Genomic DNA, 57,297 nt, shown 5'->3' with positions numbered 1-57,297 from the left:
AGACCACCCTGCGCACGCTCTCGACGGGGCTGCCGGGATCCGGGCCGGGCATCGCCCGCCGGGAGGCCTTCCGCTGCCCGGACGGCGCCTGCGACCGGACGGCGGTTCCGCTCCCGGCGGGTGCGATCCCGCGCTGCGCCGTCTTGGGCCGGCCCCTGGAACGGGGGTAGCGCAAGTGGGCGGTTTCTTCGAGCAGTTGGCCAAGACGCTCGCCGACCGCTGGATCAGCCTGCTGGTGCTGCCCGGTGCGTTCTTCCTCGGCGCGGTGTGGCTGGCCGTCAACCTCGGCCATGCCGACGCGTGGAACGTCGCGTTGTCGGCCCGCAAGGTCCAGAACACCGCCGACACGGTCAGGGACCTGCCGAGCGGTGCGCAGGCACTGCTCGTCGTGGCCGTACTGGCGGCCGCCTCCGGTGTGGGCTTCGTCGTGCAGGCGCTGGCCGGAGTCACCCGGCGAGTCTGGCTGGGGCCGTGGCCCCGCCCGTTCGCCGCGGCCGCGACGGCGCGGACAGCGCGCAGGCGTGCCCGGTGGCACCAACTCCTGGAGGAACGCCGGGCGTTCGAAGCCGCGAGCCCGGGCACACGCACCCGCGAACAGCAGGACCGGATCGACACCGCGGCCGACCGCGTCACCCGGCTGGCCATGGCCGAACCGGGCAGGCCGACCTGGATGGGCGACCGGATCCACGCCGCCGAGTCGATCGCGTACCACCGCTACGGCCTCGACCTGACCTACGGCTGGTCCCGGCTCTGGCTGGTCCTCCCCGACCCCGCACGCACCGAACTCACCGCAGCGCACGCGGCGTTCGCCGCCGCGGTCGCCACCGGAACCTGGGCTCTGCCCTACCTCCTGCTCACCGTGGTGTGGTGGCCGGCGCTCCTGATCGCCGCGGGCATCGGTCTGACCGGATGGGCCCGCGCCCGTTCCGCCGTAGCCGATTTCACCACCCTGACCGAGGCCACCCTCGACCTGCACGGCCGCACACTGGCGGTCGCGCTGGGAGTCGGCGACCCCACGGAGGGAACCGGCCCGCTCACGATCGGCGAGGGCGAGCGCATCACCGACCTCGTGCGGAAGGGCCGCTAGCGGAACTCCGTTGCCGTGGGCCCGGGTTGACGCCGGACGGGCGGCGTGAGGGTCGACCCGGGCGATGGCCCCGTGCCTGCCGGACGGCAACGAACACCTGGGGCCGGCCGTCGCCAGCCCCACCTTCGCCAGCCCCGCTTTCGCCAGCCCCGCTTTCGCCAACTCTGCCTTCGCCAACTCTGCCTTGACCAGCCCCACCAGGGCCGGGACGAGCCCGCTGAGAAGGATCACGCCGGAAACCTGCGGCACCGCCGGGGCCGCTCGACGCCGACCGCCGTAATTCAGTTGCCGGCCCCCGTGCCCGCCCCTCACCATGGGCGGGCCACCGGGAGCTGCCCGGTGCTCCACGAGAGGAGGCGCGACGTGACGACGACTGTCCTCGGCCTGCCCGCCGACCGCCTCCCTCTCACCTCATGGAGCACCCCCAGCGATGTCTCGCGACCATCTCCCGCAGCACCCTCAGCACTCTCAACACCCGGCATTTCCTGACGACTTCACCACCGACCCCTACGGCCACGTCCCGCCACCGGGCGACGCCGTACCGGGCGACGTCGACGACCGGTTCGTCTTCGACTTCCGTCCCTACGACGACGACCTCGCCGACGGCCAGCGCTGGTCGACCTGGCTCAGCGTCGAACCTCTCAGCCGGGGCCCCGAACCGCTCCCGGACTGGGTGGTGACCTCGCAGGGCGCGATCGACACCGAGCTCGGCGTCCTCAAGACCGGCAAGGAGGCCGACGTCCACCTCGTCGAGCGCGCCGACCCGCGCGACCCCGCCGCCGGCGTCGTCATGGCGGCCAAGCGCTACCGCTCCCCCGAGCACCGCACCTTCCACCGCGCCGCGTCCTACACCGAGGGCCGCGCGATGAAGCGCTCACGTGACGAGCGGGCCATCAAACGGAAGAGCACCTTCGGTCGCCAGGTCGCGGCCGGCGAGTGGGCGGTGTCCGAATGGGCCGCGCTGGTACGGCTCTGGAACCTCGGGCTGCCGGTCCCCTACCCGGTCCAGATCGACGGCACCGAGATCCTGATGGAGTGGATCACCGTCGTCGACGAGGAGGGCACCGTCCAGACCGCGCCCCGGCTCGCCCAGACCCGCCCCTCACCCGAACTGCTGGCTTCGTACTTCGAGCAACTCACCGACGCGCTCGCGACGATGGTGCAGAACGGCCTCGTGCACGGCGACCTCTCGGCGTACAACATCCTGGCGGCGGACGAACGGCTGGTCGTCATCGACCTGCCCCAGATCGTCGACCTGGTCGGCAATCTCAACGGCATGACCTTCCTCCAGCGCGACTGCGCCAACATCTGCGGCTGGTTCCGCTCCCGCGGCCTCGACGCCGACGAGCACGCCCTGTTCGCGGAACTGATGGCACACGCCTTCTGAACCGGGCGGCCCGTGCCGCATCGGGCAACGACGGCCATGTCGACGACGGCGCGTGAGCGCAGGTCGTCGACATGGCGGTTCCGCCGGACGATGTAGCGACGGACGCGGCTTCTGGATGGGCACCGTAGGCTCACCGCACCACCGCCACCCGAGGGAGCCCGCCCGTGACCGTCCGCGTGCGTCGTGTCTACGATCCGCCCGAGCCGGAGGACGGCGTGCGCGTCATGGTCGACCGGCTGTGGCCGCGTGGCCTGTCGAAGGACGCGGCCCGGGTCGACGAGTGGCCCAAGGAGATCACCCCGTCGACCGAACTGCGCCGTTGGTACCACGCGGGCGAGGGGTCCTTCGAGGAGTTCAGCAGCCGTTACGAGGCCGAGCTCGCCGAGCCCGAGGCGGCTCAACTCCTGCACACCTTGCAGAACTTGGTCCGTATGGGGCCGGTGACGCTGGTGACGGCGGTCAGGTCGCCGGAGCGGAGTCACGCCTCGGTGCTGGCCCGCCTCCTGGAGGGGTGAGGAGACGGGCCGTAGGGCCGGAGAAGTACTGCTAGGCCGTCTGCTTCGCCGCGGCGCGGCCCGCCGCCCGGCCCGAGAAGAGGCAGCCGCCGAGGAACGTGCCTTCGAGCGCGTTGTAGCCGTGGACCCCACCGCCGCCGAAGCCCGCGACCTCGCCCGCCGCGTACAACCCGCCGATCGGCTTTCCGTCGGCGGCCAGCGCCCGTGAGTCGAGGTCCGTCTGGATGCCGCCGAGGGTCTTGCGGGTCAGGACGTGCAGCTTGACGCCGATCAGGGGGCCGGCTGCCGGGTCCAGGATGCGGTGCGGGGTGGCCACGCGGCCCAGGCGGTCGCCGATGTAGCGACGGGCGTTGCGGATGCCCTGGACCTGGGAGTCCTTGCTGTAGGGGTTGGCCATCTGGAGGTCACGGGCCTCGATCTGGCGCCGCACCACGGCCGCGTCCAGGAGCGGCTTGTCGGTCAACTGGTTCATCTTCTCGACCAGTTGCTCCAGGTTGCCGGCGGTCACGAAGTCCGCGCCCTTGCGCAGGAAGGCGTCCACCGGACCCGGGGCGCCCTTGCCGAGGAGCCGGTCGCGCAGCACCGCCTTCTTGTCCTTGGCGGTGATGTCCGGGTTCTGCTCGGAGCCCGACAGCGCGAACTCCTTCTCGATGATCTTCTGGGTGAGGATGAACCAGGAGTGGTCGTGCTCCGCCAAGTCCTCGGTCGTGCGCAGGTACTTGAGGGTGCTGAGAGTGTCGTAGCCCGGCAGGCACGGGTCGGGCAGGCGCCGGCCGAGGGCGTCGAACCACAGGGACGACGGGCCGGGCAGGATGCGGATGCCGTGACCGGGCCAGACCGGGTCCCAGTTCTGCAGGCCCTCGGTGTAGTGCCACATGCGGTCGCGGTTGACGAGTCGTACGCCCGCCTCGGCGCTGATGTCGAGCATGCGCCCGTCGACGTAGGCCGGGACGCCGGTGACCATCTCGGCGGGCGGGGTGCCGAGGCGCTCGGGCCAGTACTGGCGGACGATGTCGTGGTTGGCGCCGATGCCGCCGGTGGTGACGATCACTGCCTGGGCGGTGAGTTCGAAGTCGCCGATCGCCTCGCGGCTGGAGGAGACGCCCCGGGCCGCGTTGTCCTCGGCGAGGACCGTGCCGCGGACGCCGCGCGCCTCGCCCTCCTCGACGACCAACGCGTCGACCTGGTGGCGGTAGTAGAAGGTGAGAAGCCCGTCACGGGCGGCCTGCCTGGCGTGGTTCACGAAGGGTTCGACGACTCCGGTGCCGGTGCCCCAGGTGACGTGGAAGCGCGGGACGGAGTTGCCGTGGCCGTGGGCGCGCAGGTCGCCGCGTTCCGCCCAGCCGACGGTGGGGAGCAGCTTGATGCCGTGGCTCTCCAGCCAGGGGCGCTTCTCTCCGGCGGCGAACTCGACGTAGGCGCGCGCCCAGCGCACCGCCCAGGAGTCCTCGTCGTCGACGCGGTCGAAGCCGGCGCTGCCCTGCCAGTCGTTCCAGGCCAGGTCGAAGGAGTCCTTGATGCCGAGACGGCGCTGTTCCGGCGAGTCGACGAGGAACAGCCCGCCGAAGGACCAGAACGCCTGCCCGCCGAGGTTGTTGGCGTTCTCCTGGTCGACGAGCGCGACCCGGCGTCCCCGGCTGGTCAGTTCATGGGCCGCGACCAGACCGGCCAGACCGGCTCCGACGACGATGACGTCCGCATCCATGGCGACCGTTGCCCTTCTCAAGTTGGTTGTGCCCAAGTGGGTTGTCATTCAGGGGAGTTGCTGCCGTCGGTCAGCAGCGCGGTGAGCAGCTGCTTGAGCCAGGAGCGCGCCCGCTCGGCGTCCTTGTCGAGCAGCAGCTGAGTGGTGACTCCGTCGTACGCGGCGATCACCGCGTGGGCGGCGCCGTCGATGTCGCCCAGTACGGCGGGGAGTTGAGTATGCCCCCGCGCCCGGGTGAGCCGGTCGGCGATCGCGCCGCGCAGCCGTGCCCGGTGGTCGAGGAGGGTCTGGGCGACGGCCGGGTCCCGGGCCGCGTGCACCAGGAAGTCGGTCTTGACCAGCAGCCAGTCCAGGTCGAGGAGCAGCACGTCGGTGACGCGGTCCACGGCGGCCGGCACGTCGAGGTCGGGCCCGTCGAGCGCGAACGCGCCGGCCACCTGGTCGGCGATCAGCTCGGCCCGGTCCCGGTAGAGGGCGAAGAACAGCTCGTCCAGGCTGCCGAAGTTCGAGTAGAACGCGCCCCGGCTGTAACCGGCGGCCTCGCAGACCTCCTCGATGGAGACCCGCCCGAACCCCTTCGCCGCGAACACGGCGAACGCGGCGTCCAGCAGATTGGCGCGCGTGCGGACCCGACGCCTGGTCACACGCTTGGCCGTCGCCTCCGCCACCATGTCCGGACCTCCGCGTCCTTCGTTCGATACGTGAATGTATCCGATACATCGATGCATCCAAAGGGGCAGAACTCAAGAGGCCGACTCCACATGGGAACAGATATTCGAATAAGGAGTACGCTGGTTCCATGACCGCGCACCACCTCCAGGGCTCCCTCTTCGACCAGACCGACCAGCTCCGCCTCGGCCCCCTCCACGGGATACGCCGTACGACACTGGGGCTCGGCGCCTGGATCGACGTGCTGCCCGGGTGGCTCACCGGCGCCGACGCCCTGTTCGAGGAGCTGGCCACCGAGGTGCCGTGGCGCGCCGAGCGCCGTCAGATGTACGACCAGGTCGTCGCCGTACCGCGACTGCTCGCCTACTACGGCGCCGACGACACGCTCCCCCACCCGGTGCTGGCCGAGGCCCGGGACGCGCTCTCGGCGTACTACGCACGGGAGTTGGGCGAGCCCTTCGCCACCTCCGGGCTCTGCTACTACCGCGACGGCCGGGACAGTGTCGCCTGGCACGGCGACCGGATCGGGCGGGGTGCCCGCGAGGACACGATGGTGGCGATCCTCTCCCTGGGCACGCCCCGCGACCTGCTGCTACGGCCCGTGCGCGGCGGCGAGTCGGTGCGGCGCCCGCTCGGGCACGGCGATCTGATCGTGATGGGCGGCTCCTGTCAGCGAACCTGGGAGCACTGCGTCCCCAAGACCACTCGCGCCGCGGGACCGCGCATCAGCGTGCAGTTCCGCCCGCACGGCGTGCACTGAGGCGGAGAGGCGGCCGCTTCGGATGCGCGCGGGGGCCGCCCCCGGCGGACGGCGCCGGAGGCGGCTTCCCCCGCCCGCACCCGCCCGGCGAGCGTCTGGTTGGCTGTCCTCCGTCGAGCACCACCACATACGAGGGGACGGTCATGCGGGCAGAGGTACGCCAAGTCGCCGACGGCACCTATCTGGTGCACGGCAGCAACACCAACTGGGTGATCCTCACGGACGGCGACGCGGCCACGCTGGTGGACACCGGATACCCCGGGGACCGTCAGCTCGTGCTCGACTCCCTTGCCCAGGTGGGCAGTTCACCGGAGGCGGTCCGGGCAGTGCTGATCACGCACGCCCACAACGACCACCTCGGCTCGGCCGCGTACCTGCGCGACACCCACGGCACCCCGGTCCTGCTCCACGAGGCCGAAGTGCCGCACGCCCGCCGGGAGTTCCTCCAGCAGGTGAGCGTGGGGACGGTCCTGAAGAACGCCTGGCGTCCGGGAGTGCTGCCGTGGATGGTGCACACGATCCGCGTCGGCGGCACCGAGCAGCATCCGGTCGCCGCGGCCGAGGCGTTCCCGAGTTCGGGCGACCCCCTCGACCTGCCCGGCCGGCCCGTCCCCGTGCACACCCCCGGCCACACGAGCGGGCACTGCGTGTTCCACCTCCCGGAGCGCGGGATCGTGATCTCCGGGGACGCCCTGGTGAGCGGCCACCCGACGTCCCGGATCAAGGGCCCGCAGCTGCTGCCCGACATGTTCCACCACGAGCGCGACCGTGCCGTGGCCTCGCTGGACATCATCGAAGGGCTCGACGCCGAGACCCTGCTGCCCGGCCACGGCCCCCTGCACACCGGTCCGGTCCGTGAGGCGGCCGGGCGCGCCCGCGAGCACGCGATCTAAGGTCACCCCATGGCACTGCAGATCAACGCGACGAACCCGGAGCATCCGGTCCTCCTGCTGGAACTGCCCTGGGACGTTCCGCTGGAGGAGTGGCCCGACGATTACCTGGTCCCGCTGCCGCGCGGCATCTCCCGCCACGTCGTGCGCTACGCCCGCGCCGGCAGCGAGGTCATAGCCGTCAAGGAGCTCGCCGAGCGGCCCGCGCTGCGCGAGTACGAGCTGCTGCGCGACCTGGACCGGCTCGGCATCCCCGCGGTCGACCCGCTCGCCGTGGTCACCGGGCGCGCCGACGCCGCCGGCGAGCCGCTGGAGCCGGTGCTGATCACCCGGCACCTGGGCGGCTCGATGCCGTACCGCTCGATGTTCGAGACGACGCTGCGGCCGGCGACCATGCACCGCCTGATGGACGCGCTCGCGGTACTGCTGGTGCGGCTGCACCTGGCCGGGTTCGCGTGGGGCGACTGCTCGCTGTCGAACACGCTGTTCCGGCGGGACGCGGGCGCGTACGCCGCGTATCTGGTGGACGCGGAGACCGGCGATCTGCACCCGCAGCTGAGCAACGGCCAGCGGGAGTACGACCTCGACCTCGCCCGCGTGAACATCAGCGGGGAGCTGCTCGACCTGGAGGCGTCCGGGGCGCTGCACCCGTCCGTCGACCCGATCGAGTTCGGCATGGAGATCTGCGCCCGGTACCAGAGTCTGTGGGAGGAACTGACCCGCGTCTCGGTGTACCCGGCGGGCAAGTACCACTTCATCGAACGCCGGATCCGGCGCCTGAACGAACTCGGCTTCGACGTCGCCGAGATGCAGATCGAGCACTCCTCCAACGGCGACACGGTCACCTTCGTGCCGAAGGTCGTCGACGCGGGCCACCACCAGCGGCAGCTGCTGCGCCTGACCGGCCTGGACGCCGAGGAGAACCAGGCGCGGCGGCTCCTGAACGACCTGGAGTCCTGGATGGCCACGCAGGACGACTACGCCCCGGGCGATCCCCTCGCCGCCCGGCCCGAGGTGCTCGCGCACCGGTGGGTGCGGGACGTGTTCCGGCCGACCGTGCGCGCCGTACCGCTCGAACTGCGTGGCGCCATGGACCCGGCCGAGATCTACCACGAGCTGCTCGAACACCGCTGGTACATGTCCGAGCACGCCCAGCACGACATCGGCCTGGACACGGCGGTCGACGACTACCTCAAGAACATCCTGCCGAAGGTACGCGAGACGCTGGCGCCGACCACACCGGAGTGACCCGGGTCAGCCCGCGGCAGGCGGAGCCGTCGTGCCGCGGACGACGAGGCGCGGCGGAACCACGCTCTCTCCCTCCGCCACGGCCTCCCCGTCCAGGCGGGCGATGGCGCGGCCGACGGCGAGTTCCGCGAGGCGCGGGACGTCCTGGGCGACGGTGGTGAGGTCGATGTGGGCGAGCCGGGACAGACTGGTGTCGTCGAAGCCGACCACGGAGATCTCGCCGGGGACGGACACACCGGCGCGCAGGAGGGTGTCGAGGACGCCTGTCGCGCAGCGGTCGTTGAAGGCAAGTACCGCACTGGGCCGGGAAGTTGATGCTTCGGCGAGCAGAGTGCGGGCGCCGCGCGCGCCGTCGTCCTCGGTCGGTCCACCGGGCAGGACACGGACGTGATCGTCGAGGCCGTGACGGTGCATCGCGGTGCGGTAGCCGCGGCGGCGGTCGGCGGCGCCGGGTGCCTTGCCGCCGTCGATGTGTGCGATGGCCCGGTGACCGAGCGCGACCAGGTGGTCCACGGCCTGGCGGGCGCCCTCGTCGTCGGCGGTGCGGACGACGTCCACGGCGGGCGGGGCGGGCCGTAGCCGCCGGGCCACCGAGACGACCGGGACCTGGGTCGCGAGGTGCGCGAGGCGGGCGGTCGGGACCTCGGGGCCGAGCAGGACGAGGGCCTCGCACCGGTCGGCGAGCAGCGCCTCCACGGCCTGTCGCTCACCGCGCGAGGGGGCGACCGCGCTCAGGGCGACCTGGTAGCCGGCGGGCTCGGCGGCGGCGTAGATGCCCTCCACCAGGTCGGTGTGGAAGGGATGCCGCAGCCCGAACTGCACGCCGAGGAGGCGTGAGCGGTTGCTGCGCAGCACCCTGGCCCGGGTGTCGGGCCGGTAGCCGATCTCCTCGGCGGCCTTGAGCACCCGCTCGCGGGTGGTCGCGCTCGCGCCGTAGGCCCCGCGCATCACGATGGAGACCAGCGCGACGGACACGCCCGCCCGGGCCGCGACATGGGCCAGGGTGGGCCGCTTTCCGTCGGGGACCGCGGGGGTGGTCGGCACGGTGGTCCTTCCGGTAGAGGTGTCGTTCCGTTCCGGGATGGTAGCCGCCCCGAAGGGCCTGCTCCGACGGTACTGCAACGTTCTAGAAACATGCCCGGCGAAGCCTTGACACGGGAATCCAGCAGTGGCGTACTACTGCCATCTAGAACGTTCTAGAAGAGGGCGAGCAGTCATGTACACGTTGGCGGTCTGTGCCGAGATGGTCTTCCGGGACCTGCCGATCCACGAGCGGGCGCGGCGCATCCACGAGGCCGGTTTCCAGGTCGAGATCTGGGACTGGACCCGGCACGACCTGGACGCGCTCACGCGGACCCCGGCCGAGTTCTCGTCGATGACGGGCTACATCCGGGGCAGCCTCACGGACGAGTCGGGCGCCGCCGAACTCCTGCGCACCGCCGAGGAGTCGGTGAAGGCAGCCGATCAACTGGGCTGCCCCCGGCTCAACTTGCACGGCACGGGGCTCGACTCCGAGGGCCTGCCGGTGGTTCCGGTGACGGGCGAGCCCACGGGCGCGATGTGGATCGCCGCACACCGCACCCTGACCCGCCTCGCCGCGCTGGGCGAGAGCAACGGGGTCACCTTCACGCTGGAGAACCTCAACGCCGCGGTCGACCACCCGGGCGTACCGTTCGCGACGGCCGCCGACACCCTGGCCCTGGTCAAGGCGGTGGACCGGCCCGGCCTGCGCATGAACCTGGACCTCTACCACGCGCAGATCGGCGAGGGGAACCTCATCGAACTCGTCCGCAAGGCCCACGAGTTGGACCTGATCGGCGAGATCCAGGTGGCGGACGTCCCCGGCCGCCAGGAGCCCGGCACCGGCGAGATCAACTACCCGGCGATCGCCCGCACCCTCGCGGACATCGGCTACGACGGCACGGTCGCGATGGAGGCCTGGGCCTCGGACGGCGACAGCGAGCGCGCCCTGGACCGCTTCCGCACCGCGTTCACGGTCTGACCCGCCCCGGCATCACACGACACTAAGGAGAACGCCCATGACCACCCAACTGCCCCTTGCCATCGGCCTGGTGGGCGCGGGCCGCATGGGCTCCTTCCACGCCGAGACCCTCGCCCGCCGCCTCCCCGGCGTCCGCCTGGCAGCCGTCGCCGACCCGGCCCCGGGTGCCGCGCGGCGTCTGGCCGACCGGCTCGACTGCCCCACGGCGTACACCGAGATCGGCGACCTGCTCGCGGATCCGGACGTGGACGCGGTGGTGATCTCGACGCCGGCCCGCACCCACGCGGACCTGGTCGTGGCGGCGGCGCGGGCGGGCAAGGCCGTCTACTGCGAGAAGCCGATGGCGACCACCCTCACGGACGCCGACCGAGCCATCGCGGCCGCCGCCAACGCGGGCGTGCCGCTCCAGATCGGCTTCAACCGCCGTTACGACGCCGGGTTCCGGGCCGCGCACGACAAGGTGGCGGCGGGCGCGATCGGCACCCCGCAGCTGCTCCGCTCGCTCACCCGCGACCCGAAGCTGGCCGACCCGGCCCCCATCCCGCCGTGGACGATCTTCCTCGAAACCCTCATCCACGACTTCGACACCCTGCGCTACCTCAACCCCGGTTCCGAACCGGTCGAGGTCTTCGCCATGGCCGACGCCCTGGTCCGCCCCGACTTCAAGGACCGTGGCCTGCTCGACACGGCCGTCGTCACGATCCGCTTCGACAACGGCGCCCTCGCCACCGCCGAGGCCAACTTCCAGGCGGTGTACGGCTATGACGTGCGCGGCGAGGTCTTCGGCTCGGCGGGCATGCTGACGATGGGCGACATCCGGCGCACCCATCTGACGTCCTACGGCGCGGACGGCCTCGCGGCCGAGACCGTCACCTACGACCAGGACCTCTTCCACGACGCGTACGTCGCCGAGCTCGCCGACTTCACCGAGACGGTCCGCACCGCCCGCACCCCGTCGGCCACCGGCGAGGACGCCCGCGCCGCGCTGACGATCGCGCTGGCGGCGATCCGGTCGGTGGAGAAGGGGGTCCCGGTGCGTATCGAGGACATCCGCGCCGAGGCCAACTGACCGTCCTTCACCGCAGGTTCAGGAAGCCGGCACCACGGCCACCGGGCACTCCGCATGGTGCAGCACCCCGTGCGTGACCGAGCCGATCCGCGCGCCCACCGCCGTACGGTGGGCGCGCCGCCCGACGACCATCAACTGGGCGCGCCCCGCGAGCGACAGCAGGACCTGCCCCGCGCTGCCGATCTCCACGTGCTCGACCACGGACACGTCCGGGAAGCGCTTCCGCCACGGCTCCAGCGCCTCGGCCAGGCCCTTCTTCTCGTACGGTTCCAGGCCCCCGGCCTCGTCGAGGAGCCGCATGGAGCCGGGGCTGTAGGCGAACACCGGCGGCAGGGTCCACGCCCGTACCGCACGGACCGTCGCACCGCGCGCCGCGGCCGTCTCGAAGGCGAAGCCCAGCGCGGCGGCGCTGTCCTCGGGGTTCCCGTGCTGCCCCACGACGATCTCGCGCCCGGCGGCCTCCGCAGTGGCGTCTTCCCCAGCGCGCACGAGCACGACGGGCCGTACGGAGTCGGCGATGACCCGCTGGCCGACGGAACCGAGCAGGAAGCCGACGACGGGCCCGTGCCCGCGTGAGCCGAGGGCGAGGAGTTCGGCGTCGGCAGCGGCGGCGATCAGCGCGTCGACGGGGTCGCCCTCCAGGACGTCGGTGGTGATGTCCAGGCCGGGGTGGCGTTCGGCGACCTCCCGGGCGGCCTCGCCGGCCGCGTCCCGCACCCAACGGTCCTGGGTCTCCCGGTCCCCCGCGTCGAGGGCCTGGTGCTCCTCGTACTGCCAGACATGCACGACACGCAGCGCCAGCCCCCGCCGTACGGCCTCGCGGCCCGCCCAGGCGAGTGCGGCGAGACTCTCCGCCGATCCGTCGACCCCTGCCGTGATCGGACGTGTCATCCCGTGGCCTCCCTGTGTTGCGGTCACCTGCGTCGGGCCCAGTCTTCACTACGGTGCCCGCATGACCTTGGAGTGGGAGCAGGTAGTGGTGGACGCGGCCGACCCCGTCGCGCTGGGACGCTGGTGGGCCGAGGCGCTCGGGTGGGTGGTGGTGGGCGAGGAGACGGACGAGTTCGAGATCAGACCGGAGCCGGAACGGCTGCCGGGGCTGCTGTTCGTGCCGGTGCCCGAGGGCAGGACGGTCAAGAACCGGCTGCACCTCGACTTCCGGCCCGACGACCAGGAGGCCGAGGTGATCCGGCTGCTGGCCCTGGGGGCACGGACCGCGGACGTCGGGCAGGGCGAGCAGTCGTGGGTGGTGCTGGTGGACCCGGAGGGGAACGAGTTCTGCGTGTTGCGCTCCCGGCGCCCCTGAGGCCCCCGTCTCGGGTGTAGCGGAGCGCGGCGCGGCGATCGACCATACGATGGTGGGGAGCCGGCGCGGTGACAACGGCGCCGCCGTGCCGTGAAGCCGACCACTCGGGGTGGGAGACGTATGGCACAGGCCGCCGAAGCCGCGCGGACCGTCATCATGACCGTTGACGACGATCCGGGAGTGTCCCGTGCCGTCGCCCGTGACCTGCGGCGGCGCTACGGCGAGTCGTACCGGATCGTGCGCGCGGAGTCCGGCGAGTCCGCGCTGGACGCGTTGCGTGAGCTGAAGCTGCGCGGGGATCTCGTGGCCGTGATCCTGGCCGACTACCGGATGCCGCAGATGAACGGCATCGAGTTCCTGGAGCAGGCCCTCGACGTCTATCCGGGCGCGCGCCGGGTGCTGCTGACCGCGTACGCGGACACGGACGCGGCGATCGACGCGATCAACGTCGTGGACCTCGACCACTATCTGCTGAAGCCGTGGGACCCGCCGGAGGAGAAGCTCTACCCGGTCCTGGACGACCTCCTGGAGGCCTGGCGGAACAGCGACTACCGGCCCGTGCCCGCCACGAAGGTGGTCGGGCACCGTTGGTCGGCGCGCTCCTCGGACGTGCGGGAGTTCCTGGCCCGCAACCAGGTGCCGTACCGCTGGTACTCCGCCGACACCCCGGAGGGGCTGCGGCTGCTGTCCGCTGCCGGGCAGGACGGGCAGCGGCTGCCGCTCGTCATCACCGCCGAGGGGAACGTGCTCGTCGAGCCGGAGGCGACCGAACTGGCCGCCGAGGTCGGGCTCGCGACCACACCGACGGCCGACTTCTACGACCTCGTCGTCATCGGCGGCGGACCGGCCGGGCTCGGCGCCGCCGTGTACGGGGCTTCGGAAGGGCTGCGGACCGTTCTCGTCGAACGGTCGGCCACCGGTGGGCAGGCCGGGCAGAGTTCGCGCATCGAGAACTACCTCGGGTTCCCCGACGGGGTGTCCGGGGCCCAACTCACCGACAGGGCACGGCGGCAGGCCGGAAAGTTCGGCGCCGAGATCCTGACCGCCCGCGAGGTCACGGGACTTGAGGCCAACGGGTCGGCGCGGGTGGTGCGTTTCGCCGACGGCTCGACGGTCGCCGCGCACGCCGTGATCCTGGCGACCGGCGTCTCCTACCGGCAACTGCAAGCACCCGGCACCCCCGATCTGACGGGTTGCGGGGTCTACTACGGCTCGGCGCTGACCGAGGCGGCCTCCTGCCAGGGGCACGACGTGTACATCGTCGGTGGCGCCAACTCGGCGGGCCAGGCGGCGATGTACCTGTCCCGGGGCGCCAAGTCGGTGACCCTGCTGGTGCGCGGGGGCTCGCTGGCCGCGTCGATGTCGTACTACCTGATCCAGCAGATCAACGAGGCGGAGAACATCTCGGTCCGCACCGGCACGGTGGTCGACGCCGCGCACGGCAGCGACCATCTGGAGCAGCTCACTCTGCGCGACACCGAGAGCGGAAACACCGAACTCGTCGACGCGCAGTGGATGTTCGTGTTCATCGGCGCGGCCCCGCTGACCGACTGGCTGGACGGGTCGGTGCTGCGGGACGAGCGTGGGTTCATCCTGTCCGGGCCGGACCTCACCGTGGACGGAAAGCCGCCCGCGAGCTGGGAGTTGGACCGGGCGCCGTACCACCTGGAGACCAACATTCCCGGCGTGTTCGTGGCGGGCGACGCACGCGCCGAGTCCGCGAAACGCGTCGCGTCCGCCGTAGGAGAGGGAGCCATGGCCGTGATGCTCGTCCACCGCTACCTGGAGCAGTCATGAGCGGGCAGGTGCTGCCGTGCAGCCCGCAGGAGATCGGCACGCTGTTCCTGTTCGAGAAGCTGACGCCGGAGCAGCTCGGCCGGCTGTGCTGCGACGGGCAGGTGGAGCAGTTCGAGGCCGGTCCCGTCTACACCGAGGGCGACCCCGCGACCTGCTTCTACGTCATGATCGAGGGCACGGTCGTGCTGTCCCGGCGGGTCGGCGGCGACGACGTGGAGGTCGCACGGACCTCGCAACGCGGGGTGTACACGGGCGCGATGCAGGCCTACATCGGTGACCGGGTGCAGCAGGTGTACCTGAACTCGATGCGGGTGACGGAGCCGACGCGGTTCTTCGTGCTGCCCGCCGAGACGTTCGCGGCCATCATGAGCGAGTGGTTCCCGATGGCGGTCCATCTGCTGGAGGGGCTCTTCTTCGGCCAGAAGAGCAGTCAGTTGGCGATCAGCCAGCGTGAACGGCTGCTGGCGCTGGGCTCGTTGTCTGCCGGGCTGACGCACGAGCTCAACAACCCCGCCGCCGCTGCCGTCCGGGCCACCTCGACGCTGCGCGAGCGGGTGGCGAAGATGCGGCACAAGCTGCGCGTCATCTCCTCCGGCCCGTACTCGCGGGAGGACCTCGCGAACCTCATCGACATCCAGGAACGCACGGCCGAACGGGTAGCCAAAGCCCCGTCGTTGAGCCCCCTGGAAGCCTCGGACCGCGAGGACGCCCTCACCGACTGGCTCGACGACCACGGCATCATGCAGGCCTGGCAGATCGCGCCCACGTTCGTGCAGGCCGGTCTCGACATCGACTGGCTGGACCAGGTCGCGGCGGCCGTGGACGAGGACGTCCTGCAGGCGGCGGTCGGCTGGCTGAGCTACACGGTCGAGACCGAGCTGCTGATGACGGAGATCGAGGACTCCACCACCCGGATCTCCAATCTGGTCGGCGCCGCGAAGCAGTACTCGCAGCTGGACCGCGCGCCCTACCAGGTCGCCGATGTGCACGAACTCCTCGACAGCACCCTGCTGATGCTCGGCGGGAAGACCGGCGACCGGATCAAGGTCGTCAAGGACTACGACCGTACGCTCCCGAAGATCCCGGCCTACCCGGCGGAGCTCAACCAGGTGTGGACCAACCTGATCGACAACGCGGTCTCCGCCATCAACAGCGCGGGCGGGGAAGGCACGTTGACGGTGCGGACGGCGCTGGTGCGTGATCAGCTCATGGTGGAGTTCCGTGACACGGGGCCCGGTGTGCCGCAGGAGATCCGCAGCCGTATCTTCGATCCGTTCTTCACCACCAAGCCGGTGGGCGAGGGCACGGGGCTCGGTCTGGACATCTCCTGGCGGATCGTCGTCAACAAGCACCACGGCACCCTCCAGGTGGAGTCGGTGCCGGGCGACACCCGCTTCCAGGTCCTGCTCCCCCTCACCGCCGTCGACAACGAGACGCCCGAGGAGTCCGCATGAGCGACATCACCGGAATCGACCCCACCGTCCCACCGAGCGGCGCCGGTTGCGTGGAGTGCGACGCGGCCGACGGCTGGTGGTTCCATCTCCGGCGGTGCGCGCAGTGCGGTCATGTCGGCTGTTGCGACGACTCCCCCGCCAAGCACGCCACGGCCCACTACCAGTCCACGGGACACCCGTTCATCCAGAGCTACGAACCCGGTGAGGACTGGTTCTGGAACTTCACCACCTCCGAGCTCTACGACTCCGGTCCCGAGCTCGCCGCTCCGGTGAGCCACCCGAAGGACCAGCCGGTGCCGGGTCCCGCGGGACGCGTTCCGGCGAACTGGGCCGAGACCCTGCGCTGAACCCCGGCCTGCCGGGCGGGGACCGTCTCCCGCCCGGTGGCCAGGTGCGTTGTCAGTGGCGCGTGCCAGGATGGGGGCGTGACGTCATCCGTGGCAGCAGCGCCGCTCATCGGCCGGGACGAGGAACTCGCCCGCCTCGCCGGTGTGCTGGAGCGAGCCCGCGCGGGTACGGCGGGGGCGGTGCTGATCGCCGGGGACGCGGGCGTCGGCAAGACACGGGTCCTGGACGAGATCGCGGGGCGGGCCGCGGCCGCCGGGATGACGGTCCTCACCGGGCACTGCGTCGACCTCGGTGACGTCGGTCTGCCGTATCTCCCCTTCACCGAGATCCTCGGGGTCCTCGCCGACGACGAGCGGTTCGCGGGCGCGCTGGCCGCGCATCCGGCGGTGGACCGGCTGCTGGGCGCCGGTTCGGACGCGGCGCGGGACGCGGGCGGCCGGCTGCGGCTCTTCGAGGGCATCGCCGGACTGCTCGCCGACCTCTCGGACATCGCTCCCCTGCTCCTGGTCCTGGAGGACCTGCACTGGGCCGACCAGTCCTCCCGCGACCTGCTCCGCTTCCTGCTCAGCCGCGGCATCCTCCAGCGCCCGGCGGGCGGCGCGCCCACGCACCGCCTCGCGGTGTTCGCGTCGTACCGCGCGGACGACCTCCACCGCCGCCATCCCCTACGGCCCCTGCTGGCCGAGCTGGTGCGACTGCCCGCCGTGGAGCGCCTGGAGCTGCGGCCCATGGGGGACGCGGAGGTCGCCCGGCTGGTGCGCGCGCTGCGCACGGGTCCGGTGCCGGACGGCACGGTCCGCCGGATCGTCGAGCGCGCCGAGGGAAACGCCTTCTACGCCGAGGAGTTGCTCGCGGCGAGCGACATGGAGGCGGGCGGGGTGCCGAGCGGTCTGGCCGACGTCCTGCTGATCCGTTTCGAGCAACTCTCCGACACCGCCCAGCAGGTGCTGCGCACCGCCGCCGTCGCCGGGCGCCGCGTCGAGTACGACCTGCTGCGTGACGCGGTCCAACTCCCGGAGGACGAGCTGGAGTCGGCGCTGCGCGAGGCCGTGGAGCGACAGCTCCTGGTCCCCGGGCGCGCCGACACGTACTCCTTCCGGCACGCCCTCGCCCGCGAGGCGGTGTACGCCGACCTCCTCCCCGGCGAGCGCTCCCGGCAGCACGGCGCGTTCGCCCGTCTCCTCGCCTCACGCGGACACCCCGCCGAGAGCGCGGCGGAGCGCGCCCATCACTACCGCGAGAGCCACGACCTGCCAGAGGCCCTGGCCGCCTCCCTGGAGGCCGCCGACCACGCCCACCGGGTGGGCGCACCCGCCGAGGAGCTACGGCATCTCGAAACCGTCCTCGATCTGTGGTCGTCGGTGGACCCGGCCGCCAGGCCCTCGGGCGAGGGCATCGGCAGTGTGACCCTCACCCTGCGCGCGTCGGCGGCGGCCGCCCACGCCGGGGACTCTCACCGCGCGGTCGCCCTCACCCGGTCCGCGCTCGCCGGGATCGGCCAGGACACGGACTCCGAGCTGGCCGCCCGGGTCCGCTACACCCTGGCCGGGAATCTCATGGACGTCGACAGCCTCACGGCCGCGTTCGCGTACAGCAGCGAGGCGTTGGCGATGATCCCCGCCGAACCGCCCTCACGGACCTGGGTGTGGGCGGCGGCCACGCATGTGCTGGCGGCGCGTCAGGTCGGCGATGACGACACCGCACTGCGGATCGCCCGCCAGGCCCTGCGCACCGCCGAGGAACTCCAACTGACCGACGCCCGGGCCGACTTGCTGATCTCGCTGGCCACGCTCGAAAAGGGCGGCCGGCGCACCCGGGAGGGCCGGGAGCGGCTCGCGCAGGCACGTGAGCTGGCCCGGGAGGCCGGGCACTCGCCCGTGGAGATGCGCGCCCTGTTCCATCTCGCGATCGGCAGTTTCGAGTCCGGGGACCTGGAGGAGTCGCTGCCCTGGCTCGCCGAGGGGCTGGACCGGGCCCGTCGCGCCGGGCTGCTGTCGTCGCCGTATCCGCTGGAGATGCGCTATCTCCAGCTTCTGGTGCTGTACACGCTCGGCCGCTGGGACGAGTGCGTGAAGGTGGCCGCGAGCGACGCGGAAGTACTGCCGCACGCGGGTGGCTTCACGATGGGGCCCGCGCTGTATGTGGCGCTGGCGCGCGGTGACTTGGGGACCGTGGAGCGCGCCCGGGCCCTGCTGGACGGGCCGTTCGACTGGATGGCCGCGATGGTGGCGGCCCTCGTGCTCACCGACGCCGCCGCCGTCCAGGGCGACCCGGAGACGGCCGTCGAGCAACTGCGTACCGGGGTCGCCGCCCTCACTGACGACTCCGGCCGCCGTCCCGACCTCACGGTCCGGCTCGCCGCCCTCGCCCTGGCCGCGGTCGCCGACCGGGCCGCCGCGCTACGGCTGACCGGCGACGAGACAGGCGTACGCCGTTGGGCGGACACCGCGACGGAACTCGTCGAACTGGCCCGGTCCGTGGCCGATGCGGGTGACAAGGCCCGACCACAGGGGCCGGAAGGACAGGCGTGGCTCGCCCGCGCCGAGGCGGAGTGGGCACGGGCGGCCACCGGACCGGACGCGGCGGCCTGGGAGAAGGCGGTGACCGCGTTCGGCTACGGCGACGTCTACGAACGGGCGCGCTGCCAACTCCGTTTCGCCGAAGCCCTGTTGGCGGCCGACCGCCGTGACGAGGCGGCCGCCCAGGCCCGCGCGGCACGGGAGACGGCCGCCCGGCTCGGCGCCGCTCCCCTGCTCGCGCGGCTGGACACGCTGATCCGCCGTGGCCGCCTGGGCGACCCGGCGCCGGACGCCGGGGACCGCCCCTCGCCGCTGACGGCCCGCGAGCGGGACGTGCTGCGGCTGCTCGCGCTGGGCCGCAGCAACCGCCAGATCGGCGAGGAGCTGTTCATCACCGGCAAGACGGCGAGCGTCCACGTGTCCAACATCCTCGCGAAGCTGGGCGCCGCGAGCCGTACGGAGGCGGTGGCGATCGCCTATCGCCAGGGGCTGATCACCCCGGAGGCGACGGCGTCCGGCTGATACTGACGTTCACTTCGCGCAGTCGAGGCTCTTGAGGTCGACCGCGTCGGCCATGGCCGCCATCCCCTTGTCGTTGGGGTGCAGATGGTCGCCGCCGTCGAAGAAGGGGAGGATCCTCTCATGGTCGTAGGGGCTGCGGAGGATGTGGTCGAAGTCGGTGACGGCGTCGAACTCCCCACTGTCGCGGATGAATTGGTTGACCTCCTGGCGTAGGGCCTCGGCCGCCGGGTCCCATTCGGACCAGCCCTTGAACGGTCCGACGGTGGCCCCGACGACACACTTCCCGGCCGCGTGCGCTCGCTCGATGATCTCGCGGTAGCCCGCGATCATGTCCTGGGCGGTGACGCCGGTGTGGGCCTTGATGTCGTTGACGCCCTCGAAGAGGAACACGGTCCGGACACCGGGCTGCGACAGCACATCACGCTGCAACCGGTTCAGGGCACTCTGCCCGGCGCCGTCGGCTAGGACCTTGTTGCCGGATATCCCTTCGTTGGCCACTCCCTTGACGGCCGTGTCGGCGCGCGCGAGCCGGCGGGCCAGGTAGTCGGGCCAGCGCCGGTTGAGGTCCGACGTGGACGCCCAGCCGTCCGTGATGGAGTCGCCCAGCGTGACCACGGCACCGATGCCCGCGCTCGGCCGTACGGAGACGGCGTCGAGGTAGTACCAGGAGCCGGTGGTGTCCGTCCACGCCCCGGCGCCTTCCTCGCCGGTGTGGTCGCCCTGGGTCGCGTACGACGTCTGCATCGCCATACCGTGGCCGGTCGCCGGGCCCGCCGCGTCCGGGGTGTGGATGCTGACCACGAGGTTGGTCGCGGCGGGCATCCTCCCGGAGAGCGGGTCGCTGTAGGCGACCGCGCCCGCGGGGATCGTGACCGACTTCGCGCCGTCGAAGGTGAGCCGCCGGTTGGAGCCGGGGACGAGCGCGGCACCCGCCTTCTGCACACCGGCGTAGACGTCGTCGAAGGTCAGCGGCCGGTCGCCGAAGGCGTTGGAGAGCCGGATCCGCAGATCGGTGCCGGCCACGCTGGTGTGGACGATCAGCCGGTAGCTGCGGTCGGCTACTCCGTCGCCCAGATGGTCGGCGCTCGATCCCCAGGTGATCACGCCTCTCGGGTCGTTCAAGGCCTTCACCTGTGTCTGTGCCTGTGTCTGCGCGTGCGGTCGTACTTGCGGTTGTGCGTGTGCGGGTCCGGCCTGGAAGGCGGCGGCGAGCAGGAGCAGTGCGGCCGTACGGCGCAGTCGTGCCCGTCCGGCGCTCACCGGGCGAAGTCCCTCAACGTGACGGATCCGCCCGGTTTGACGGTCACCGTGCGGGTCTTTCCGCCGTGGGCGACGGTCGTGGTGCGACCGCCGACGCTGCGGAGCTTCACCTCGGTGGGCTTGCCGTTCTTCCAGCGCAGGTCGACGACGAAGCCGCCGCGGGCGCCGGCCCCGGTGAGGGAGCCGGACTCCGCCCAGGCGTCCGGGAGGGCGGGCAGCAGCTCCAGATGGCCGGGGCGGGAGTACAGGAGCATCTCGGTCACGGCGGCCGGGGTGCCGAAGTTGGCCTCGATCTGGAAGATGCCGCGGCCCTGTTCCACCTCGTAGATGTCGAAGAGGTTGAAGGCGGTGCCGTTGGTGCCGTTCTCCGACGGGCGGAGGTTGTTGACGACCAGCTGGTAGGCGTTGTCGGCGTTCTTGAGGCGGGCCCAGCACAGGCTGCGCCAGGCGTTGGCCCAGCCGAAGCTGTTCATGCCGCGCGCGGTGAGCAGGGCGGTGGCGCCGTCGACGATGTCCTTCGGGGTGGAGCCGTCGGGGCGGATGCGGTCGCCGGGGAACAGGTTGATCAGCGGGGACAGGTGGCGGTGGGTGGTCTCGCCGAGGTTGTCGGGCGACATCCACTCCTCCAGCCAGCCGGACGTCGGGCTCACCTCGGGCAGGTACAGACGCCTGCGCAGACCCGAGATCGTGTTCGCGAACCCGCTGTCCCGCTTCAACTCCACAGCTGCCGCGGCGTAGTTGCCGAACAGGGTCCACACCACTTCCTGGGCGTAGGTGTTGCCCCTGCCGTCCTGCGGACCCTGCTCGGGCGACCAGTCGTGGTCCGCGACCAGTACCTCCTTGCCGTTGTCCAGGGTGGTGGTGACCAGCCGCGCCTCCCAGAACTCGCAGGCGCCCTTGAGGAGGGGGTAGATCTTCTCCAGATGGGTGCGGGAGTGCGTGAACTCGTAGTGCTCCCAGAGGCTGTTGCTCAGCCAGGCGTTGCCCGCCGGGTGCCACCACCACCCGAGTCCGCCATAGGGGTTGGTGGAGAAGGCGACGGTCCAGCCGGCGACCTTCCCGCTGGTGTTGCGGAAACGGTTGCGGGAGTCCTGGAACAGCCTGCCGGTCAGGTCGGTCCAGTCCTTCACCTGGGTGACGCAGTAGTCGGTGAACGCGTCGAAGCACGAGGACAGGCCCACCCGGTCGGCCATCCAGTAGTTCATCTGGATGTTGATGTCGGTGTGGTAATCGCCCATCCAGTCCGGGTCGTTGCCGTCCAGCCACACCCCCTGGAGGCCCATGGGCAGGCTCCCGCGCGATGCGCCGACCATGAGGTAGCGGCCGAACTGCACGTAGGCGGCCTCGAGTTCGGGGTCGGGCTCGCCGCTCGTCGCGCGCAGCTGGATGCGCTCCCAGGTGTCGAGGGCCCGCTGGTCGGCGGTCGACTCGCCGAGCGAGAGGCCGAACGAACCGAACGCCGCGCGGTGGTCGGCGACATGGGTGCGCAGCAGGGTGTCGGCCGAGTGCTCGGCGGCGGCGCGGACCTTGCTGCGGGCGAGCTTCTGCGGGTCGGCCTTGGGGTCGCGGTAGCCGTGGGCGGGGTCCGGCGCGTAGTTGGTGCCGCCGCTGACCACGACGGTCAGGTCCTTGCAGCCGGCGAAGGTGATGTTCGCGCCGCTGACCGTGACCCGGCCGCCGCTGCCGTAGGCGGTGACGGCGGCGCCGTACTTCAGGCCGTTGGCGAACGTGGCGCCGAAGGAGGTCGCGGCGGCCTCGCCGTGCGTCCCCTCCAGCGTGATCGTGCCGGTGTAGCGTCCGCCGCCGTTCTGGCTGAAGTGGAGGACGATCGCGTCGTCGGGGCGGCTGGAGAAGATCTCCCGCTGGTACGTCACCCCCGTACGGACGTACGAGGCTCCCACCACGCCCCGGTCGAGGTCGAGGGTGCGGCGGTAGCCGGAGACGGCACCCAGGTCGTGGTCGGGGATGTCGACCGTGAGCTTGGCGAGCAGGGTCAGGGACCCGAAGTCGGCGCGGCCGTACGGGAATTGGCCGTCGGAGTCGAGGGTCTCGTTCAGGCCGCCGGTCCACATCGTGGCGTCGGTGACGAGGAGGACCTCGTGGCCCGAGTCGTTGCTGGCGAGGGCGCCGAGGCGGCCGTTGCCGACGGGCAGACCCTGTTCGATCATCGAGGTGTCGCCGGCGGGGGCCTGCCACCACAGCGTGTTGGGTGAACCGCTGCTGCCGTAGGCCGAGTTGTCGTCGGCCGAGGCGTCGGGGCGCTGCGGTGCGGCGGAGGCGGTGAAGGTCGGCAGGGCGGCCAGGGCGCCGGTCGCGGTGGCGAGGGCGAGCAGGTCGCGTCTGGGCAACAGGGGGGACGGTTCGCGGTTCATTGCGGCTCCTGGTGGCTCGGTCAGGCCGTCGTGGGGACGTCGATGCGGTCGATGTCCGGCGCGTAGCCCGAACCGCTGTCGAAGGTGATCGTGTTGGCGCCCGCCTTCAGGCTCACCGGCACGCTGACCGTCCCGACGGTCCCCCAGTCGCCGGTGGACGGGAACTTGTGGCTGGTCGCGGCGTTGCCGTTGGAGGAGACGCTCGCCGAGCGGGAGTCGCCGCTGACGTAGGCGACCTTCACCTGGTAGGTGCCGGCCTTGGCGACGACGACGTTGTTGACCGTGAGCTTGCCGCCGACGTAGAGGTTGCCGACCTTCTTGCCGCCGGAGCAGGCCGAGCAGTCCGCGACGGTCGCGTTGCCGGAGAGGGTGTTGGTGGTGGCCTCGGCCTCGTAGGCGGTCGTGGTGACGGCGCTGCCGTGCGGGGTGACGGTGAAGAGCCGGGAGCCGTGGGCGGGCAGGGCCTCGGTCACCTTGTTGGTGAAGGTGCCGAGGTCCTCGTGGTTCCAGAGGTCACGGACGGCGGCCTTGCCGGTGAAGCCGAGGGCCGTCCAGTTCGCGGAGACGGCGGCGGGGGCGTCGGCGAGGTTGAACAGGGCGACCGTGTATGTGCCGTTGGGGTTCTTCGCGGCCCACACCTGCTGCGAGTCGGACGGGGTGATCGGGCGCGCGGGCGGTGCGTCGCTCTGGTCGACGCCGATGACCTCGCGGTTGGTGAGCAGCGAGAGGCCGTAGTCGTCGAGGCGGGTGAGGTCGTCACCGGTGAAGAGCGGGGACTTGGCCACGGCCCAGAGGGTCGCGTAGCTCTGCCGCTCCGCCTTCGTCAGGCCGTCCATCGCGCCGCTGCCGACGTCGAGGGAGTCGAGGTCGTTCCAGCCGCCGGGGCCTGCCTGGCCGGTCCAGGCCGGGGCGTCGTCCCAGCGGTCGTCGACCGAATTCTCCCAGCTGACAAGGGTGTTGCAGTAGCACTCGACGTCGGTGTCGATGCGCCAGCCGTTGGAGTACTTCTTCCAGTCGGCGGCGTGCCCGTAGTCCAGGGACCAGGACAGTTCGAGGTGGATCGGGCGCCCGATGGCGGTGATGGCCTTGTTCCAGGCGGCCACGTCGGCAACGTCGTCGTACTGGTCGCCGCTCTTTCCGGACCCGGGGCCGACACCGTCGAGCTTGAGGAAGTCGTAGCCCCAGTCCGCGATCAACTGGGCTTGCGAATCAATGTACTTCTGGGTGCAGGGCCGCGAGAAGTCGAGCTTGTACGAACTGTCCCAGCCGTTGGTGGTGCGCAGGTCGCTGTAGACGATGTCGGCGGTGGTGCAGCCGTCGGCGTTCCAGATCGGCGTCTTGCCGTCGTTGTACGCCTCCTTCTCCAGGCCCGCCGGCAGGTAGATGCCGGCCTTGAGGCCCTTGGAGTGGATGCGGTCGGCGACGGCCTTCATCCCACTGGGGAAACGCTTCGGATCGGCCTTCTGGCGGCCGTACTGGTCGTACTCCGGGGTCCAGTCGTTCGCGCGCCACCAACCGGCGTCGATATTGACGTAGTTGTAGCCGTACTTCTTCAACTTCGAGGCCAGCGCGTCGGTCTGCTTGGTGACGTTCGCCTCGGTGAGGTAGCTGTAGTCGCCGTCCGGGTTGAGGCCGGGGTACTTGGACGACTGCATGCTCCAACTCGACCAGCCCATATAGGGCTTGGCGGCGACTGCCGTGGCGGTGTCCGCCGTGGGGGTGGCCGCCTGCGCGGCGGGGAGGTAGGTGGCGAAGCCTGCGGTGAGGGCCAGGACCACCATGGCTCTCAGGGCGCGGACGGGCGTGAGGGAGTACATCGTCGGGCTCCTCGTGCGGGTAGGAGTGTGGCGGGCTTGGAGGGGGGCGTGGAGGCTAGTCGGCGGCTCGGATGAAGGACTGGATCGCGGTGGCGGCGGCCCCGCGCGCCCATTCGTCGAAGGGCAGGGGACGAGTGTGTACGTCGCACCGGGCGGCGGACCCGAAGGCGGCAGCGGTGAAGGAGTCGCGGATCTGCTCGGCGAACAGGTCGTAGGCGGCCAGGCCCTCGCCGGAGATGATCACGCGTTCGGGGCCGAACAGGTTGACCACGGTCGCGATGCCCCGGCCGATGGCCTCACCGGCCCGCGCGTACACCTCGCGCGCTCCGGCGTCGCCCCGGTGGGCGAGGGCCAACGCCTCGGCGGTGTCGGCGACTTGGACGCCGGTGACCTCGCGGACACGGGCGACGATCGCGGCGTCCCCGGCGATCGCCTCGACGCAGCCGCGGTTGCCGCAGTGGCACAGGGGTCCGGCGGGATCGACGACCACGTGCCCGATCTCCCCGGCCACCCCGTGGGCGCCCGCGACGACCTGCCCGTGCACGACGAGTCCGCAGCCGATGCCCGCGCCGACGGTCACCACGGCGAAGTCCGTGAGGCCCGCGCCGGCGCCGAACCACTGCTCGGCGACGGTCAGCGCGCGCACGTCGTTGTCGACGGTGACCGGCAACCCCGTAGTCATGGCGGCCAGTTCGGCCAGGGGTACGTCACGCCACTCCAGGAACGGCGAGTAGCGGACGACCCCTTCGCCGCGGTCCACGTCACCGGAGACCGCGAGGCCGAGGCCTAGCACCCGGATGCCCAAGTCGTCCGCCTCGGTGCGGAGTTCCTGGGCCAGGTCCGCGATCGACGACAGCACCGCCTTGGGGTCGTGGTCGGTCAGCGGCACATGGCGGGCGACACGGATACGGCAGCACAGGTCGGCGAGGACGCCGATGATCTCGTCGCCGGTGACCTTGACCCCGATGAACAACGCCCGTCCGCCGTCGACCCGGACGAGGTTCGCGGGCCGCCCGAGTGCCGGGGGCGCGTCCTGGTCGGCGCCCTCCGCCAGGTACCCGGCCTCCATCAGCGGCCGGACCGCCTTGGTCACGGCGGCCGCCGACAGCCCCGCCCGGCGGGCCACCTCGAGCCGGGTGAGGGGGCCGTGGGACAGCACGGTCGTGAAGACCTGTGAGACGGCCGGCGTGTGTGCCGGGAACGACTCGGTACGGGGGATCGAGCGCATGGCGGGAACCTAGATCCCTTCTTTTCCGTCGTCAATAAAAGAAGCAGGATTTGTCGAAGCGAAGTTGTGAGCCGCCTGAGCGGAGCTGATGCCCGCCGAGGCCGCGTTGTCAGTGCCGGGCGGCACAATCGCCGTATGACGACGATCGATTGGTCCGGACTGACCCACGCGTACGGCAGCGCCGAGGACATCCCGGGCCTGTTCGCGCGGCTCGGCGGGACCGAGGACGACGCCGTGTGGCAGGAGTTGTGGGGCTCGCTGTGCCACCAGGGTTCGGTGTACGACGCGAGCTGGGCGGCGCTGCCCGTGCTCACCGACATCGCGCTCGGCCGGGCGCCCGGCGGGGCGATACAGGCGGTCACCATGGCCGGGCTGATCACCACGGACCCGGACGAGGAGTGCCGGGCACGGTACGCACACGAGATAGGCCAACTGCTGGCTGTGGCAAGGGTGTTGCGCGCCGATCCGGGGCAGGACGCGCACACCTTCGTCTATCTCCAGATGGCCGTGCTCGCCTTCGAGGGCGACGGCGGGGTGTGGGCCGAGGCGCTGGAGCGGATCAACGCCGAGGAGTACGACCTGGAGTGCCCCGAGTGCGAGGAGGGCCTGTTCGTCGCGTTCGGTTCGTACGGCGTCTTCACCTCGGCCGGCGACTATGTGACCGGCGCCGACAAGGAGGCCACGGAGGGGCGGACCGAGCTCATACCGGCCACGCCAGCCGGGCTCGACGGCATCGGGGCGCGGCTGCACGGCGAGGCGGTCGAGTTCGGGCAGACGGAGGTCGCGACGGCGTTGAAGTACGTGTTCGGGAAGGCCAGTTGCCCGTCCTGCGAGGCCGGGTTCACCGTGTCCGAGGAGGTCGAGAAGCAGTGGATATGAGGCCCGGCGTCCGGGTGCCCCGCTCGTGGCAGGACACCCGGACGGTCATCAGTGCCTGGCGGCAGGGGTGTTGGCGACCGTGACGTTCACGGCGGCCCAGGCCTGGTCGACGGTCTTGTACGCCGCGCTGCTCGCGCCGTAGAGGTCCGCCGCGGCCTTCAGCGTCGCGATGCGCGCGCCATGGAAGTCGGTGGTGGACACCATGTAGCGCGTCAGTGCGCGGTAGAAGATCGCCGTGGCCTTCGTACGTCCGATGCCGGTGACCGTCGACCCGTCGAAGGTGGGCGAGTCGTAGGCGAAGCCGCCGATCGTCTTGCTGCCGCTGCCCTCCGCGAGGAGGTAGTAGGCGTGCGAGGAGACTCCGGAGCCGGCGTGCACCTCGGCGTCGTACACCTGCGGCGACCAGTAGTCGATCGTGCCCTCCAGCTTGTCGAGGGAGGGGTGGTCGAGGCGGCGCAGGAACTTCTGGGCGAGGCCGAGCTTCTCGCCGATCAGGTAGTTCGGCGGGTTCTTGGCGTTGTTGGCGCTGAACTCGACATTGGAGCCGAAGATGTCCGCGAGGGACTCGTTCAGGGAGCCCGGTTCGCCGAACTGGTTGCCCTCCGCGTCGACGCGGGTCGGCTCCAGCTCGGCGGTGGCGTCCACGACGCCGTGGGTGAGTTCGTGACCGGTGACGTCGAGGACGACGAGCGGCTTCTTGAACATGTCCCCGTCGCCGTCGCCGTAGAGCATGCAGCCGCAGGTCGAGTCCCAGAAGGCGTTGGCCACCTTCTTACCGAAGTGGACCATGCCGCGGGCGGCCTTGCCGTTGTTCGCTATGCCCTTGCGGCCGAAGGTCTTCTTGTAGAAGTCCAGGGTCTTCGTGATGCCGTACTGGGCGTCGACGGCGGCGCTGTCGCGGTGCGAGACGGCTCCGTTGCCCCACTTGTCGTTCGTGGTCGTGAACTTCTTGCCCTGAGCGAAGTTCTCCAGTTCCTTCCCCTTGGCGTCGCGGGTCTCGGTGCCCCAGCGCGTCGGGTCCTTGAGGAGGTAACTGGTGCGCGCCGTGCGGGTGGTGGTCAGCGGCACCTTGCCGACGAAGAGGGAGGTGCCGGTGCCCGAGGCGGTGACCGGGTAGTGGACGGCGCGGCTCGCGGCGGCCGCCGCGAGGGACCTCGGCTGTACGGCGGTGCCGGTGGCGGGGTCCAGGGTCTCGCCGCGCTCGCGCAGGGTGTCGAGCAGCTTGGGCGAGAGGAACTCGTCGCTGTCGGGAGTGTTGCTGCGGACCTTGCCGGTGACGGCGTCGACGACGACCGTGCGGGTGCCGGTGGCCTCGGCGGTGCTGCTGTCGCTCACGGGTATCCGGTAGGCGAGGACGGCTCCCCCGTCCCGGGCGTCCACCACGAGTTCGGCGGTACCCGCGTCACCCTTGGCGACGGCGGCGGCCTTCGCCTCGGCCTGATCGGCCGTCAGCTTTGCCTGCGTTGTGGCGGGCTTGATGCTCTGCCCGGCCGTCCGGGTGACGCCGGTGTAGGCCAGCCGGTGGGACAGATGGACGACGAGGTCACCGCCGAGGACCGGCATGCCCTGGTGCGTGCGCAGGAACCGCACATGCCGTGCACCCTCGGGGTCGATCATCACGTCCTGGGCCCGGAGTTCATCGCCCCGCGTGACACCGGTCGCCGACGCGTGCGCGAACGCGGCGGCCCGCGCGGCCGTGACGACGGACGCGGCGCTGGTGCCGGTCTCGGTCGAGGCCGTCGCACGGTCCGTCCCCGTGGCCGGTCCCGCGAAGGCCGTTCCGGCCATCCCCGTGGCGGCCGTCGTCACCGCGACGGCGACCGCCAGGCTGCGTATGTGGGGTCCACGCATGGATGAGGGCTCCTCCGTACGAAGACGGCCGGGATCACCAACCGCCTTGAGACAGGGCGCGGTTGAACGCGCCCACGGGGCTGGTCGGGCCCCGAACCGAAACCCTCACGCATCCACCATGTACATGTAAAGCCGAAATGAACGGTTTTCGAAGCTTTCATGGCAATACTTGGCAAATCCGCATCGCTCAGTGATCAGCGAATGACCAACTGTGCGCCAGCTGTGGAGATGTGACGGGGCGCGACAAGGTTGCCTCGACCGACTGTGATCGATCTCGCATACCGAGAAAGAAACGGGAGAGAACCGGATGGTCTCAAGAACGGTGCGCAGGGCCACGGCGTCGGCGGCGGCACTGCTGACGCTCACGGCCGTACCGGCACATGCCGCGACCCACGAGTCGGACACCACGAGAACCGGCAGTACAGCCGCACTTCCCGCACCCGACATGGCCGGCCTCCGTGCCGTGCTGCGGACGCTGACGGCGCAGGGCGCGCCCGGGGCGATCGCCCGCATCGACGACCACGGCACCGTCCACACGGCCGCCGCGGGCATCGACGACCGCACGACCCGCCGGGCCATCGGCAACGCCGACCGCTTCCGCATCGGCAGCATCACCAAGTCGTTCTCGGCCGTCGTCCTGCTCCAACTCGCCGACGCGCACAAGCTGAACCTGGACGCGTCGGTCGACCACTACCTCCCGGGCCTGCTGCCCGACAAGCGGATCACCGTGCGCCACGTACTGAGCCACCGCAGCGGTCTGTACGACTACACGAACTCGATGTTCGCCAGCTCGGTCTCCGGTTTCGAGGCCGTACGCAACAAGGTCTTCACCTACCGCCAGCTGGTGCAGCTCTCACTCAAGCACGCGCGCACCAACGCGCCGGGCGCCGCCTACTCGTACTCGAACACCAACTTCGTCGTCGCCGGGATGCTCATCGAGAAGCTGACAGGGCACTCCGTGGGCACCGAGTACCGCGACCGCATCATCAAGCCGCTCAAGCTGCGCGACACCTTCTACGTCCACCCGGCCACGAAGATCCCGGGCCGGTACGCGCACGGCTATCTCACCCCGGACCGCGCGGGCGCGCAGCTCGTCGACGCCACCGACCAGACGGTCTCCTGGGCGCAGAGCGCCGGCGCGGTCATCTCCACCACGCACGACCTGAACACCTTCTTCTCCGCCCTGCTCGGCGGCAGGCTCACCTCCGCCGCCCAGCTCGCGCAGATGGAGCGGTGGACCCCGGTCAACAGCACGACCCGGTACGGCCTCGGGCTGCGGCGCCGCGATCTGTCCTGCGGCGTCTCGGTGTACGGCCACACCGGCGCGGTCCAGGGTTTCTACACCTATTCCTTCACCTCGAAGGACGGCCGCCGCAGCCTCACCGCGCTCGCCAACACCTCCAACAACGGCACGGTCCTGAACACGATGGCGGGCACCCTGGAGTCGGCGTTCTGCGGCAAGCGGACGAAGGCGATCCAGAGCTCGCCGCTCACGGGCCGGGGCTCCTACGTCACCCAACGGAACGTTGCCTACGAGGACATCGCGCCGGGGGTTGCACGGGACTGAGGACGCGGTGGGGGTGGGGGGCGGGCTGCATCGCTCTCCGGCCCCCACCTCCTCGCGTGGGAACCCTCGCGCCCTGACGGGACGTTGAGTGGAGGACGAAGTCCCCCACCGGGAAAGTCCCCTGGGGAAGTCCCCCCACCGGGCACGAACAGCGAGGGCGGTGCCATGAACGAGCTGGTGCCGGGCGGCAATCTGCCCCTTCCGAGCGGCGCCCTGACCCTGCGGGTGCCCGGTCCCTTCGATGTCTCGGCACTGATCACCGACGAGAGCGGCAAGGTCGGCGGCGACGCGGACTTCGTGTTCTACAACCAGCCGACGGCACCCGGTGCGCGGCTGCGGGACGACACCCTGACCATCGACCCGGCCCGCCTGCGCGCCGGCGCCGCGCGGGTCACCGTCGTCATCAGTCCCGCCGATCCCGGCACCCCCTTGGGCCGCCTGCCCGCGCCCACCCTCCACGTGACCAACACCGGCGGCCAGCCCGTCACCCGCTTCACCCCACCCCGTCCCCAGCGGGAAACCGTCCTGCTCCTCGCCGAGTTGTACCGGCGCGGCACGGGCTGGAAGTTGCGCGCGCTGGGGCAGGGGTACGCCGATGGACTCGCGGGGATCGCGCGGGATTTCGGCGTGGACCTCGTCGAGGACGCGACACCCGCTCCTGCTCCTGCTCCTGCCGCTGTGCGATCGACGTCCGCACCCGCACCCCGGTCGACACACTCAACCCGCCCCCATGTCAGCTCGACCTCCCCGACAACCGACCCCACCGGCTTCCTCGCCCTCGCCAACTCGGCCCGCGCCAACGCCGGTTCACCGCCCGTCGCCCTTGACCCCCGCCTCACCTCCGCGGCACAAGCCCACGCCTCCGCCATGGCCGCCGCCGGACACCTCAGCACCGAGAGCCGTGACGGCATCTCCGTGTACCAGCGGGTCACCCAGGCCGGTTACGCCTACCTCACCGTCGGCGAGCATCTGGTCTCCGGCCCGCGCACCCCCGCCGAGTTCGTCGACTACTGCCTGCGCACCGAGAAGGCCCGACAGACGCTGCTGGAACGGGACTTCACGCACGCGGGCATCGCCCAGGCCGTCGACCCCCGCTCCGGTGACGTCTACTGGACGGCGTTGTGGGCGACGCCGCTCACCGCGGCCAACCTGGCCCGCACGGCGGCGGAGGTCGTCGAGTTGACCAACACGGAGCGTGCCAGGGCCGGGCTGCCCGCACTCGCCGTAGACCCACTGCTCACTGCCGCCGCGCAGGCGCACAGCACCGACATGGTGGCCCGCGCCTTCTACTCGCACACCTCCCCCGACGGCTCCCAGCCCTGGGACCGGGCCGCCGCCGCGGGCTCGCGCAGGCGCACGATCGGCGAGAACATCGCCTGCGGTCAGCGGTCGGCAGCCGAGGTCGTGGAGGGGTGGATGAACAGCCCCGGCCATCGCGCCAACATCCTCAAGCCGGACTTCACCCACATAGGCATCGGCTTCGCGGGCGGCGGACAGAACGGGACGTACTGGACGCAGCTCTTCGGCGCCTGACCTCGCGGGACGATCAACCTGTCTTCGATCTTGGCGGAATGAGATCTTCCGGGTCAGGATGCCCGCATGAAGGGTGATCTGTTTTCCAGTGAGCACATGGTGCAGCCGGCCACCGCGCCGGGCATGACCGTCGAGAATGCCAAGTGCATCAGGTACGCGGTCAACGGCGAGATGCTCGCCCGCCAGGGGGCGATGATCGCCTACCGCGGCAATCTCCAGTTCGAGCGCAAGGGCCAGGGCGTGGGCGGCATGCTCAAGCGCGCGGTCACCGGTGAGGGGCTGCCGTTGATGGCGGTGCGCGGCCAGGGCGAGGCGTGGTTCGCGCACGAGGCGCAGAACTGTTTCGTGGTCGAGATCGACCCCGGTGACGAGTTCACCGTCAACGGCCGCAACGTGCTGTGTTTCGACGCCTCGCTGTCGTACACGATCAAGACGGTGAAGGGCTCCGGCATCGCGGGCGGCGGTCTCTTCAACAGCGTCTTCACCGGGCAGGGCAAGCTGGGCCTGGTCTGCGAGGGCAACCCGCTGGTCATACCGGTCTCGCCGCAGTACCCGGTGTTCGTGGACACGGACGCGGTGGTCGGCTGGTCGGCCCACCTCCAGACCTCGCTGCACCGTTCGCAGTCCATCGGCTCGATGCTGCGCGGCGGTTCCGGCGAGGCCGTCCAACTCATGCTCCAGGGCGAGGGGTTCGTCGTCGTACGGCCCAGCGAGGAGACTCCGCAGAAGGCTCAGCAGCACTGAGGACTGAAACGTGTTGACCTGCGCGTCCTTTCCGCGTCAGGGTCGAACCGGCACGGGTCACCTGTCCCCGTGCCGGAAGGATGACTGCCTTGATCGGCATCTCGGAGATCGAAGCCGCCGCCGAGCGGATCGCCGGACACGTCGTACGCACCCCGACCGTGGAGAGCTTCGGGCTCTCCGAGCTGCTCGGTGCACCGGTCACGACGAAGCTGGAGCTGTTGCAGCGCACCGGTTCCTTCAAGGCGCGCGGGGCGACGGCGAAGCTGCTGTCTTTGAGCGAGGGCGAGTTGGCCGCCGGCGTGGTCGCGGTCAGCGGCGGCAATCACGGGATCGCGCTCGCGGTCATGGCGGCGGCACTCGACGTGAAGGCGACGGTGGTGATGCCGCGTTCGGCGCCGGCGCGGTCCGTCGCGCTGGTGGAGGCGGCGGGCGCGTCGCTGCGGCTGACCGACGACATGCCGAGCGCGTTCGCGCTGGTGAACCGGTTGCGGGACGAGGGGCTGACCCTGGTCCACCCGTTCGACGACCCGGTGGTGATCGCCGGACAGGGCACGGTCGGGCTGGAGTTCGCGCAGGACGCCGGTGAATTCACCGACGTCCTGGTCAGCATCGGCGGCGGTGGCCTGATCGCCGGGGTCGCCGCCGCCCTGCACGCCCGGCGGCCCGGGATCCGGGTCTGGGGTGTGGAGACCGAGGGCGCGGAGGCCATGTCCGAGGCGCTCGCGGCGGGCGGCCCGGTGCCGGTCAAGCCGTCGTCGATCGTGACGACGCTCAGCGCGCCGGCCGTGTCGCAGCTGACGTACGACCATGTGTCGGCCCTCGTCACCGAGGTGCTGACCGTCCCCGACCGGGACGCCGTGCAAGGGTGCCTCGACCTCGCCGAACACGCCAAGGTGTGGACCGAGCCCGCCGCAGGCTGTCTGCTGCCCGCCGCCCGGCAGGTGCTGGAGCGGGTCGGCGACGGCGCCCGGCTCGGCCTCGTGGTCTGCGGGGGCAACGCGACGGTCGGGGAGATCGCGTCCTGGTCGGAGGGCTTCGGGTTGCGCTGACTTCCCGTCAACTCCCTTGGTCGACGGGATCGTTGACAGATCCCTTGACTACGTTGTCGACAAACCCCCGTGTATTCGTGGTCTTCACGCCTGCGTTTACCGCCGGTTACCACCAGGTAGGGCGCCGATATTCCGCCATGGAAGACCCCGGGGCGAATTCCCCCGCCCCGGGACACGAGCGCCGACCTGGGACCTCCCCGCGACTCGTTTTTCTCGCACACCTGCTCGTCGCCGTTGAATAAAAGGCAAGAAACACCGGGGAATTGGGCTTCCATTGAACGCAGCCCATCACACCCACCGTACTTCTGGGAAAGGTGTGAGCCCGGGGTTCAGCGAGGGATGGCCATGGTCGAGACGAACGTCTCCGTACACGAGTTGGTCGCCGGCAGATACCGGCCCATGGAGGTCGCGCACCGCGAGACCAACCGTGTCTCCTGGTACGGCGAGGACATGATCGCCGAACAGCCCTGCCTCCTCACGGAGGTGACCCTTCCCTTCGCCCCGGACCCGGAGAGCGCCGGACGGATCACCGCCGGCATCCGGCGCACCACCGACGTCATGGTGCTGCTCTGTCCCACCCGGGTCGCGCCGGTCGTCGACGCCGTCGAGGAGGCCGGCACGCTGTGGACCGTCACCGACTGGATCGACGGCACACCGCTGGGCCAACTCCTCGCCCAGCAGGGCACGTTCCACTACGTGCGGGCGGCCCGCATCGGACTCGAACTGCTCGACATCCTGGAGGCTGCGCACAGCGAGGGCATCACCCACGGCGAACTCAGCCCGGGCCAGGTGTTCGTGCGGGACCAGGGTGGGGTCGTCCTCACCGGCTTCGGACTCGCGGGCGCCACCCTCGCCCCGCGGATCACGGCACCGTCGTACGCCTCCCCCGAACAGGCACGGGACGAACGCATCGGCCCCGCCGCCGACTTGTGGGCACTGGGCGCGATCCTCTACACGCTGGTCGAGGGACACCCGCCGTTCCGCGACCGGGGCCGCCCCGAGGCGACCATGAAGGGCGTCGACCGGCTCCCGATGCGTGGCCCGTCGCGCGCCGGGCCACTGGCGCAGGTCGTGCAGGGGCTGCTGCGCAAGAACTCCCGGGAGCGGCTGACCCGCTCGGTGGCCCGCGAGATCCTCACCCGCATCCTCAACGACGACCCGTACGCCGACCGTGATCCGGTCCCGCTCCCCCGGCTGCGGCGGGCCTACGACGCCGTACGCGGGGCGGGGACCACCTGGAGCGGACGGGGCATGGCCGCCGGGACCGCCCTCGCCGTCGGCACCGTCACGGTCGCCGTCCTGGCCGCCACCCACCAACTGCCCGGCACTCAGACCTCGGCGACGACCGAGCCCTCCCCCCTGCCCTCCGCGTCCGCCTCGGTCAGCACCCCCGGCGAGAACGTCGACGGCCACGCCTACTCCCCGTCTGCCACGCCGTCGGCGACGTCCCCCGCCTCCCCGACCCCTTCCGCGTCCGCCTCGCCGTCCGTCACCGCGTCCCCTTCCCCCTCCCCCACCGCCTCGGCGCTGCCGGCCGGTTTCCGCGTGTTCAAGGCGCCGCAGGGCTTCTCCGTCGCACTGCCGAAGGGCTGGAAGGTGGTGGAGACCCAGCAGGTGTCCGACGCCTACCGGGTCACCTTCGGCGCGACGGGCGATCCGCGCACGCTGGCCGTGACATACAGCACACAGGCGGGCCCGGACCCGGTCGCCATCTGGCGGGACGACGTCCTGCCGGGGCTGAAGCAGACCGAGGGGTTCCAGCAGATCGGCGACATCCGGGCCACGACGTACCAGGGCGACAAGGCCGCCGACCTGGAGTGGTTCTCCGGCACCGGCGACGACCGGATACGCACACTCGGGCGTGGGTTCCTGATCGGCGGCGGGCGCAGTTTCTCGCTACGGTGGACGACGCCCGCCGACGAATGGAACGACGCGGCCAACCGCCAGGCCCTGCAGACCTTCTTCAAGACCTTCCGCCGGTAATCGAACTGACGGCGCTGACGGCGACCCGAAGGCCGGGCACTCAAACCAGCGGCAATGGGTGGATATAGGCTGCGTGTTCGCACCGTGTCTCATCACAAGCCCAGGAGAGTCCGCCTTGACCGTAGTGATCGACCAGGCCGAGACGTCTTTCACCGCCCTCGACGACGCCGGCCTCGTCGCCCGGGACGCGCACGAGTTCGGAGCCTACGCCCGCACCGGCGGCTGGGCGTTCGGCCTCAAGGTGGCGCGCAGCGTCCGGCCCGGCGGGCAGAGCGCGGACGAGACGCCGAAGGTGTCCGCGAAGGAGTTCGCCGAGCTCGCCGACTGCTCCCCCGAGCGTGTCATGCGTTACTACAAGGCCTGGGACCGGGCCGCGGACGACGGTCTCGTCCCGCACTTCGAGGAGCTGGCCCCCGGCCAGGAGGTCGAACTCCCGGACGCCGACGTGTGGTTGAACTACTACGTCTCCCGTTCCAGCGCCACCTCCGAGCGCGGCACCGCCATCACCGAGGCCGCCGAGGCCGAGGGCATCCGCCCCACCAAGGCGCTGGAGGTCGCGGAGAACCCGACCGCGCTGCGCGCCGCGATCCTCGCCGACCCCTCCACCGCGCGGGCCGCCCGCCAGGCCCTGCTGGACCGCGTCCGCGAGGACCCCGAGCTGCAGTCCGAGCTGGCCCGGGACGTGGTCCGCACCGACGACCTGAAGAAGGCCGTCGCGACCGAGAGCCGCTCGGCGGACCGGATCGGGTACGTCCGCCAGATCGCCGAGTCGGGCCAGATCAAGACCCCGGCAGGGCAGACCGTCGACGCACCCGTCGACCTGCGCCAGGAGGCCGAGCGTCACCTGTCGCTCCTGGACGAGCTGGAGGACGGCGAGGACACCGGCGGGTGGGCCACCGAGGCCTACGACACGATGAAGAACCTGGTCGTCGAGGCGGTCGAGGCCGACCCCGAACTCCGCGTCCAGGAGAAGCGCACGAAGTTCTACAGCAGCCTCCAGAAGGCCACGAAGGCGTTCGAGGAGCTGACCTTCGACGACGCCCAGGACTTCTACGAGGACGACATGGTCCAGCGTCTGGAAGAGCTCCAGCAGGCCATCGACAGCTGCCTCAACGCGCTGCGCAAGACCACCACTCCGGCTGAGTAGCCGTACTCATGTAGCGAGTTGGGCCTTCGGACACGATGGGGCTCCCCACGACAAGGGAGCCCCATCGTGTCCGTTCCTGCTTCCGCACCGCGGCGCCTTCTGCCCGCCGCCATGGTCGCGCTGGTGGTCGTCGGCATGGCCCTCTCCGCCTGGCATCCGCACGATCGCACGACCTGGTTCCTGGAGACCGTGTGGGTCTTCGTCGGACTCCCGGTGATCGTCCTGACCTGGCGCCGCTTTCCCCTGACCGGCCTGCTGTGCTGTCTGCTCGCCGCGCACGCGCTGGTCCTCGCCGTGGGCGGTCACTACACGTACGCGGAGGTACCGGCGGGCGACTGGGTCCGGGACACGTTCGGGCTCAGCCGCAATCCCTACGACCGTCTCGGCCACCTCATGCAGGGCTTCGTACCGGCGGTCCTGGTACGGGAGTTGCTCACCCGCACCTCACCCCTGCGCGGCAGCCGCTGGCTGGCGCCGCTCACGGTGTGCGCGTGTCTCGCCTTCAGCGCGCTGTTCGAGCTCTTCGAGTGGGCGGCGGCCGTGATCGGCGGGCACGGCGCGGACGCCTTCCTGGCCACTCAGGGGGATGTGTGGGACACGCAGTGGGACATGTTCTGCGCGCTGATCGGGGCCACGGTCTCGGTGCTGGCGCTGAGTCGCGTCCACGACCGGCAGATGGCGCGGCTCGGGGTCATCGGCTCGTATCGCGCTGCCGTGCCCACAGCGGCAGTACGAACCAGCACAGCAGGTACCAGGTGACCACCCCCGCGACCAGCCACGGCACATACGCGTCGTGAGTCGCGACCCGGAGGACCAGCAGCAGCGCGGCGGTCATCGTGGCGAGCAGCAGCACGAGGCCGACGAAGGTCAGCCGGGACGCCCAGCGCACCGCCTGCGGTTTCACGCTCCGGCCGGAGACCAGGCGGTGCAGGGACACCGGGCCGATCAGGGCGCCGGTGGCGGTGGCGCCGAGGACGACGGTCACGAGGTAGAGGACCTGGTTCGCGTGCTCCAACTCTGCGTACTTCGGGGTGAAGACGACGGTGAGCAGGAACCCGAACAGGATCTGTACGCCGGTCTGCGCGACCCGGACCTCCTGGATCAGCTCGCCCCACATCCGGTCGGCCCGCTCGTCCTCGGACTCGTCGCGCCCCGTCCGCCGCTCTTCCTCGTGGATCATGCGGTCCGTGTAACCGGACCGCCGACCCTTCAAACGGAACCGCGGTCTACCAGCGGCCCTCGACCTGATCCTTGATGCGGCGGTCGTAGAGGTCCCGGATCGCGGTGAGCGTGTCCTCGGACAGCGCGGTCAGCTCGGCGGCCGCCGCGTTGGCGCGGGCCTGTTCGGGTGAGCGGGCGCCGGGGATCACCGTGGTGACACCGGGCTGGTCGATGATCCAGCGCAGGGCCAGTTGGGCCGGGGTGTACCCCTCCGGGGCGAGCGCGGAGAACTCGGCGGCGGCCTCGACACCGGTCGTGTAGTCGACGCCGGAGAAGGTCTCGCCCTGGTCGAAGGCCTCACCGTGCCGGTTGTAGGTGCGGTGGTCGTTCTCCGGGAACACCGTGTCCTTGGTGTACTTGCCGGACAGCAGGCCCGACGCGAGCGGCACGCGCGCGATGATGCCGACGCCCGCCTCCTGCGCGGCCGGGAGCACCTGGAGCAGGGGCTTCATACGGAACGCGTTGAGGATGATCTGCACGCTCGTCACGTTCGGCCGGGCGATCGCGGTGAGGGCTTCCTGGCAGGTCTCGACGCTGACGCCGTACCGCGCGATGCGCTCCTCCGCGACCAGGGTGTCGAGGGCGTCGAACACCTCGTCCGAGGAATAGACCGCCGTGGGCGGGCAGTGCAGCTGCACGAGGTCGATGCGGTCGACGCCGAGGTTGCGGCGCGAACGGTCGTTCCACGCGCGGAAGTTGTCGAGGACGTAGTTCTCCGGGATCTGGTCGACGCGGCGCCCCATCTTCGTCGCGACCAGGACATGCAGATCGGGCCGCCCGCTCAGAAACGTGGCGATGGTCTGCTCGCTGCGACCGTCGCCGTACACGTCGGCCGTGTCGAAGAAGGTCACCCCCGACTCCGCCGCCGCCTCCAGCACGGCGAGGGCTTCCTTGTCGTCGACGTCTCCCCAGTCGGCGCCCAGCTGCCAGGTGCCGAGACCGACGACGGACAGCTGCTGATTCGACCTGCCGATTACACGTTCGTCCATGCCGTCAGTCTGTCATCCGCCACTGACATGCGCGGATCGGGCTCCGCCGGGCCCCGACCTGTGAATCTTTCACTCACACGAGTGAACCCCTTCGACAGGATGCCTACTCGTGTCAACACACACCTAGCGTGTGCGCGTGACCGATCATGTGGCGAACAACCTCCAGCCGGGGAACGGCAGTTCCGCTCCCTGGACCCGTCGCGGCTTCCTTCTCTCCGCGGCCGCCCTGGCCGCCGTACCCGTACTCCTGACGGCCGATCCGGCCGTCGCCGCGGCCGAGCTGCCCGACTTCCCGGCCGAGGTCGACCTCTACCGCTCGGCGTACCGGAACTGGGTCGGCGAGATCACCGCCGACGGCCTGTGGGCGTGCGCGCCGACCGACGCCGACCAGGTGGTGTCGGTCGTCAACTGGGCCTGGCAGCACGGCTGGCGGGTCCGCCCCCGCGGCTCCTCGCACGGCTGGTCACCGCTGACGATCGAGTCCGGTACGACGTCCGACGCGCCGGTGCTGCTGGTCGACACCGCCCCGCACCTGACGGGCCTGACCCTGGACTCCGCATCGGCCGTGCGGGCCGGTACGGGCGTCACCCTGGAGGCGCTGCTCACGTTCCTGGAGGGCCACGGCCTCGGTGTCACCGCCTCGCCCGCGCCCGGCGATCTGACGCTCGGCGGCGCCCTGGCCATCGACGCGCACGGCACCGCCGTACCGGCGAAGGGCGAGGAGCGGACCGCCGGGCACACGTTCGGGTCGCTCAGCAACCTGGTGCTGTCGCTGACGGCGGTGGTGTGGGACACGGACACCGGCGCGTACGTGCTGCGGACCTACACGCGCGGCGAGGCGGACTGCGCGGCGCTGCTCACGCATCTGGGGCGGGCGCTGGTCACCGAGGTCGTGCTGCGGGTCGGGGCGAACGCCAACCTGCGCTGTGTGAGCCGTACGGACATCCCGGCCACCGAACTCTTCGGGGCGCCCGGGTCCGGCGGCCGGACCCTCGCGAGCTTCCTGGACGTGTCGGGGCGGGCCGAGGCGATCTGGTTCGCGTTCACCGAGTACCCCTGGCTGAAGGTGTGGAGCGTCGAACCGACCCGGCCGCTGACCTCACGGCGCGTCTCGTCGCCGTACAACTATCCGTTCTCCGACAACGTGCCGACCCTGGTCGCGGATCTCGTCGGGCGGATCCTGTCCGACGCCGCCTGGTATCTGGCGCCGGTGCTCGGCAACGCCCAACTCGACGTGGCCGCACTGGGGTTGACGACGACGCTGTCTGCGGACATCTGGGGGCCGTCGAAGAACACGCTGCTCTACATCAAGCCGACGACCCTGCGGGAGACCGCCAACGGCTACGCGGTGCTCACCACCCGGGCCCAAGTACAGCGCGTGGTCCACGAGTTCACCGACTTCTACCAGGAACGGCTCACCGCGTACGTCGCGCTCGGCCGCTTCCCCGTCAACGGCACCGTCGAGATCCGCGTGACCGGCCTCGACCACCCCGCCGACACCGAACTCACCGGCGCCCGCGCCCCGTTGCTGTCCGCGCTGCGACCGAGCACCGAGCACCCCGAATGGGACACGGCGGTCTGGCTGGACGTCCTGACCCTGCCCGGCACACCGCACGCGGAGGAGTTCCTGCGGGAGTTGGAGCAGTTCCTGCTGCGCTCGTACGACGGCACGGACGCCCTGACCCGGGCCGAGTGGTCGAAGGGCTGGGCCTACACCGAGCAGTCCGCGTGGAGCGACGAGGAGGTGCTGGGCACGGTGATCCCGGGCTCGTTCGGGGAGGCGGTGTGGGGGCAGGCGGCCGGGACCTTCGACCGGCTGGACCCGCACGGGGTGTTCGGGAACGCCTTCCTGGACCGGTTGTTCGGCTAGGGCCTGCCCGGCAGCCCACGAGACCGACCCGGCCCACCGGGAGCCATCGGAAACGGCCTAGGGGTGCGCGGCAGCCGCGGACAGGGTGACCACCCGGTCGAACCGGCTGTCGAGATCCTCGTCACCGTGGTGCACGACGAGGAGGCCGCGCCCGTGGGTGTGCTGTTCGAGGGCCCGCAGCACCAGGTCCCTGCCGGTCTCGTCGAGGTTCGCGAACGGCTCGTCGACCAGGTACACGTCCGCGTCCTCGCACAGGAGCACCGCGACCCCGGTCCGCTGTCGTTGGCCGGACGACAGTTCCGACGGGAGTTGGTCGGCCAGCCCGTCCAGCCCCATGGCCGTGCGCAGCCGCTCGTCGGCGACCAGTTCACGCACGGGCAGCGGGGGCAGGTTGACCGGAGCGGTCAGGGCGGCCACCCGGGCCGGCAGTGTGACCATCCCGCAGTCGGGCGCGAGCGTTCCGGAGATGATGTGCAGGAGCGTCGTCTTGCCACAGCCGTTCGGGCCCCGGAGCAGGACGTGCTCGCCGGCGCCCAGTTCGAAGTCCTCGATCGACACGTCCGCGCCGTCGCTGTACCCGACACGGGCGGCGTGCACCAGCACCATGTGTCCCTCGTCGTGATAGGGCGACGCCCCGGAGCCGCGCAGGGCGGTGATCCGCCTGAGCACGGCGGTGTTCCGGCGGGCCTGCGGGATCATGTTGACGAGGTCGAAGATTCCGGTGACGGCCCGCCACAGCGAGTTCACGAAGGCGAGGAAACTGCCGAACGACATCCTGCCGACGAACACGAAGTACGCCCCGATGATCATCGAAGTGGTGTCCGAGAGGCTCATGACGAGGTCGCTCAGCGCGTTCTGCTTCTGGGCGAGCCGGAAGTTGGTGAAGGTGATGCCGAGGAAGCCGCGCAGCGCCTTCTTGTTGGCGGCCCGGGTGCCGGGCAGCAGCCTCGGCAGGCCGCGCAGTGCGTGGAAGGACTCCAACGTCCGGGACAGCGTGTTGACGTACCGCGCCTCCGCCTCGCGTTCCGGTTCGGTGTTGTCCTCGATCCGCTTGGCGAAGCGGTTGCTGACGTACACCAGCGGCGGCACGATGACGAGCAGGATGAGACTGGCCTGCCAGGACAGGTACAGCAGCACACCGATGAAGACGACGGACGAGACCGCCTGCTTCGCGATGCGGATGCAGACGTCGACGGCCGGCAGGACCCCCTCCTGGACGTCGTTGTGGACCCGGCTGACGAAGGAGGCGTTGCCGGCCTCTGCCATCCGCCGTCCGTCCTGGTCGAGCGCGCGGTCCAGCAGCTCCATCTCCAGAGTCAGCATGAACGCGTTCTCGAACCACTTGCGCCACCGCGCCACCCCGTAGCCCCCGAGGCTCAGTGTGAGGCCGAGCAGGAGGTAGCAGGCGGCCAGTACGACGAACCTGCGGAAGTGACCGGTCAGGATCGCCTGGTCGAACAGGGCCTTGAGCAGGAGGGGATGCAGCAGTGCTTCGGTCCCGCCCAGGGCCGCCTCGATCACGACGATCGCCGAGAACCGGGCCCGGTGACCTCTGAGTGTGTGCCACAGCTCCCTCACGGCGACACCTCGTCCAGCAGGAAGTCGGCACCGCCGCCGTGGTTCGCGCGGTGGAGCACGCGGAGGATGCCGGCCGAGCCGGTGAGGTAGTCGGTGGAGCAACGCAGCAGGCCGTCACCGGGCGAGCCCAGAGGCACCGCGTCGCCGTGCCGCGGTACCGCGAACCGCTCGTCCGGCTCGAACAGGAACAGCCGCCTCACGAAGTCGAGTTGCCGCAGTGCGATGCCCCGGTAGGCGGCGTCACCGGTGATCGAGGCCGCGTCGAGAAGCGTGTCGGCGATCCCGGACATACCGAACGAGTACCCCGGCAGCACGGCCTGGCGTACGTCGAGTGCGCGCAGGACGGTCCGCGCGGACTCCAGGTCGCCGTAGCGCAGGAGCACTTGGGCGACGCCCGCGGAACCCACCTCGACATAGGGTTCCGCGGTGCCGTGGTGGTCGAACGTGACATTGCCGTCGTCCTGGCGCTCGGCGTGGGCCATCTCCCAGGACAGCGCACCGCGGCCGAGGCGCAGGCACCACTCGTCCCCGGTGATCTGGTGCATGCGCAGCAGGAACATCGCGACACCGGCCTGGCCGAACCCCAGGCCGGTGAACGGCTCCTCCGCCGTGAACTCGTTCCGCCAGTGGACCCGGCCGCCGTCGTGCCGCGCGGCCTCACGCAGTGCCCGCACGCAGTCGCGTGCCGCGGCGAGGTGGCGTTCGTCGCGGTCCCGGAGGTAGAAGCGCAGGTTCGTCATTCCCACGCCGGCCAGACCGTAGTAGAAGGTGTAGTCGCCGGACTCGTGTGCGCGCCGGTTGGCCTGCGCCAGCAACTGCGCGGCCCGCGTGCGGAATCCGAGCGCGTCGGTCGCCCAGGCGATGCCGGCCAGGCCGTTCATGAGGCCGGCCGGATACTGAGCCGGGTCGAGGCCGGCCAGGTCGTCACGCAACCGCCGCAGCCATTCGGGCCGGAGCGGGACACCGGAGGCGTCCAGCGCCCACAGGACACCGCTTGCCCCGAAGCCCAGGCTCAGGGGGTTGGTGACGTGCGCGAACGGGTCGACGGGGAAGAGCGTGGCGCGGTCGGTGTCGGCGACGGCGTCGATGAAGGCGGCCACCCCGGCCTCGGTCTCCGCCAGGCCGAGTCGCTCCTCGACGACCGGTCGCAGCGGTACGGCCCGGACCCGGTCGATCAGGTCGTCCTCGTGCTCCAGTTCGTCCAGTACGTCGGTGAGGGTGACCTGTGCCCGCGCCAGGTCCGTGAGCAGCTCGTGGATCCGCGACGGCCAGCCGAGGCTGTCGGTGAAGATCCGGTAGCGGTCCAGGATGTCCTCGCGCAGGTACGACAGCGCCGCGACCGGGAAGATGAAGTAGGCCATGGTCATGGCCAGGCCGAAGAGGTCGTCCTCGACCGCGGATGCGGCGAAGCGGCGCCGGAAGTTGCTGAATCCCGGTGTGTACAGCTCGACCGGTGCCTCGAGGTGCGCGTGCTCCGGGTCGGCCTCGGTCAGTCGGCACGTTTCCAGGTCGACGATGGTGACCGCCAGGGTGTCCGGGTCGATGAGCACGTTCGCGGCGGTGAAGTCGCCGAGGATCACCTTGCGGTCGTGGGCGGCCTGGAGCGCACGCGCGAGTCCTCGGAAGACGGCGAGGAAGGTCCGCAGGAACTCCTGCGACTGGGCGACGCCACCGGGTCCGAGCCGGGCGAGCGGGTTGCGTTCGAGCAGCATGGAGCGGATGTCGGCGCCGTCGACGAACTCCTCCGCGATGAAGTGGTGTTCCCAGTGGCGGAACGTGGCGATCGGGGCGGGGAACGAGCCGACGTCGGCCAACCGGTTCAGGAACACCCACTCGCGGTTGAGGATGTCCACGGCGTCGTGGTCCTGACGCGGGTCGACGTTGGTGTGCGGGCGGGCTTCCTTGAGTACGACCACACGGTCGTCGTTCGCCGTGTCCTCGGCGGTGTACACGCCACCGCTGTTGGAGAACTGCAGCGCCCCGGTCACCCGGAAGCGGCCCGCGAGCAGGCCGTCCTCATCGGAATCGGCTGGGGGCTTCCAGTCGGTGAACGGCCATGCCACCCACCACGGCTGGGCATATCCGGGGCGCCGGTCGTCGGCGACCGGCCCGTCCGGCCCCGTGATGTGGGGTACCGGCCGGCCCAGGACGTCGACGGAGTGGGTGTCCAGGAACTGCCCGTACCGGAAGTAGAGCGCCTTGCAGTCGCGGTACCGGAGGTCCGACAGCACGTACGGGCCCTCGGCGCCGTCCAGGACTCGGGCGAGGTCGGCCAGACACGACCGGAACTCGTCGTCGTCCCGCGGGTAGACGGTGACGAGTTTGCCGCCGCTGCCCCGCGATATGGCCTTCGAACTCAGCATCTCGAAGACGGTGAGATCGAGAGCGATCTTGAAGTCGATGTCGTGCTCGGTCAGATACCCGACCACCTTGGCGGCGATCTCGCGCACGTTGCGCTGGCTCGCCGACACATGGATCTTCCACCCCTGCGCGGGCAGGTTCGCGTTGTGCCGGTAACTCCACCAGATGCCCTTGCGGACGAATCGTGACCGTGCCGGGTCGTCGAGGGAGGCGAGGAAGTGGTCGGGCTTCGGCTCGTAGTAGACGTCGAGCGGGTCGAAGAACAGGGTGTCGTTCCAGCAGAAGGGGAATCGGTAGACCCATCGTTCGTTGAGCATGTCTGCCTCTGTCAGTTGTCCGAGGAACCGTCGCGGGCGGTTGATGAGGGCGCGCCGGGGCGGCGTGGACCATGCGGGGCGCGCGGTGCGTGCACTCCCCCGCATGGTTCACGCCGTCAGATCACCGGCAGCTGGTACCGCTCAGGCTGCTGCCCTGCAGCAGGTGCTGCTCAGGCTGCTGGTGATGCTCAGCACCACGGCGCTGCTGTTCTCGGTCCGCGGCTCGATCGTCTGCAGCTTCAGAACGCTCATCAGGATCACTTCCTTGGTGGTCGGGAGCGCGTTGGCGCGCTCCGGGGATGGAACGGGTACCGACCGGTCGGCTGGGCCAGTCAACGGCGCGCGCCGGCCGCGTACATCAGGGAACAGGCCCCGTATTTCGCGCGCGCCGCCCCCAGGAACGCGCGCGCCCGACCGGCGCGAATGGTGGTGGTCCTGCCCCGTGTCCTGGGTCGCCCGAGCCGGTGACGTGAGCCGTTCGGCCTGGTCGTGCACCATGCGCCAGGCCGTCACTGCCCGGGCGGGGGAGCCGGGTCCGGTCCGCTGAACGGAACCTGACGCGACAGGCTGTTGACGGTGAATCACGCTGGCCGCGGACGACTCGACATCGGGGGAATGTTGATGCGCACACGGGGATGCCACGGGGTCCGGTACGTGACGGGTCGGTCAGCGGTGCCGGCGGTGGACGGGGAAACCCGTCGCCGACGCGGACGGCGAGCACCTTCGCCGGTCGGTCCGGTCCCCCTGACCTCGGCGCCATGTACGGGGAGCGGCGCATGAGGAAGCCGTACGCGCACCACTTCGCGTCCCCCGACGTCCTGGACTCCCGGCCGCCGTCGTCGGACGGAGACAGCGCGAGAGCCCCCCGCCGGTTCCGCCCGGCCGGAGGCGGTGACGGGTCCCGCGGGGAATTCGTCGGTCGGCGGACCGAGTTGCGGCAGGTCCTGGCGGCGCTGGCTGCCGCGCGCTCGGGACGTGGCGGCGCGGTCTTCGTCACCGGCGAGCCCGGCATCGGCAAGACGCGGCTCGCCGTCGAGGCTCTCGACGCCGCTGCCGAAGCGGGCATGACCACCGCACGGGGCCGGGCCGGTACGGTCGGGTCGGTCGTGCCGTACCGGCCGCTGGTCGAGGCGTTGCTCTCCCTGTCCCGGGCCGGCCTGCTACCGGAACCGGACGAACTGGGCCCCTACGGACCGGTGCTGGCTCTCCTGCTGCCCGGGGGCCGTGCTCCCGGCGCCGCCACCGTGTCGCACCTCATGGTCGCCGAGGCGGTCCTGCGTGTACTCAGCGTGGCGGGACGACGGCACGGGTGCCTGCTCGTACTCGACGACCTGCACGACGCGGACACGGACACGCTGGCGGTCCTCGAGTACGTCCTCGACAACCTCGCGGAGCAGCCCGCCGTGCTCCTGCTCATCGCCGGGCGTGAGCCCTGCGTGGCGACCGAGCTGGCCGCCCGGGCGCGGCAGCGGGGGGCCGCGACGACCCTCGAGCTGCGTCCTCTGGACCGCCCGGACGTGCACGCCCTCGTCGTGGCCGAGTGGGGATCAGGCCCGGGCGAGGTCACCGCCGAACTGGTCGACCGTGTGGTGGCCGACAGCGCCGGGGTCCCGCTGGTGGTGGAGGAACTCATACGTGACCTGGCCCGCCCCGTCCACGACGGCTCCCGGAGACCCTCCGTCCCCGCCGCGGTCGCCCGCAGTGTCCGGCACCGGACCGAGCGGCTCGGCCCCCGCGGACGCGGGATCCTGGGCGTCGCTGCCCTCCTCGGCCGGCGCTTCCCGCTGCCGGTGCTGCAGCACGCGACCGGGTGCGACGATCGGGAACTGTTGCGGGTCCTGCACGCGGGGGTCGCCTCGTACCTGCTCCAGCCGGACGAGTCGAGTCCGGAGTGGTACGAGTTCCGGCCCCGGTTCGCCGCGCAGGTGCTGCGGCAGGACCTCGGGCCGACGGAGCGCACCGCCTATGCCCGGCAGGCGGCGAGCACCCTGATCGGCCTCCACCCGGGACTGCCCGGCGAGTGGTGTGTCCGCGCCGCCGAACTGTTCGGGCATGCCGGTGACGTCCGCGAAGCCGTCCCTCTCTACTGCGAGGCGGCGCAGCGGGCCATGGCCGAGGGCGCGGTGGAACGGGCGGTGGCACTGCTCACCCGGGCGCACCGGGCGACCGATGCCGGGCTCGCGCCCGATCTGCGTGCCACGGTGCTGGAGCTGCTCCTGCATTCCGTCTCCTGCGCGGCCCGGTTCGACGCCGTACCCGGGCTGACCACCGACCTCGAAGCACTGGGCGACGACGACGTTCCCGCCGCGCGCCGGGCCGGCCTGTACGCACAACTGGCTGATGTCACCGCGTCGGCGGGCCGGCCCGCCGACGCCCTCCGGCATCTCGACGTCGCCCGCCGACTGCTCGGCGCCTCCCCGACCGCCGCGCACACCGCCCCCGTGGACCTGGCCGCGGCCCGCGTGGAGCTGAGCCGGCCCGCGCCGGACCGGCTGCGCACGGCCGCCGAACACGCCCGCCGGGCGGCGGACGCGGCCCAGCAGGCCGCCCTGCCGGGCGTGCTCGGCAGGGCGCTGCTGCTGCTCGGACAGGTGGCCCCGGAACAGGACCCGGAAGCCACCGCTGCGCACTTCGCGCGCGCGGGTGCGATCGCCGACCGGAACCAGCTCCCCGACCTGCGGGTGTCCGCCGAGGTGCACCTGGCCCGGACCGTGATGCGGCGCGACGGACGGCCGGCTCGGCTCGAGGAGGCCCGGCAGCAGGCCCTGCGGATCGGTGTGCTGCCACTGGCGTACGAGACCGGGTGCGTCCTCGCGCTTGACCAGGTCCGGCGCGGCGAGTTCGAGGCGGCCGGCCACCGGATCCACGAGGGGCTGGCCGACGCGACGCGACTACGGTTGCGTCCGGTCGTGTCCCTGCTGCGGTTGACCGAGGCCGTGCGGTACGCACACCAGGGGCAGCGCGCCGAGATGCGGGAGGCGCTGGACCGGCTGGCCCCCTGCGTCGACGACGCGCCCGGTGTGCGACCGATGTCGTACGGGCTGGCGCGGGCGTTCTGCTCGCTTCTGGAGGAGAACCACGACGCCGCCGAGCAGGAGTTCGCGCAGGCGCTCGTGTACGACAGGGAGAACCCGGGGGTCGGCGAGTTCGGGGTGTCCGGGATGCACGGCGTCATGCTGCTGCGGGGTGTGCTCGCCGGGCGCGTGGGCCGACGGCACCACGCCGACGTCACCCGGGCCGGTGGCGACACCCGCTGGAACCGGCAGTTCGTCGGGATGGCGCACGCGGTGCTGCTGGGCCGCGAGGGCAGGCCCGCCGAAGCGACCGTCGCCGCGACCGCGGCCCTCGATGCCGCGGCGCTCTACCCCGTGGCCCGCAACCTGTGCTTGCGCCTGGTCGCGGGGGCGGCGTACGAGGACGGCTGGGGCGAGCCCGTCGCCTGGGTACGTGCGGCTGAGGAGTACTTTCACACGGCCGGAATTCCGGTGGTCGCCGGCGCGTGCCGGAGCCTGTTGCGCGGCATGGGTGCGTCGGTCCGGCAGCGGCGCACGGGGAGCGAGAACGTACCGCCGGATCTGCGCCGGTACGGGGTCACCGTCCGGGAGTTCGAAGTGGCGCGCCTGCTTGCCGAGCGGATCGGCAACAAGGACATCGCCGGCTGGCTGCACATCTCGCCGCGGACCGTGGAGAAGCATGTGGCGAGCCTGCTCCGGAAGACCGGCCACCCCGACCGGGTGGCTTTCGCCGCCGCCGCCCGCGGCCTGGTGGCCGAACGCGCGCACCACCTGCGGAGCGAGGTCGCGGTGAAGGCTCGTGAGCAGTACACCTGGAGCCTCTCCCAGTGATCACGTACGGAGCCGGCTGGCTAGGCTGTGCGCGGTCCTTGAGAACGGGGAGAGTTGTGAGCAGCTGGTCGACCGCACTGACGAAGGTGGGCATCATCGACCCGCGACTGCGGCGTGCCTACGACGCCCAACGCCGGCTCGTCCGCAGGTTCGCGCCGCACGAATACGCGGCGGTACGGCTGCTGTTGCCGGCGGAGCTGCATCCGTCGGCCGTCGCCGCGGTGGCCTACATGCACGCGACCGACGAGCTGATCGACACCGGCGACGTGGACGTCCGTACCGCGACCCTCGCATCCTGGGACGCCGAGACCACTGCGGCGCTCGAGAGCAGTGAACTGCCCGCCGACGAGACCCTGTTGGCGCTCCGGGACACCACGCACCGTCATCCGTACCTGGCCGCCCGGGTGCGGGCCTTCCTCGACGGCGCCACGGTCGAGGCGAGTTGGACCGGCTTCCAGACGGAGGCCGACTTCCAGGCGTACGTGGACAGTTACGCGCTGCCCGCCCTGATGCTCACCGCGTCGCTGCTCGCGCCCGATCCCGACGCCGGACCCGACGGTCCGTACGTCCGGGGATGCCGGGCCCTGATCGAGGGCTTGCAGCGCGCCGACTTCCTGGCCGATCTCGCGGAGGACGCCGAGGACGGCCGTATCGGCATCCCGGAGGACGAACTGGTCCGGTACGGGCTGAAGTTCGAGGATCTGCGGAGCAGGTCCGCAGCGTGTGAGCCCGCGTTGGAGCGGCTGGTGCTGGCGCAGGCCGATCTCGCCGAGGCCACGCTCACGGAGGGCCGACGGCTGCCCGCGCTCGTCGCGCCCGGATACCGGCCGTTTCTCGACGCCCTGATCGCCGTCCAGGAACTGCGGCTCCGCGCGGTGCGCCGCGAGGGCGGGAGGCTCCTGCGGCGCGGGGCGAGTCCGGCTGCTCTCGCCTCCTTGCGTGTCCTGCTCCGGCAGTACCGTCGCGCACGGGCGGAGCGACGCCGGGCGCGCTAGCTCAGCGGGGTGTCAAGTGCGCCTGCACGGTGGGTCCGTAGCGGTCCACGATGATGTCGACGGCGGTCGCTCGCAGCTCGGTGCCGCGCGCGATGCCGTACATGACGCCGAGGCCGAGGAGGGTCGCGACGGCGAGTTCGGCGCGCAGAGCGGTGTCCGGGCCGGAGAGGCGCCCGGCGAGGCGATCGACCACCTGCGTGCGGAAGTTGACGCGCAGGATGTCGCCGTGGTCGCCCTGGAGGGGTGCGAACGCGATCCGTAGCAACGGGTCGGCGCCCCGCTCGCGCTGGCTGACCAGGACGTGCCGGACCATGTGGCGGCCGAGTCCGTCGAGCGGGGCGTCGAGGAGGTCCTCCGCGTCGGTGTCGAAGGACATGACGCGGGCGAAGAGGGCGTCCTTGTTGCCGAAGTACTTGAGGATCAACGGCGCGCTGACACCGGCGCGTTCGGCGACGGCCTTGAGGGTGATGTCGGCGTGCGCGTTGCGCGCGAGGAGATAACGCGCCGCCCTGAGGATGGCCGCCTTGGTCGCCTCGGCGTCCCGGCGGGCGGGCGTGGACGCGGTGGGTGGAGTGGTGCTCACGGCACTCATGCTCCCTCCAGCGCCTCGTCCCGCGCGCCCTCGGCACGCTCGCGTGCGGGCCGCGTGTCGTCGGGAGCGGGGTCGCCCGGGATGGTCAGTGCCGCCGCGCTCGCGACCAGGGCGATCACGCCCGCGATGCCGAACGCCATCAGGTATCCGTGCAGCGTGGGCAGCGGGAGCCCGCCGACCAGGCTGGTGTGGTGCACCAGCACGGCGGCGACCACGGCGCTGGAGACGGCCTGGCCGATGGTGCGCATCAGGACGTTGACGCCGTTCGCGGACGCGGTCTGGCCGGCCGGGACGGCGCGCAGGATGAGCGTGGGCAACGCCGAGTAGGCGAAGGTGGTGCCGGTGGCCACAACCGTCGCGCCGAGGATGATCGTCCACAGGTCACGGCTGTCGGCGATGCGCACCACATAGCCGAGCGCGATGATCGCGGCGCCGAGGGCGAGCGTGATGCGCGGGCCCCGGGCCGCCGAGATCCGGGCGGAGACGGGTGAGAGCAGCAGCATGGTGATGCCGCCGGGCAGCAGGCACAGGCCGGTCTGGACGATGGACAGTCCGAGCCCGTACCCGGTGGACTTGGGCGCCTGCACCAGCTGGGCGGTGACGAGGGAGTTGGCGTAGAACGCGAAGCCGGTCAGCAGGGCCGCCACATGGGACAGGCCCACCCTTGGCTTGGACACCAGGCGCAGGTCCACCAGCGGCTGTTCCACCCGGAGCTGCTGCCACCACCACAGTCCGAACACGACGACCGTGGCGAGGAACAGCCCCAGGATCCGCGGGCTGCCCCACCCCCACTGGCCGCCCTGCGACACCCCGAGCAGCAGACACACCAGTCCTACGGCGAGTCCCAGCGCGCCGAGCACGTCGAAGCGGCCCGGCGAACGGACGGGCGACTCGCGCACCGCCCACCAGATCCCCCACACGCCGATCGCGCCGAGGGCGCTGGTCGCCCAGAACATGACGTGCCAGTTGGCGTACTGCACGATCAGCGCCGCGAGCGGCAGTCCGAGCGCGGCGCCGATACCGACCGTGGAACTCATCAGCGCGACCGCGCTGCCCCGGCGTTCCGGCGGCAGTTCGTCGCGCAGGATGCTGATCGACAGGGGGACGACGGCGGCCGCGGCGCCTTGCAGGGCGCGGGCGAAGATCAGGACGCGGATGTCGGAGGACAGGGCGCACATGACGGAGCCGACGGTCATCAGGCTCAGGGCGCCGGTCAACACCCGCCGCTTGCCGTACATGTCGCCGGCCCGGCCGAGCACGGGGGTGAGGACGGCGCCGGAGAGCAGGGTCGCGGTGACCATCCACGAGACGGCGCCCGCGGAGGAGTGGGTCAGCCGGGGCAGGGACGGCAGCAGCGGGACGACCACGGTCTGCATGACCGCCATGAGGATCCCGCCGAACGCCAGCACCGGAACGGTGAGCCGGTCCCGGAAGGGGGTCCGTCCGGCGAGGCTGCCGGACGGCTCGGGTATCGGGACGGGCTGGCCCATGGGCACTCCAGCTGGCATGAAAAAAGAAGGTGAATGACTATTCACCCTAACTGGTGAATAGTCATTCACCCAACCTTCCCAGGCCGCTCGCGGAAGCCGGACCGCTCCCGGCGGGTGCCCTACTTGCGGGAGGCGAGCGCCCGCGCGTGCACGGTCCGCGCGACCTTGGGCCCGAGCCAGCGCTTGAACCGGCGCAGCGCCTCCAGCCGCCCGGCCGCCTTGTCGATGCCGTAGTACACCTGCGGCGGGACGTACGGCAGCAGGGGTGAGTGGCGCTGGCCGAGCAGGGCGAACATGCGGTGCGGGGGCAGGTGGATGTAGCGCTGGAGGTTCTCGTACCACTGGGCGCTGTAGCGGGCCGCGCTCTGGATGGACAACAGGGCGGATCTACGGCGCTGTTCGTAGGCGGCGAGTGCCTGCGACAGGTCGGTGTGGTCGCGCAGGGCGTCCGCGAGCGCGATGGCGTCCTCCAGGGCGAGGGTGGTGCCGGCGCCGATGGAGTAGTGGGTGGTGTGGGCGGCGTCGCCGAGCAGGACGAGGTTGCCGCGGTGCCAGGTGCGGTTGGTCAGCGTGCGGAAGTTCAGCCACTGGGCGCTGCCGTCGGCCGAGGCGCGGCCGATCAGGGAGTGCCCGTCGAGGAGGTCGGCGAAGAGCTTCTCCAACAGGGCGAGTCCGTCGGCCTCGGCCGCGGTGTCGAGACCGAGGCCGGTCCAGGTCTCGGGTGCGCACTCGATGACGCAGGTGCTGCCCTCGGGGCCGAACGCGTAGCCGTAGCACCAGATCCAGCCGTGGTCGGTCTCCACGAAGGCGAAGGTGAACGAGCCGAAGACCTTGCTGGTACCGAGCCAGATGTACTGGTTGCGGCCGGGCTTGAGTTCGGCGCCGAAGTGGTCGGCGTGGCGGGTGCGCAGCGCACTGTTGACGCCGTCGGCGGCCACGATCAGATCCGCGTCGGGCAGGTCCTCGGCCGTGACCTCGCGCTCGAACTCCAGCCGCACGCCCAGGGATCGGGCCCGTTCGGCGAGGATCTTGAGGAGTCGGTGGCGGCCGATGCCGTGGCCCTCGTCGCCGGGTTGGGTGGTTGTCAGGTCCCGGATGCGGGCGACGCCGTCGCTCCAGCGCACCGAGTGCTCGTCGACGGCCTGCGCGGACTCCAGGTCGTACTCCCGGAGTTGGTCGAGGAGTCCGCGCCAGTAGGTGACACCCCAGCCGTAGGTCGAGCCCTCGGGGTTGCGCTCGTAGACGGTGATGTCGTGGGACGGGTCCTGACGCTTCAGCAGGATCGAGAGATACAGACCGGCGGGCCCGCCTCCGACACAGGCGACCTTCACGCGCACACCCCTGGAGATTACTCAAAGTGGTCAAGTGGAACCGCAGAGTAGCAGGCTGGAGGCGCAAGAAAGTCCCATCGGCCTCGGGACCCGAAGACCGATGGGACGCGTCGAGCAGACGAAGGACCTACGCCTCGGCCGTGGCGCACTCCGGGTGGCCCCAGCCCTTGGGGTTCTTGCTGATGGGCTCGCCGGCCGCGTAGGCGCGGCCGCACAGGCAGCGGCCGGGGAACTTGGCCTTGATCGTGCGGGAGGCGGAACTCGCGCTCTTCCGGGCCGACTTGGCCGCACCCGCGCGGGCGGGCTTCTTCGGGGTGTCGGGTGAGGGAGGCGGCTCCGGGGAGCCGAGGTCGCTGCCCGCGGGCTCCTGGACGATGGCGGCCTGGCTGGCCGCGCGGTCGGCGAAGTCGTTCAGCGGGTCGCCGTCGACCTGGTGGGCGGGAACGTAGCGGAACTCGACCGAGCGGCCGTCGAGGAGTTCGTCGATGCGGACGACCAACTCCTGGTTGGCGACCGGCTTTCCGCCGGAGGTCTTCCAGCCGTTGCGCTTCCAGCCGGGCAGCCAGGTGGTGACCGCCTTCATGGCGTACTGCGAGTCCATGCGGATCTCCAGCGGTACGTCCGGTGCGGTTGCCGTCAACAGGCGCTCCAGCGCGGTGAGTTCGGCGACGTTGTTGGTGGCCTTGCCGAGCGGTCCTGCCTCCCAGCGGGCCGGGCTCTCCTTGTCGTCCGAGACGACCCACGCCCAGGCGGCCGGCCCGGGATTCCCTTTCGAAGCCCCGTCGCACGCGGCCACCACACGTTCACGCATGCGCCCGATCATGCCATGGCCGCGCGAGAGGCTCGGCGGCCCCCTCGGCGAGCGAGGTCGGTTCGAGAGGCGGCGTTCACAGCCACTGCTAATATACAGATGTCAATTAGTCCACCTTTTGGGGTTCCCGATGTTCAGTGCGGACACAACCGCCGCCGAAGTGATCGACGGCGTCGACCTGCACGGCCGCCGTGCCGTGGTGACCGGGGCCAGTTCCGGGATCGGGGTGGAGACGGCCCGGGCGCTCGCCGCGGCGGGTACCGACGTCACCCTGGCCGTGCGGAACACCGACGCGGGCGCCCTGGTCGCGGAGCGCCTGGAGAAGGAACTGCCGCCCGGATCAGGGCAGTTGACGGTAGGGCGGCTCGACCTGGCCGACCGGTCGACGATCGCCGCGTTCGTGGCGGCCTGGCAGGGCCCGCTGCACATCCTGGTCAACAACGCCGGCGTGATGGCCACACCCGAACTCACCCGCACGCCCGAGGGCCGCGAATGGCAGTTCGGCGTCAACCACCTGGGCCACTTCGCCCTCACCACCGGCCTCCACCCGGCCCTCGCGGCCGCGAACGACGCCCGGGTCGTGTCGGTGAGCTCCATCGGCCACCTCTTCTCCCCCGTCGTCTTCGACGACCTGGACTACCGCTTCCGCCCCTACGACCCCTGGACCTCATACGGGCAGTCGAAGACGGCCAACGCCCTGTTCGCCGTCGGTGCCGCCGAGCGCTGGGCAGGCGACGGCATCACCGCGAACGCGCTGATGCCGGGCAACATCGCGGACACCTCCCTGGCCCGCCACATGGACATGGACCAGGTCGCCGCCTTCATCGCCTCGGGCGAACTCGCGCTGCCGCCGCAGAAGTCGGTGGAGCAGGGCGCCGCGACCTCGGTGCTGCTCGCCGCCTCACCGACCGTGCAGGGCGTCACCGGCCGTTACTTCGAGGACTGCGCCGAGTCCGAGCCGGTCACCGAGCGGGCCGGAGCCGTCGCCGGCGTCGCGCCGTACGCCCTGGACCGGGAGAACGCGGCCCGGCTGTGGGCCGTGTCCGAAGATCTCGTCCGCTAGCCCTCTACGCTGCGCGCATGACCTCGCGACAAGAGCAATGGGCCCGGGTGCGCCACCACTTGTGGCGGCCCCCGCGCCCCCATGGCGAGCAGCCGCGCGAGCGGGTCGTCGGACCGCTGGAACTCTTCTACGACCTGGTCGTGGTCGTGCTGGTCGCGCAGGCCGCCCACCATCTGTCCGGGGAGCTCGACTGGCACGGACTGGGCCTGTTCGCCGCGGTGTTCGCGCTGGTGTGGATCGCCTGGCTCAACGGCAGCCTGCACCACGAGCTGCACGGGCACGAGGACGCCCGCGGCCGGAGCATGTTCCTGCTCCAGATCCTCGTGCTCGTCCCGCTGGGCGCGTTCATCCCCGGGGCGGGCGACGAGCGCGGAGCCGCGTTCGCCGTCGACGCGGGGGTGCTGTTCACGGTCCTGGCACTGCTGTGGCTGCTCGCCTCGCGCAGCGACACCCCCGAGTTCCGGCGCCCCAGCATGCTGTACGTGACGGGGACGGCGGCCTGCGCTGTCGTGCTGGCGGCGAGCGCGGCCCTGCCCGCGGACGCCCGCGTGCTGACGTGGGGCGCGCTGGCCGTCGTATATCTGGCGGGGTTCGTGCTCGTGATCGGGCGGGCCATTCCGGAACAGGTGGTCGCGCTCAGCGTGACCGACGCGCTCACGGAACGATTCGGGCTGTTCATCATCATCGTGCTCGGCGAGAACGTGACCGGGGTGGTCGACGGGCTGGCCCACGAGCCGACCAACGCGCTCACCCTCGCCGTAGGACTCGTCGCCGTGGTCGTCGGATTCGGCGCCTGGTGGACCTACTTCGACTTCGCCGGGCACCGGCTGCCGAGGCCCACGCGCGCGAGCGCCCTGCTGTGGATGACGGTCCACCTGCCGATCACGGCCGCGGTGGCCGCCATGGGCGCCGCGATGGTCGGCCTCGTCGAGCACGCCCACGACAGCCGTACGCCCGCCGCCACGGCCTGGGTGCTCTGCGGGGGCGCGGCCGTCGTGCTCTGCTCGACGATGGTGCTCGCGGCCTCCCTGCGTCACTGGAACGAGAATCTCGGGCTCTACCGTCCCCTGGCCCGCACCTGTGTCGCCATGGCCGTCCTCTGCGTGGGAGTCGGCGCCCTGCGCCCGGCTCCGCTCGTCCTCGGCCTGGCGCTCGTCCTGCTCTTCGGCATCCCCTGGGGAGTCGCCGTGGCCAACCGCGTGGCCAACTACGAGGAGGAACCGGCCACTTGACCGCACACCGGCGTCACGGCGTCGAGGGGCGCGTCTCGGTCCAGTCGACCATCAGCCGGCGTTCGGCGAAATACCAGTCGCCGTCCTGCTTGGTGAACTCGTCGAGGTAGCGGATGGACGCGATCATCAGCGTGCGCTGCCCGGACTCGTCCACGCCGATGTGATGGGCCAGGCAGTAGCTCTCGCCCGTCGCCCGGTCGTCGCCGTCCAGGGTGACAGCGCTCTGGCCGTTGAAGTGGGTGGTCGCTTGGTAGGTGTTGAGGTTGTCGAACACCGGGGCCAGGGACTCGCGCCCGTGCAGGGTCTGGGTCGGCTCGGCCGCCGTGGCGTCCATGAACACCAGGAACCGGGTGTCCTCGGTGAACAGGCTCATCTGCCCCTCGGCGTCCCGCCGGTCCGCGCAGTGCGCGTAGGCGTCGATGAGCTCGCGGATGGCCAGCCGGTCGGCGGCTTCCCGGGGTGAGATCTCGGTGTGCGAGGCCATGACCGTTCCTTTCGCCACGCTATTTGACATGTGTATAAAATCACTCGGCATGGCAGAGTGCAACGACAACCCCGGAGGGCAGAGCGCTGAGCAACCGGACAGATCCGCGCATCACCCGTACGACGCGGGCCTTCGAAGAGGCGATCGTGGACCTCGCCGCCGAGCGGCCCGTCTCGCAGATCACCATCGGCGAACTGGCCGACCGCGCCGGGGTCACCCGCGCCACGTTCTACAACCGGTACAGCTCCCCGCTGGACCTCCTCATCCAGGTGCTCCGCGCCGACCTGGACCGCGGCCACCTGTTGGAGGCCGAGCGCCGCTTGCAGGGCGAATCGGCTCCCGCGCTGCTGCGCCTGGCCACGACGGAGGTCGCCGACCACGTCGAGCGGTACCTGCCGATATACCGGCAC

At 71.1% G+C, this 57,297-nt stretch carries 47 protein-coding genes (2 of these 47 cut by a window edge); 28 read left to right on the top strand and 19 right to left on the bottom strand.

Annotation, left to right across the window (positions count from 1 at the left end):
• The 4 genes from OG504_RS48645 to OG504_RS48630 form a co-directional block, all read left to right on the top strand.
• A protein-coding gene (locus OG504_RS48645; protein ID WP_405995575.1) for a hypothetical protein crosses the window boundary here: on the top strand, positions 1-170 show its end. It extends 175 nt beyond the left edge of the window; the window shows 170 of its 345 coding nt (coding positions 176-345); the start codon falls outside the window, past its left edge; it ends in the stop codon at positions 168-170.
• Between the two features lie 5 nt (positions 171-175).
• Positions 176-1,087: a hypothetical protein gene (locus tag OG504_RS48640; RefSeq protein ID WP_405995574.1), complete on the top strand. Its 912-nt coding sequence runs from the start codon at positions 176-178 to the stop codon at positions 1,085-1,087.
• A 430-nt stretch (positions 1,088-1,517) separates the two neighbouring features.
• Positions 1,518-2,474, top strand: coding sequence for a serine protein kinase RIO (locus OG504_RS48635; RefSeq protein ID WP_405995573.1), 957 nt, complete (start codon positions 1,518-1,520; stop codon positions 2,472-2,474).
• Positions 2,475-2,638: 164 nt separating this feature from the next.
• Positions 2,639-2,989 (top strand): DUF488 domain-containing protein, encoded by a 351-nt coding sequence (locus OG504_RS48630; RefSeq protein ID WP_405995572.1) that lies wholly within the window; start codon positions 2,639-2,641, stop codon positions 2,987-2,989.
• Between the two features lie 31 nt (positions 2,990-3,020).
• On the opposite strand, the gene OG504_RS48625 is transcribed toward OG504_RS48630, so the two are convergent.
• Entirely contained in the window at positions 3,021-4,694 is a 1,674-nt protein-coding gene (locus OG504_RS48625) for an FAD-binding dehydrogenase (RefSeq protein ID WP_405995571.1), read from the bottom strand.
• A 44-nt stretch (positions 4,695-4,738) separates the two neighbouring features.
• A complete protein-coding gene (locus tag OG504_RS48620; RefSeq protein ID WP_405995570.1) occupies positions 4,739-5,365 on the bottom strand; it encodes a TetR/AcrR family transcriptional regulator in 627 nt (208 codons plus the stop codon).
• A 128-nt stretch (positions 5,366-5,493) separates the two neighbouring features.
• Between OG504_RS48620 and OG504_RS48615 the strand changes: the two genes are divergently transcribed.
• The 3 genes from OG504_RS48615 (at position 5,494) to OG504_RS48605 (ending at position 8,261) form a co-directional block, all read left to right on the top strand.
• On the top strand, positions 5,494-6,123 hold the full coding sequence (locus OG504_RS48615; RefSeq protein WP_405995569.1) for an alpha-ketoglutarate-dependent dioxygenase AlkB: 630 nt from the start codon (positions 5,494-5,496) through the stop codon (positions 6,121-6,123).
• A 143-nt stretch (positions 6,124-6,266) separates the two neighbouring features.
• The gene (locus OG504_RS48610; protein ID WP_405995568.1) at positions 6,267-7,016 is read left to right on the top strand and encodes an MBL fold metallo-hydrolase; all 750 of its coding nucleotides are present in this window, start codon (positions 6,267-6,269) and stop codon (positions 7,014-7,016) included.
• Positions 7,017-7,025: 9 nt separating this feature from the next.
• Positions 7,026-8,261 (top strand): DUF4032 domain-containing protein, encoded by a 1,236-nt coding sequence (locus OG504_RS48605; RefSeq protein WP_405995567.1) that lies wholly within the window; start codon positions 7,026-7,028, stop codon positions 8,259-8,261.
• Positions 8,262-8,267: 6 nt separating this feature from the next.
• On the opposite strand, the gene OG504_RS48600 is transcribed toward OG504_RS48605, so the two are convergent.
• Positions 8,268-9,305, bottom strand: coding sequence for a LacI family DNA-binding transcriptional regulator (locus OG504_RS48600; RefSeq protein ID WP_405995566.1), 1,038 nt, complete (start codon positions 9,303-9,305; stop codon positions 8,268-8,270).
• Positions 9,306-9,477: 172 nt separating this feature from the next.
• Here OG504_RS48600 and OG504_RS48595 point away from each other — a divergent pair, with 172 nt between their 5' ends.
• Together OG504_RS48595 and OG504_RS48590 are read left to right on the top strand one after the other, a co-directional pair.
• Positions 9,478-10,263, top strand: coding sequence for a TIM barrel protein (locus OG504_RS48595; RefSeq protein ID WP_405995565.1), 786 nt, complete (start codon positions 9,478-9,480; stop codon positions 10,261-10,263).
• A gap of 37 nt (positions 10,264-10,300) precedes the next feature.
• The gene (locus OG504_RS48590; RefSeq protein WP_405995564.1) at positions 10,301-11,332 is read left to right on the top strand and encodes a Gfo/Idh/MocA family oxidoreductase; all 1,032 of its coding nucleotides are present in this window, start codon (positions 10,301-10,303) and stop codon (positions 11,330-11,332) included.
• Positions 11,333-11,350: 18 nt separating this feature from the next.
• On the opposite strand, the gene OG504_RS48585 is transcribed toward OG504_RS48590, so the two are convergent.
• Positions 11,351-12,223, bottom strand: coding sequence for a universal stress protein (locus tag OG504_RS48585; RefSeq protein WP_405995563.1), 873 nt, complete (start codon positions 12,221-12,223; stop codon positions 11,351-11,353).
• Between the two features lie 61 nt (positions 12,224-12,284).
• Between OG504_RS48585 and OG504_RS48580 the strand changes: the two genes are divergently transcribed.
• The 5 genes from OG504_RS48580 to OG504_RS48560 all read left to right on the top strand — a co-directional run bounded on the left by OG504_RS48580 (position 12,285) and on the right by OG504_RS48560 (position 19,278).
• A complete protein-coding gene (locus OG504_RS48580) occupies positions 12,285-12,638 on the top strand; it encodes a VOC family protein (protein ID WP_405995562.1) in 354 nt (117 codons plus the stop codon).
• A gap of 120 nt (positions 12,639-12,758) precedes the next feature.
• Positions 12,759-14,435 carry an FAD-dependent oxidoreductase gene (locus OG504_RS48575; RefSeq protein WP_405995561.1) on the top strand — a complete coding sequence of 559 codons (1,677 nt, stop codon included), beginning with the start codon at positions 12,759-12,761 and terminating at the stop codon, positions 14,433-14,435.
• Positions 14,432-15,889: an ATP-binding protein gene (locus tag OG504_RS48570; protein WP_405995560.1), complete on the top strand. Its 1,458-nt coding sequence runs from the start codon at positions 14,432-14,434 to the stop codon at positions 15,887-15,889. The genes OG504_RS48575 and OG504_RS48570 overlap by 4 nt, the downstream gene beginning before the upstream one ends.
• A complete protein-coding gene (locus OG504_RS48565; RefSeq protein WP_405995559.1) occupies positions 15,886-16,236 on the top strand; it encodes a UBP-type zinc finger domain-containing protein in 351 nt (116 codons plus the stop codon). Before OG504_RS48570 ends, OG504_RS48565 begins: the two co-directional genes overlap by 4 nt.
• A gap of 78 nt (positions 16,237-16,314) precedes the next feature.
• Complete coding sequence (locus OG504_RS48560; RefSeq protein ID WP_405995558.1) at positions 16,315-19,278, top strand: AAA family ATPase; 2,964 nt, start codon at positions 16,315-16,317, stop codon at positions 19,276-19,278.
• A gap of 9 nt (positions 19,279-19,287) precedes the next feature.
• On the opposite strand, the gene OG504_RS48555 is transcribed toward OG504_RS48560, so the two are convergent.
• From OG504_RS48555 to OG504_RS48540, 4 genes are read right to left on the bottom strand one after another with little or no spacing between them, the layout of a single operon-like run.
• A complete protein-coding gene (locus tag OG504_RS48555) occupies positions 19,288-20,538 on the bottom strand; it encodes an SGNH/GDSL hydrolase family protein (protein WP_405995557.1) in 1,251 nt (416 codons plus the stop codon).
• Positions 20,535-22,910, bottom strand: coding sequence for a glycosyl hydrolase family 95 catalytic domain-containing protein (locus OG504_RS48550; RefSeq protein ID WP_405995556.1), 2,376 nt, complete (start codon positions 22,908-22,910; stop codon positions 20,535-20,537). The genes OG504_RS48555 and OG504_RS48550 overlap by 4 nt, the downstream gene beginning before the upstream one ends.
• 20 nt (positions 22,911-22,930) lie before the next feature.
• Positions 22,931-24,727, bottom strand: a complete 1,797-nt coding sequence (locus tag OG504_RS48545) for an alpha-galactosidase D (protein ID WP_405995555.1) — start codon at positions 24,725-24,727, stop codon at positions 22,931-22,933.
• A 55-nt stretch (positions 24,728-24,782) separates the two neighbouring features.
• On the bottom strand, positions 24,783-25,955 hold the full coding sequence (locus OG504_RS48540) for an ROK family protein (protein ID WP_405995554.1): 1,173 nt from the start codon (positions 25,953-25,955) through the stop codon (positions 24,783-24,785).
• 135 nt (positions 25,956-26,090) lie between these two features.
• On the opposite strand from OG504_RS48540, the gene OG504_RS48535 reads away from it, so the two are divergent.
• Positions 26,091-26,834, top strand: coding sequence for a hypothetical protein (locus OG504_RS48535; RefSeq protein WP_405995553.1), 744 nt, complete (start codon positions 26,091-26,093; stop codon positions 26,832-26,834).
• A gap of 48 nt (positions 26,835-26,882) precedes the next feature.
• Here OG504_RS48535 and OG504_RS48530 read toward each other — a convergent pair whose 3' ends face one another.
• Complete coding sequence (locus tag OG504_RS48530; RefSeq protein WP_405995552.1) at positions 26,883-28,685, bottom strand: M4 family metallopeptidase; 1,803 nt, start codon at positions 28,683-28,685, stop codon at positions 26,883-26,885.
• A 307-nt stretch (positions 28,686-28,992) separates the two neighbouring features.
• Between OG504_RS48530 and OG504_RS48525 the strand changes: the two genes are divergently transcribed.
• The 7 genes from OG504_RS48525 (at position 28,993) to OG504_RS48495 (ending at position 37,467) form a co-directional block, all read left to right on the top strand.
• Positions 28,993-30,252, top strand: a complete 1,260-nt coding sequence (locus tag OG504_RS48525) for a serine hydrolase domain-containing protein (protein ID WP_405995551.1) — start codon at positions 28,993-28,995, stop codon at positions 30,250-30,252.
• Between the two features lie 165 nt (positions 30,253-30,417).
• Positions 30,418-31,785, top strand: coding sequence for a CAP domain-containing protein (locus tag OG504_RS48520; RefSeq protein ID WP_405995550.1), 1,368 nt, complete (start codon positions 30,418-30,420; stop codon positions 31,783-31,785).
• Positions 31,786-31,851: 66 nt separating this feature from the next.
• On the top strand, positions 31,852-32,529 hold the full coding sequence (locus tag OG504_RS48515) for an AIM24 family protein (RefSeq protein WP_328833508.1): 678 nt from the start codon (positions 31,852-31,854) through the stop codon (positions 32,527-32,529).
• A gap of 89 nt (positions 32,530-32,618) precedes the next feature.
• Complete coding sequence (locus OG504_RS48510) at positions 32,619-33,578, top strand: threonine/serine dehydratase (protein WP_405995549.1); 960 nt, start codon at positions 32,619-32,621, stop codon at positions 33,576-33,578.
• 339 nt (positions 33,579-33,917) lie between these two features.
• On the top strand, positions 33,918-35,561 hold the full coding sequence (locus OG504_RS48505; RefSeq protein WP_405995548.1) for a serine/threonine protein kinase: 1,644 nt from the start codon (positions 33,918-33,920) through the stop codon (positions 35,559-35,561).
• Between the two features lie 124 nt (positions 35,562-35,685).
• Complete coding sequence (locus OG504_RS48500) at positions 35,686-36,708, top strand: hypothetical protein (RefSeq protein WP_405976564.1); 1,023 nt, start codon at positions 35,686-35,688, stop codon at positions 36,706-36,708.
• Between the two features lie 111 nt (positions 36,709-36,819).
• Positions 36,820-37,467 (top strand): DUF2238 domain-containing protein, encoded by a 648-nt coding sequence (locus OG504_RS48495; RefSeq protein WP_405996612.1) that lies wholly within the window; start codon positions 36,820-36,822, stop codon positions 37,465-37,467.
• Here the strand turns inward: OG504_RS48495 and OG504_RS48490 are convergent.
• Together OG504_RS48490 and OG504_RS48485 are read right to left on the bottom strand one after the other, a co-directional pair.
• Complete coding sequence (locus OG504_RS48490) at positions 37,400-37,888, bottom strand: DUF6328 family protein (protein WP_405995547.1); 489 nt, start codon at positions 37,886-37,888, stop codon at positions 37,400-37,402. The two genes, OG504_RS48495 and OG504_RS48490, sit on opposite strands and share 68 nt — an antisense overlap.
• A gap of 46 nt (positions 37,889-37,934) precedes the next feature.
• Complete coding sequence (locus OG504_RS48485; RefSeq protein WP_405995546.1) at positions 37,935-38,918, bottom strand: aldo/keto reductase; 984 nt, start codon at positions 38,916-38,918, stop codon at positions 37,935-37,937.
• Between the two features lie 136 nt (positions 38,919-39,054).
• Between OG504_RS48485 and OG504_RS48480 the strand changes: the two genes are divergently transcribed.
• Positions 39,055-40,788 (top strand): cholesterol oxidase substrate-binding domain-containing protein, encoded by a 1,734-nt coding sequence (locus tag OG504_RS48480; RefSeq protein WP_405995545.1) that lies wholly within the window; start codon positions 39,055-39,057, stop codon positions 40,786-40,788.
• 57 nt (positions 40,789-40,845) lie between these two features.
• On the opposite strand, the gene OG504_RS48475 is transcribed toward OG504_RS48480, so the two are convergent.
• From OG504_RS48475 to OG504_RS48465, 3 genes are all read right to left on the bottom strand, one after another.
• Positions 40,846-42,366, bottom strand: a complete 1,521-nt coding sequence (locus OG504_RS48475; RefSeq protein WP_405995544.1) for an ATP-binding cassette domain-containing protein — start codon at positions 42,364-42,366, stop codon at positions 40,846-40,848.
• The gene (gene lanKC / locus OG504_RS48470; protein WP_405995543.1) at positions 42,363-45,044 is read right to left on the bottom strand and encodes a class III lanthionine synthetase LanKC; all 2,682 of its coding nucleotides are present in this window, start codon (positions 45,042-45,044) and stop codon (positions 42,363-42,365) included. Before lanKC ends, OG504_RS48475 begins: the two co-directional genes overlap by 4 nt.
• A gap of 141 nt (positions 45,045-45,185) precedes the next feature.
• On the bottom strand, positions 45,186-45,296 hold the full coding sequence (locus OG504_RS48465; protein ID WP_318022735.1) for a class III lanthipeptide: 111 nt from the start codon (positions 45,294-45,296) through the stop codon (positions 45,186-45,188).
• A gap of 524 nt (positions 45,297-45,820) precedes the next feature.
• Between OG504_RS48465 and OG504_RS48460 the strand changes: the two genes are divergently transcribed.
• A complete protein-coding gene (locus OG504_RS48460) occupies positions 45,821-48,889 on the top strand; it encodes an AAA family ATPase (RefSeq protein ID WP_405995542.1) in 3,069 nt (1,022 codons plus the stop codon).
• Between the two features lie 56 nt (positions 48,890-48,945).
• Positions 48,946-49,884, top strand: coding sequence for a squalene/phytoene synthase family protein (locus OG504_RS48455; RefSeq protein ID WP_405995541.1), 939 nt, complete (start codon positions 48,946-48,948; stop codon positions 49,882-49,884).
• Position 49,885: 1 nt separating this feature from the next.
• On the opposite strand, the gene OG504_RS48450 is transcribed toward OG504_RS48455, so the two are convergent.
• The 4 genes from OG504_RS48450 to OG504_RS48435 form a co-directional block, all read right to left on the bottom strand.
• Positions 49,886-50,476, bottom strand: a complete 591-nt coding sequence (locus OG504_RS48450) for a TetR family transcriptional regulator (RefSeq protein WP_405995540.1) — start codon at positions 50,474-50,476, stop codon at positions 49,886-49,888.
• Positions 50,473-51,966, bottom strand: a complete 1,494-nt coding sequence (locus OG504_RS48445; RefSeq protein WP_405995539.1) for an MFS transporter — start codon at positions 51,964-51,966, stop codon at positions 50,473-50,475. Before OG504_RS48445 ends, OG504_RS48450 begins: the two co-directional genes overlap by 4 nt.
• Before the next feature lie 119 nt (positions 51,967-52,085).
• Positions 52,086-53,297 (bottom strand): FAD-dependent monooxygenase, encoded by a 1,212-nt coding sequence (locus tag OG504_RS48440; protein WP_405995538.1) that lies wholly within the window; start codon positions 53,295-53,297, stop codon positions 52,086-52,088.
• Positions 53,298-53,424: 127 nt separating this feature from the next.
• Complete coding sequence (locus OG504_RS48435) at positions 53,425-54,120, bottom strand: ribonuclease H (protein WP_405995537.1); 696 nt, start codon at positions 54,118-54,120, stop codon at positions 53,425-53,427.
• 118 nt (positions 54,121-54,238) lie between these two features.
• Between OG504_RS48435 and OG504_RS48430 the strand changes: the two genes are divergently transcribed.
• Together OG504_RS48430 and OG504_RS48425 are read left to right on the top strand one after the other, a co-directional pair.
• The gene (locus OG504_RS48430) at positions 54,239-55,171 is read left to right on the top strand and encodes an SDR family NAD(P)-dependent oxidoreductase (protein WP_405995536.1); all 933 of its coding nucleotides are present in this window, start codon (positions 54,239-54,241) and stop codon (positions 55,169-55,171) included.
• Between the two features lie 17 nt (positions 55,172-55,188).
• Positions 55,189-56,403 carry a low temperature requirement protein A gene (locus tag OG504_RS48425; RefSeq protein ID WP_405995535.1) on the top strand — a complete coding sequence of 405 codons (1,215 nt, stop codon included), beginning with the start codon at positions 55,189-55,191 and terminating at the stop codon, positions 56,401-56,403.
• A 13-nt stretch (positions 56,404-56,416) separates the two neighbouring features.
• Here OG504_RS48425 and OG504_RS48420 read toward each other — a convergent pair whose 3' ends face one another.
• Positions 56,417-56,887 carry a nuclear transport factor 2 family protein gene (locus OG504_RS48420; protein WP_405995534.1) on the bottom strand — a complete coding sequence of 157 codons (471 nt, stop codon included), beginning with the start codon at positions 56,885-56,887 and terminating at the stop codon, positions 56,417-56,419.
• Positions 56,888-57,033: 146 nt separating this feature from the next.
• On the opposite strand from OG504_RS48420, the gene OG504_RS48415 reads away from it, so the two are divergent.
• Positions 57,034-57,297: the 5' portion of a TetR/AcrR family transcriptional regulator gene (locus OG504_RS48415; protein WP_405995533.1), read on the top strand. The gene runs 258 nt beyond the window's last position; only the first 264 of its 522 coding nucleotides appear in the window; the start codon lies at positions 57,034-57,036; the stop codon falls past the right edge of the window.

The organism is Streptomyces sp. NBC_00986 (genome assembly GCF_045162565.1).
Taxonomy (GTDB): Bacteria; Actinomycetota; Actinomycetes; order Streptomycetales; family Streptomycetaceae; genus Streptomyces.
The sequence above is the reverse complement of the archived record's forward strand: the minus strand, read 5'-3'. Positions and strand labels throughout refer to the sequence as shown.

Excerpts from the sequence above, each read along its gene's own strand:
- OG504_RS48425 (WP_405995535.1), top strand. The coding sequence starts at position 55,189 with ATGACCTCGCGACAAGAGCAATGGGCCCGGGTGCGCCACCACTTGTGG.
- OG504_RS48595 (WP_405995565.1), top strand. The coding sequence starts at position 9,478 with ATGTACACGTTGGCGGTCTGTGCCGAGATGGTCTTCCGGGACCTGCCG.
- OG504_RS48625 (WP_405995571.1), bottom strand. The coding sequence starts at position 4,694 with ATGGATGCGGACGTCATCGTCGTCGGAGCCGGTCTGGCCGGTCTGGTC.
- OG504_RS48515 (WP_328833508.1), top strand. The coding sequence starts at position 31,852 with ATGAAGGGTGATCTGTTTTCCAGTGAGCACATGGTGCAGCCGGCCACC.
- OG504_RS48445 (WP_405995539.1), bottom strand. The coding sequence starts at position 51,966 with ATGGGCCAGCCCGTCCCGATACCCGAGCCGTCCGGCAGCCTCGCCGGA.
- OG504_RS48590 (WP_405995564.1), top strand. The coding sequence starts at position 10,301 with ATGACCACCCAACTGCCCCTTGCCATCGGCCTGGTGGGCGCGGGCCGC.
- OG504_RS48530 (WP_405995552.1), bottom strand. The coding sequence starts at position 28,685 with ATGCGTGGACCCCACATACGCAGCCTGGCGGTCGCCGTCGCGGTGACG.
- OG504_RS48430 (WP_405995536.1), top strand. The coding sequence starts at position 54,239 with ATGTTCAGTGCGGACACAACCGCCGCCGAAGTGATCGACGGCGTCGAC.
- OG504_RS48620 (WP_405995570.1), bottom strand. The coding sequence starts at position 5,365 with ATGGTGGCGGAGGCGACGGCCAAGCGTGTGACCAGGCGTCGGGTCCGC.
- OG504_RS48615 (WP_405995569.1), top strand. The coding sequence starts at position 5,494 with ATGACCGCGCACCACCTCCAGGGCTCCCTCTTCGACCAGACCGACCAG.
- OG504_RS48420 (WP_405995534.1), bottom strand. The coding sequence starts at position 56,887 with ATGGCCTCGCACACCGAGATCTCACCCCGGGAAGCCGCCGACCGGCTG.
- OG504_RS48540 (WP_405995554.1), bottom strand. The coding sequence starts at position 25,955 with ATGCGCTCGATCCCCCGTACCGAGTCGTTCCCGGCACACACGCCGGCC.
- OG504_RS48460 (WP_405995542.1), top strand. The coding sequence starts at position 45,821 with ATGAGGAAGCCGTACGCGCACCACTTCGCGTCCCCCGACGTCCTGGAC.
- OG504_RS48635 (WP_405995573.1), top strand. The coding sequence starts at position 1,518 with ATGTCTCGCGACCATCTCCCGCAGCACCCTCAGCACTCTCAACACCCG.
- OG504_RS48610 (WP_405995568.1), top strand. The coding sequence starts at position 6,267 with ATGCGGGCAGAGGTACGCCAAGTCGCCGACGGCACCTATCTGGTGCAC.
- OG504_RS48490 (WP_405995547.1), bottom strand. The coding sequence starts at position 37,888 with ATGATCCACGAGGAAGAGCGGCGGACGGGGCGCGACGAGTCCGAGGAC.
- OG504_RS48565 (WP_405995559.1), top strand. The coding sequence starts at position 15,886 with ATGAGCGACATCACCGGAATCGACCCCACCGTCCCACCGAGCGGCGCC.
- OG504_RS48505 (WP_405995548.1), top strand. The coding sequence starts at position 33,918 with ATGGCCATGGTCGAGACGAACGTCTCCGTACACGAGTTGGTCGCCGGC.
- OG504_RS48450 (WP_405995540.1), bottom strand. The coding sequence starts at position 50,476 with ATGAGTGCCGTGAGCACCACTCCACCCACCGCGTCCACGCCCGCCCGC.
- OG504_RS48585 (WP_405995563.1), bottom strand. The coding sequence starts at position 12,223 with ATGACACGTCCGATCACGGCAGGGGTCGACGGATCGGCGGAGAGTCTC.
- OG504_RS48485 (WP_405995546.1), bottom strand. The coding sequence starts at position 38,918 with ATGGACGAACGTGTAATCGGCAGGTCGAATCAGCAGCTGTCCGTCGTC.
- OG504_RS48550 (WP_405995556.1), bottom strand. The coding sequence starts at position 22,910 with ATGAACCGCGAACCGTCCCCCCTGTTGCCCAGACGCGACCTGCTCGCC.
- OG504_RS48525 (WP_405995551.1), top strand. The coding sequence starts at position 28,993 with ATGGTCTCAAGAACGGTGCGCAGGGCCACGGCGTCGGCGGCGGCACTG.
- OG504_RS48495 (WP_405996612.1), top strand. The coding sequence starts at position 36,820 with ATGGTCGCGCTGGTGGTCGTCGGCATGGCCCTCTCCGCCTGGCATCCG.
- OG504_RS48535 (WP_405995553.1), top strand. The coding sequence starts at position 26,091 with ATGACGACGATCGATTGGTCCGGACTGACCCACGCGTACGGCAGCGCC.
- OG504_RS48605 (WP_405995567.1), top strand. The coding sequence starts at position 7,026 with ATGGCACTGCAGATCAACGCGACGAACCCGGAGCATCCGGTCCTCCTG.
- OG504_RS48465 (WP_318022735.1), bottom strand. The coding sequence starts at position 45,296 with ATGAGCGTTCTGAAGCTGCAGACGATCGAGCCGCGGACCGAGAACAGC.
- OG504_RS48520 (WP_405995550.1), top strand. The coding sequence starts at position 30,418 with ATGAACGAGCTGGTGCCGGGCGGCAATCTGCCCCTTCCGAGCGGCGCC.
- OG504_RS48580 (WP_405995562.1), top strand. The coding sequence starts at position 12,285 with ATGACCTTGGAGTGGGAGCAGGTAGTGGTGGACGCGGCCGACCCCGTC.
- OG504_RS48575 (WP_405995561.1), top strand. The coding sequence starts at position 12,759 with ATGGCACAGGCCGCCGAAGCCGCGCGGACCGTCATCATGACCGTTGAC.
- OG504_RS48545 (WP_405995555.1), bottom strand. The coding sequence starts at position 24,727 with ATGTACTCCCTCACGCCCGTCCGCGCCCTGAGAGCCATGGTGGTCCTG.
- lanKC (WP_405995543.1), bottom strand. The coding sequence starts at position 45,044 with ATGCTCAACGAACGATGGGTCTACCGATTCCCCTTCTGCTGGAACGAC.
- OG504_RS48570 (WP_405995560.1), top strand. The coding sequence starts at position 14,432 with ATGAGCGGGCAGGTGCTGCCGTGCAGCCCGCAGGAGATCGGCACGCTG.
- OG504_RS48435 (WP_405995537.1), bottom strand. The coding sequence starts at position 54,120 with ATGATCGGGCGCATGCGTGAACGTGTGGTGGCCGCGTGCGACGGGGCT.